This is a genomic window from Lacticaseibacillus chiayiensis (assembly GCF_004123795.1).
In the GTDB taxonomy this organism is placed as follows: Bacteria; Bacillota; Bacilli; order Lactobacillales; family Lactobacillaceae; genus Lacticaseibacillus; species Lacticaseibacillus chiayiensis.
The window spans coordinates 1-57,671 of record NZ_MSSM01000021.1; the positions used below are offsets into that span (position 1 = coordinate 1).

The following is a 57,671-nucleotide window of genomic DNA, read 5'->3' on the forward strand; positions in this document are numbered from 1 at the left end:
GTCTAGCTAACTGCGGATATGATGTGCCACCTGTAAGGTATGCTTGGACTACCTTGAGCATGAACTCCTCTGAATACCTCCGCTGCTCGCGGCGTTTGGCCAGTGCGTCCACGCCACCCGCATCATACCGCTCTATCCACTGAACCACATGTGAAGGATGGACACCGTACTCTTCTCGAATGGCGTTAGGTGACATACCCCCCTTCACTAAACCAATATAGTAAAGCTTTTCTTCTACGCTGTATCTCGAACCTTTTCGGCCCATAAAAAATACTCCTTCCTCGGCAGACAAGCTTTAATTATTTGCTTGTCTACCTCAGTAGGAGTATACCCAAGGATGTCTTTTTGTGTAGCATGTTTTGTTGCCTTTATTGATGTCGGTGGTGTTGACGTAAGTAAAGACCGAGGCCAAATGGCACCATGTTCTCATCGCCGGCCTTGATACGTTTAAAATTCGCACGATGTTTAATGAGGAAAACAACTAGCAGGCCACACGCCACGGTTGTAAGTAACCAGTCGTGATAAACAAGCGACCAGCTGGTGATGATCACCATGCCAAGTGTGCTGGCAACGCTGACCATGGACGTCAGTAAGATCAGGCTAAACCAGATGGCAAAGGCAATAAAGAAAAATTCTGGATTATACGCCAGTAAAATGCCGGCGCTGGTTGCCACTGCTTTGCCGCCTTCGAAATGAATGTAAATCGAAAAGGTATGACCTAAGACAGCAGCCAACCCGACAATCAGAATCAGCCAGTGATGGTCAATCCCAAACAAAATAGGTAAACTGGCTGACAATGTTCCTTTAAGAATATCCAGTAGCAACACCAGTGTTCCGCCAATCGGTCCTAGCATCCGATAAGCGTTGGTCGTTCCAATATTATGACTGCCACCTTTGCGAATGTCGATATGATAAAAGACCTTGCCAATCACCACACCAAACGGGATGGCACCAATGAAATAAGCGAGTATAAAACAAAGCACAAGAACCAAGTGTGCCCCTCCTCTCAGACTTAAAAACTATTTTAGCATTTTTGACTTTTGAGTGATACGCCGTTAAAATAATGCGAACACACATTCGATTCGCGGCAATGGGTTAAATGATCCAAAGATACGTCGACGCAGACTTTTTATTGATGCAAAGGCGACAACGGAAATAGGTAGCTCGTAAAATAGCCGCGTGCGAATTGTTAGCTGAGATCGCCCTCGCGCCGTTTTCTAAGCATTTTTAGTCATGCTTTGTTCGCGCTCTGCGGGTGCGTGGTGTATTCTATAAATTAGTTGTTTCAAAAAGGGAGTTTATTATGGACAAAGCAACGCAAGCATATAATGATTCATCCATTCAGGTGCTGCACGGCCTGGAAGCCGTTCGCAAGCGGCCTGGGATGTATATTGGATCCACCGATGGCCGCGGGTTGCACCATTTAGTTTATGAAATCGTGGATAACTCAGTCGATGAAGCGCTCGCGGGTTTTGGGGACGAAATCAATGTAACCATTCACGCCGATAATTCGGTTACCGTGCAGGATCATGGACGGGGGATGCCAACGGGGATGCATCCCAGCGGCAAGCCAACGATTGAAGTGATCTTAACGGTGCTGCACGCTGGCGGGAAGTTTAACCAAAATAGCTATAAAACCTCAGGCGGTCTTCACGGGGTCGGTTCCAGTGTTGTGAATGCCTTATCTGAATCACTGACCGTGCGGGTTGTCCGCGACAAACGCGCCTTTGAAGAACATTTTATCAATGGCGGTCATCCAGATGGTGGTCTACAAAAGCTGGGTAAGGTGAACGAGCCAAATGGCACCACGATTACCTTCAAGCCGGATCCGACAATTTTCCAGACCACGGTTTTTAATTATGATACACTCGCTGAACGGTTACGCGAATCAGCCTTTTTGCTGAAAAATATCACAATTAATTTAATTGACGAGCGCACAGGCAAGCGGGATCAGTACCACTATCCTGATGGCTTGGTTAGTTTCGTCAAGTATCTTAATGAAGGCAAAGATGCACTGTCGCAAGTCATTAATTTTGAAGGCAAGAAGGACGGCATTGTGGTTGACTTTGCCGGCCAATATAATGATGGCTATTCCGAAAACATTATTTCCTTCGTTAACAATGTGCGCACTGGCGATGGCGGCACGCACGAAATCGGGTTGCGCAGCGGGATGACCCGGGCGTTTAATGAGTTTGCGCGCAAAGTCGGCTTGTTAAAAGACCGTGATAAGAACCTTGAGGGCAGTGATGTTCGGGAGGGCTTTGCTGGTATTTTAAGCGTGCGGATTCCTGAAGAAATCCTACAGTTTGAAGGTCAGACTAAGGGTAAGCTAGGCACTCCGCAGGCACGAACAGTCGTCGACGGCATTGTTTACGAAAATCTTTCCACTTTTCTGATGGAAAATGGCGAAGAATCCCAGGAACTGGTGCGTAAGGCGGTTAAGGCTAGGGATGCCCGTGAAGCAGCGCGTAAGGCACGCGATGACAGTCGGACCGGCCGTAAGCGGAAAAAAGATCAAGGCCTGCTTTCCGGTAAGTTAACGCCAGCACAGACCAAAAACCCTAAACGTAATGAACTTTATCTGGTCGAAGGGGATTCGGCTGGCGGTTCTGCCAAACAAGGGCGGGATCGCAAGTTTCAGGCAATTTTACCGTTGCGCGGGAAAGTCCTGAATACGCAAAAAGCAAAGCTGCAGGATATTGTTAAGAACGAAGAAATCAATACGATGATTTACACAATCGGTGCCGGTGTCGGGGCGGACTTTGATATCCAGCAGGCTAATTACAACAAGATCATTATCATGACCGATGCGGATACTGATGGTGCGCATATTCAGATTCTGCTGCTGACATTCTTTTATCGGTATATGCGACCGCTGATTGATGCCGGCCGAGTTTATATTGCGTTACCGCCACTGTATCGGCTGCAAAAAGGCGCTGGGGCCAAGACTAAGATTAGCTATGCCTGGACTGATGAAGAACTGGCAAAGGAAACCAAGGCTATGGGGAAGGGTTATACGCTGACCCGTTTCAAAGGACTTGGAGAAATGAATGCTGATCAGTTGTGGGAAACCACCATGAATCCGGAAACGCGGACGTTGATTCGAGTGCGAATCGATGATGCCCAGCTAGCCGAACGGCGGGTCACGACTTTGATGGGCGATCGGGTCGAACCCCGGCGCGAATGGATTGAACACCACGTTAAGTTTGACATGGATGATGACGGTAGCATTTTGGAAACACCGACAGCCAACCACGAAAAGTTGCAGTTTGGTGCCAAACAAATCGTTAAACAGTTAGACAAGAAAGGAAAGTAAAAACCATTGGCCAATCAGATTCAGGAGTTGACCTTAGAAGAGGTCATGGGCGACCGGTTTGGCCGGTACTCGAAATACATTATTCAAGAACGGGCCTTGCCAGATGTTCGTGATGGATTAAAACCGGTTCAGCGCCGAATTTTATTTGCGATGAATCAAGATGGCAACACTTATGACAAAGGTTTTCGTAAATCGGCTAAAAGTGTCGGTAACGTGATGGGCAACTATCATCCGCATGGCGATAGTTCGATTTATGAAGCGATGGTCCGGCTTAGCCAGGACTGGAAATTGCGGGCACCTTTGATTCAAATGCATGGTAACAACGGTTCGATGGACGGCGATCCGCCTGCCGCTATGCGATATACGGAAGCGCGCCTAAGCAAAATCAGTAAAGAAATGCTAGCTGATATCGATAAAGAGACCGTGGACATGGTCCTCAATTTCGATGACACGGCACAGGAGCCAACCGTCTTACCGGCTGGATTTCCCAATTTGCTGGTTAATGGCGCCACCGGGATTTCTGCTGGTTACGCGACTGAAATTCCGCCGCATAACTTACGCGAAGTAGTGGAAGCCATTTTGTACTTGTTAAAGCATCCGCAAGCTGACTTAAACGACTTGATGCAATATGTCAAAGGTCCAGATTTTCCGACCGGCGGGATTATTCAGGGACTTGACGGCATCAAGCAGGCGTATGAAACCGGCCGCGGTAAGATTGTCGTTCGATCACGTACACATATCGAAACCATGCGCGGCGGACGGGAAAAGATTGTCGTTACCGAGATCCCTTACGATGTCAATAAAGCCTTAATGATCAAGAAAATTGACGAACTGCGCCTTAACAAGAAAGTCGACGGTATCGCTGAAGTTCGGGATGAAAGTGACCGTTTTGGTTTAAGTGTCGTCATTGAGCTTAAGAAAGAAGCCGATGCACAAGGTATTTTGAATTATCTTTTCAAAAATACCGACCTGCAGATCACTTATAACTTTAATATGGTGGCCATCGCCGATATGCAGCCAAAACTGCTAGGGTTGAAGGCCATGCTGGAAGCATACGTTGCCCACCGCCGTGATGTGGTCACTCGCCGTACGCGCTATGAGTTGAACAAGGCAGCGGCGCGTCAACATATCGTTGAAGGCTTGATCAAGATGCTTTCGATTCTGGATCAGGTGATCGCGGCTATTCGTGCTTCTAAGGATAAAGGCGATGCCAAGCGTAATCTGGTTAAGCAGTTTGATTTTTCCGAAGCGCAAGCAGAAGCCATTGTGTCCCTGCAGCTGTATCGCCTGACCAATACCGACATTACTGCCTTGCAAAACGAAGCGGCCCAGCTGGCTAAGGCCATCGCTGGTTATCAAGACATTCTGGCGCGACCTGCTGCTCGTGACCGGGTCATCGAGCAGGAATTGAAGCGGATTGCCAAGGAGTATGGGGATGATCGCCGTAGCAGCATCCAGGCAAAAATCGAAACACTTGAAGTCGCAACGACAGTGACAGTAGCGGATGAGGCAGTCATGGTTCAGGTGTCACGGGATGGTTACGTAAAGCGTAGTTCATTGCGCAGTTACCAAGCCGTTGATCCTGACGATAATGGGCTCAAGGCGAACGACCTGGCCATTTTCACAGGCGAATTGCGTACGCTGCAACACCTTTATATTGTGACCAATGCTGGAAATATTATTTATCGACCTGTTTATGAAATCGGTGACGCTCGTTGGAAAGATACCGGCGAGCATCTGAGCCAGACAGTCGGACTTGGCACCGATGAAAAGGTATTGGCAGTATTTGCCTTTGATCAGCTGGACGTTGCCGGTAGTTTTGTTCTGGGCTCCAGTGATGGCTATATTAAACAGACAGCGTTGAGTGATTTACAACCGCAACGGACTTACAAACGTAAACCGATGCTGGCCATGAAGCTTAAGAAGGCGGATGCTGTGGTCACTAATGCTTATTTCACCACCGATCAGTCCCAGGATGTTTTTGTTGTTAGTCGGCACGCTTATGGATTAATGTTCCCGTTAGCCGATGTTTCGACCGTTGGCGCACGGGCAACCGGCGTTAAAAGTATGGATCTAAAACCGGAAGACGAGGTTGTTAACTTCATTCTGGTTAAAGATCCGCAAAGTGCGGTTGTTGGCATCCTGACGCAACGCGGGGCCTTCAAGCGAATGGCATTAAGTGAAGTCGGCGAAATGAGTCGGGCGCGGCGCGGTTTACTGGTCTTGCGCGAGCTTAAGCGCGATCCGCACCGAATCGTCGCCATGATGGCAGTTGACGAGCAAACCCACTTGGATGTGTTGACGGATGCTGACAAGGTTGTCACGCTGACGCCAAGTCAACACCCAACCGGGGATCGATACTCTAACGGGTCATTTGTCATTGATACGGATGTTCAAGGGAAACCAATCTTTGTCCGTACCCGTGAAGTGATTCCGGAAAAGGACTAAACAAGAAATCTAGTGAAAGCCACCTCTGTACTATTACAGAGGTGGCTATTTTTTGTTATTGTAGTACAGAAATATTGTGCACAATTTATCAAATTAGCCCTTAAGCAATTTTTATGAAACAGTCAAATACACTAAAAAAACAAAAGAACCCTTGTTATATGGGAAATAAAACGCTTGCATAGATTCCGCGCCGTGTTATACTGAGTTTGTAAGAACTGTCACATCTGTAATTCACTTTAGGAGGCAAACACCTATGAAACAGCTTGACGAAACCAAAGTTCCTAATTATTGGGAAGGCTTTAACGGCGGCGACTGGCAAGAAGAAATCAATGTGCGCGATTTTATCGAGCATAACCTGAACCAATATGATGGGGACGAGAGTTTCCTTGCTGGCCCCACTGAAGCAACAACTGTTTTGAACAATCAGGTTCTGAACTTGAAGAAGCAAGAGCGTGCTAATGGCGGCGTTTTGGATGCAGACAACAACATTCCATCAACCATTACGTCACATGGCCCTGGCTATCTCAACAAAGATCTTGAAAAGATTGTTGGCGTTCAAACTGACAAGCCTTTCAAACGTGCCTTCATGCCGTTTGGTGGTATTCGGATGGCGGAAGACGCTTTGAAAGCTTATGGCTTCGAAACCGATCCTGCCGAACACAAGATTTTCACCGAATATCGTAAAACCCATAACCAAGGTGTCTTTGACGCTTACACACCGGAAATGCGCAAGGCTCGTCACTACAAGATCGTGACTGGGTTACCTGACGCTTATGGCCGTGGCCGAATCGTCTCAGACTTTCCACGAATTGCTATTTATGGTATTGATCGCTTGATGGAAGAGAAGGTTAATGATTACAACTTGACCGGCGACGGCGAAATGACCGATGATGTCATCAAACTTCGCGAAGAAATCAACGAACAGTATCGTGCTTTGAACGATATGAAGAAAATGGCCAAAGAATATGGCTATGATATTTCGCGACCAGCTGCAAACGCTCAAGAAGCTGTCCAATGGATTTACTTTGGCTATCTTGCAGCCGTTAAGACGCAAAATGGTGCGGCGATGTCCGTTGGTCGGATCGATACGGTTATCGATGCTTATATTCAGCGGGATATGCGTCTCGGCAAGTTAGACGAAGAACAGGCTCAGGAACTGATTGATCATTTGGTTATGAAGTTGCGGATGGTTCGGTTCATCCGGACTGAAGAATATAATTCACTCTTCTCCGGCGATCCGATCTGGGCAACTTTGTCCTTGGCTGGTATGGGTAATGATGGTCGGCATCATGTTACCAAGACCGCATTCCGGTTCCTGAAGACCTTAGACAACATGGGCGCAGCACCGGAACCAAACATTACGCTATTGTGGAGCGAACGTTTGCCAGAAGGATTCAAGCGTTACGCAACCGAAGTTTCCATCCAAAGTTCAACCATTCAATACGAAAACGATGACTTGATGCGTAACGAATGGGGCACAGACTATTATGGCATCGCTTGCTGTGTATCCGCACAGCCGATCGCAGACGGTGTTCAGTACTTTGGCGCTCGAGCTAACCTAGCAAAGACCGTCTTATATGCCATCAATGGTGGTAAAGACGAAATCCAGGAAGCACAAGTGGGTCCTGAATATGAACCAATCACCAGCGACTACATCGATTACGACGAATTCATGAAGAAATTCGACAAGATGATGGACTGGTTAGCAGATGTTTATGTTAACGCACTGAATGTCATTCACTATATGCATGACAAGTATTACTACGAAGCAGCACAGTTAGCATTGAAGGACACGCGATTGAACCGGACGTTTGCAACCGGTATTTCCGGTTTGTCACATGCAGTTGACTCTATCAGTGCTATCAAGTATGGCCACGTTAAAGTGATTCGCGATGAAAATGGTATTGCGGTTGACTTTGTTGCTGACAACGACGACTATCCGCGTTATGGTAACAATGACGATCGAGCCGACAACATCGCTAAGTGGTTGGTGAAGACCTTCTATAATAAGATGAACACTCATCATCTCTATCGCGGTGCCAAGTTGAGTACCAGTGTTCTGACCATCACATCTAATGTGGTTTATGGTAAGAATACCGGAACTACACCAAACGGCCGTCAGAAAGGCGAACCATTCTCACCAGGTGCTAACCCAGCATACGGCGCTGAAAAGAACGGTGCCTTGGCTTCACTGATGTCCACCGCTAAGATTCCATACCATTACGCAACAGACGGTATCAGTAACACGTTCGGGGTTACACCAAACACCTTGGGACATGATGATGAAACCCGTAAGGACACCTTGGTTCATATGGTGGACGGTTATATGGAAAACAGCGGCATGCATCTGAATATCAACGTCTTCAACAAGGAAACGTTGATCGATGCGCAGAAGCACCCAGAAGAATACCCAACCTTAACTGTCCGGGTTTCAGGCTATTGCGTATACTTCGCAGACCTAACGAAGGAACAGCAAGATGACGTTATCGCACGGACATTCTTCGACGAAATGTAAACCAGTCAACTCAACATCAAAACAGGAAATCGTTCCTGTTTTGTCAAAAGGCGGCAACGTTGCTGTTGCCGTTTTTTGACAAACTGAAATGAAAATCGTTTGAAAACTATCAGCATACTAGCAGTGGAGGCGGCACAGATGAAACTTATCGATCAATCACAAAGCCCGTTAAATATTCTGGAACAGGTCGGGCAGGATCATGAAGGCCCAATTAAAGGCTACGTTCACTCAGTCGAAAGCTTCGGCTCAGTCGACGGTCCCGGAATTCGGTTTGTCGTCTTCATGCAAGGGTGTCGCATGCGCTGCCAATATTGCCACAATCCTGATACGTGGAATATCGGCGTCGGTGAGGAAATGACGGCAGATCAGATTCTAGCTGATGCGCAGCGCTATAAGGCCTTCTGGGGCGAACAAGGCGGGATTACGTGCAGCGGCGGGGAAAGTCTAGTGCAAATCGACTTTATCCTGGAACTCTTTACTAAAGCCAAGGAGCTTGGTATTTCAACTTGTCTCGATACGTCAGGTGGACCGTTCACGCGTGATCAGCCTTGGTTTGGCCAATTTGAGAAACTCATGGCGGTTACCGATATTTCATTGGTAGATATTAAGCACATTGATTCCGCTGAGCACAAGAAATTAACGGGATTCCCAAACGAAAACATTTTGGATATGGTTCAATATATGTCTTCTCACGGTGATGATATGTGGATCCGACACGTGTTAGTACCGCAACGTACCGATTTTGATCCTTACCTTAAACGGTTAGGCGATTATATTGCAACGTTAGATAAGAATGTGGTTCAGAAAGTCGAGATCCTTCCTTACCACACGCTGGGGGTCAAGAAATACCATGAACTAGGCATTACCTACCCACTAGAAGGCATCGAACCGCCATCAGCAGATCGCGTTAAGAATGCGGAAAATCTGTTGCATGTTCAAGATTACACTGGCTGGCAAAATTGGCGTCCGCGTCCGGCTACCAACGCATAGTTTAGTTAGAACTTAACGTAACGATTAAAAACGCGGCAAATCTGTTGCGTTTTTTTTAAATGCCACTTATGATGATGAATGATCAGTATTATAAATTTATAAATGAAAGGGAAGCCGCCCCATGAAAACGAAGCAAGAGCGCATTTTTTCCTCCAAGACTCTCACGTATTTTCTGCAACTCGCAGAAACAATGAACTACACCCAGTCTGCTCAGCTGTTAGGCATTACGCAACCGGCATTGACGCAGCAAATCAAGAAGTTGGAGCGGACAGTGGGGGCGCCGCTGTTCTATTCTGTCGGGAAAAAACTGCATTTGTCGGATGCTGGTCGGACGATGTTGAAGGCAACTCACGAAATCTATGAGATCCTGAATCAGACGACTGACGAGATTCAGCAAAGTACCAGCGCAACTGTGGGTAAGATTAACATTGGGTTGTTGAGTTCGATTGAAGATAGTGCTTTTAACGCTTTCATTGCCCATTACTATGATTTGAATCCCGAAGTTGAAATTACTTTGCGGATGATGACCCGCCACGAAATATGGGAAGCACTCGAAAACAATCAAGTTGATTTGGCAATTATGAATTTGCCTGACGAAACGATCAAGAACTGGAAACCATACGCCAGCAAGAAGATTCTCGATGAGCAATTGCTGTTTTTGCATCACGACGATTCGTTGGCAAACCGTAAGCGCCTTCATTTTAAAGATACGCTTGCTGAACCATGGGTTACTTATCCGGATGATTACTTCCTAGGGCAGATGCTTCACGAAGCTTACAAGAATCAGATGGTTGATTTTCCACATGTGGTGGCTCATTTTACCACGCCATATCAACTCACACAGTTTGTTAATCACACCGGTGTGAACACTGCTTTGCCGACGAGTTTCGTGGTGGCACATACCGATCAAATCAAGGCCCACGCCGTTTCATTCGAACCAGCCATTCGCTTTGAGACCTCGTTCGTTTATCGCAAAGAAAAGGCTGATATTCCGCGGATTGCCAATTTTTTTGAGACGTTTGACACCTATCTGGCAGAAAAAGATTATCTGTCGCGGGTCGGCGAAAACAGTGGTAAGATTGAAAGGTAAATATTGAGCTGAGGAGCGATCGATTAATATGACGACTTTGATTTTTGGACATCAAAACCCAGATACGGATGCGATTACCAGTGCCATGAGCTGGGCCGAGTTTCAAAAGCAGGCTGGCAACACAGATGTTGAAGCAGTAGCACTCGGCGAACCGAATGACGAGACCAAGTTTGTTTTGGATCATTTCAAGGCGCAAGCACCGCGAGTTATTAAAACTGCAGCAAATGAAACCAACACTGTGATGCTGGTAGATCATAACGAATTTCAGCAGAGTGTAGCTGATATCGAAGACGTGCAGATTGCGTCAGTGGTTGACCATCACCGAATTGCAAATTTCCACACGGCGGCACCACTGTTCTATCGGGCAGAACCGGTCGGCAGCACGAACACCGTGATCTTCGAACTGTTTCAGGAACACGGCTACACAATCTCACCGAAATTAGCCGGTCTGATGGCGTCAGGACTGATTTCCGACACCTTGTTGCTGAAATCGCCAACCGCAACGGACAAGGATAAAAAGATTCTTCCTGAAATGGCCAAAATTGCTGGAATTGATTTGCAATCTTACGGCCTCGCCATGCTGAAGGCGGGTACCAACTTAGCTGCTAAGTCCGATATGGATATTATTGAAGGCGACGCCAAGAGCTTCACAATGGGTGGTAAGTCGATCCGTATCGGCCAGGTCAATACCGTTGATCTGAATGATATTTACGCGCGTCAGGACGAACTGTTAAACGCCATGACCGAGGAAGCACGGGCAAAGGGATATGATGACTTCCTGCTGATTGCGACAGACATTTTAAACAGTAATTCTACTGGTTTTGCTGTTGGTGCCGACCGCGATAAAGTGGCGGCAGCCTTTAACGAGAAGTTTGATGCGAACGCCCGTTTGGCATTGCCGGGCGTCGTTTCACGTAAGAAGCAAGTTGTACCGCCGATGCAAAAAGTATTTGAAGGTTAATTTGTCGAGTTTTATGAATTTCATTTGATTAAATCGCAGCTAGACATTCTGGTTGCGATTTTTTGTATTGTCAAAGCCAATCAGGATGGTGGCGAAGCTTTGAAGGCAAACAGAGCGACTGGGTTCAATCGAAAACTTATGATCTGGTGCCAGAAATAACGATGAGGCATGCCGCGAATCGTAAATTTCTTGCTGTTCGAAATTTGATGTAAATTCGATTGAACGTGAGCGCGCATGGAATTTCTGTTGGGGTCAATTGAGCAGATATTATGCGCACACGAGATTGTATGGATTTGCAGAAATCGATTTAGACTTCTGGAAAATCTGCTGAATTAACAATCTACGCACTACTTCGTATAATATATATTATGTAAACTAGAATGGAGATTTACGATTGTACTTTTTAAGGGATTCTTTTGCAATAACAATTTCATGCGTGCACTCCCCCACTCAGGCATGCAGTCGATTTTGCTGAGTTGGTACTGATATGAGTTTGAGGTTGCGACAAACGGCAATTAGGTTCATTGGTTGACCAGCAACACAATTAATTTGGTGTTTTGCTTAAAAACCAGTCGCAATCCGATCATATACGGATTTTGCTAAATTTTCGGCCAATTAACAAATTCAAAAAGAATTGCTCATTTTGAATGGCCAGGCTTTATTTGACGAATTGCTGAAGTTTGTGACGATATTTCAACAAACCGTTTATCATCACTGAAATGGTGGCTGTAAGCAAATGATTGTCGTCCCCAATTTGGAAATGACAATGGCGGGATCTTGCACATGTTGAAAATCGCTCGGTAGCGCATTAAAAACAGTGCGATGCATTGATAGAATTTGCCAGTCTTATCCGGGTATCGCCGTTTACCTTTGGATAAAGCTAAAACTTTATTCAATGCATCCGTGACTCTTTTTTTCCAGATAATCCGCGACAGATCAAGACTTTTTCAACAATTTTCCTCGTCAAAGGCCGCCTTTTTCGCGTATACTAACATTATCCAAAAGAAAACATACGTTCGAGGTGATGCTGTTTGTCGACCCAGAATTATCCAAAATTGATCCACGCTATGCTGCCTTCCCTGCCCGACTATATTCAAGACTATTATCACAGCCAAAAAGCGATTCCGATTGCCGACTCTACCCTTTACCAGTATCTGCATTTTTATCAGGAATTTCTTGATTGGCTGATCGCTAGCCGCGTGACATCGGCTTCTTCCCCGCAATCTGTGCCACTGGAAACGTTGGAACACCTTTCCTTACGCGATGCTCAGGCCTTTGTAGCTTTTTTGCTTGAGCGGCCTTCCAAAACACATCCTAATAAACGCATGACGCGGCGCAGTGTTGCCTTGCGTTTGGTTGGCATCAAGGCACTTTATCGGTTTTTGACCGAAGAAAGCGAACCGCATGCAGATGGCGAACCGTACTTTTACCGCAATGTTTGGAATAAGGTTAAATTGAAGACGCACACTGAGACGACGGCCTACCGGAATCACAAGTTGCAGGAAATGCTGTTTGTGGATGGTGAAGATGCCAAGTTTTTGCATTGGCTTGACCAGCTTTATGCAGCGCAACTGCCTTCAAAACAGCGGGCTTATTTTGAGGCTGCTAAACAGCGGAATCTGGCCATCATTGCTTTGCTGTTTGGATCCGGTGTCCGCGTAAGTGAGCTGGTTAATATGAATTTGGAAGACCTGAACATGGATCGGCACACGGTACAGGTTGTGCGCAAAGGTAATTTTCAGGATCGGGTTAATTTTGCTGATTGGATTGACTCGTATCTCACCGCTTATTTACAACAACGTTCGGCCATTATTGGCTATCAAAAGCCGACCTCACCGTTGTTTGTGACCCAAGTCGGGCAAACGGTGAAGCGGATTCGCCAAAATACAATTGAAGCCTTTTTCAAGCGTTACACGACTGCTTATGGCCGTCCATCGACACCGCATAAAGCGCGCCATACGTTGGGAACAAATATTTACACGGTGACCAAAGATGTTCAGCAAGTGGCTGATCAACTTGGTCAGACAACCACTAGTGCCACGGATCTTTACATTAATCTTAGCGATAAACGCGGGAAAGCTGCACTGCGGGAGGTGTCTGAAACGGCAGCCAGGGCATTGGATCGGCACACACAACGACGTACCGATAACTTATGAACCGGAAACTAGCTGCCCCGGGCCTTATTCAAGTGTTTTGGCCCGGACAGGCTTATACTTAAGACAGTTATGTGACACAGAAAGGCGGGGTTTATTGTGTTGGATGTTAAGGATTCAGTGAATCGGTTGGCGTGGACGACCGAGCACCATTTTCTGCATATTCAGGCGCGGCATGATTTCATGCGGGCTTGGGCGGTTCAATTTGAAATGGCGTATACGGATTTTCGAGTCATTCAGATGGCGCTACAGCTTGGCGGCGAGCAATACCACGATCTGTTGAAGCGGTTTGCCGCGGCCTATGAAGCCGTTTATCCCTTTGAATATGCGTTTGCGGCAGGTGGTCTTGCCGGGTTTGATGAGCAGTTTGCCGATAAAATGGCTGATTACCAAACTGCTGAACAAAACCTGCTTAAGCTGATTGCCGAGATCAAGGCGCTGCAACCAGCCTGAAACGTGATCAAAAAAATGCCGCTTCTGATCTAGTCGTTACCAAATGAACGACTGTCAGAAGCGGCACTTTTTAATGGACATGAAACGTCGGGGATTGCGGCAGCATTTTTGCTAAGTCGGCAGTCCCCTTACCTACGACTGCTTGGTTGGCGGCGGGAAACGATGTGGTAATAAACGTTGCCAGTCAAACGATACATGAGTACGTAGATCACGGCGAAGATGGCTAACGTGATGAGTGAGACAGTTAAGAAAAACTGCCAGTCCGGCAAACCGAATAACATCATGATGCGCTGGACGAAGGTAAAGCAAAGCCAACATGCATCGCGGCGACGACTAACGGCAGATAAAACAACATCAGCAGTTGGCTGTTGATGGTTGCCCGTACCTCGCGCAGACTTAGCCCGACCCGTTGCAGAATGGTATAGCGGCGTTCATCGGCATACCCTTCTGCCAGTTGCTTGTAGTAAAGAATGAGCAATGTGGCCAAGATGAATGTGGCGCTGAAGACGATGCCGAGAAACAGGAAACTGCTCATCATGCTGGCGGTGTCGTCATAGTTAACGGCTCGAGACTGAACAGTGTCAGGAAGTGCGATGCCGCTTTTATTTAAATCTTGATAAAGCTTGACTTGATTAGCATGACTGCCACTTAACATCACATCCTGATTTGTGGTCACGCTTGATTTAAGTTCAGCGGACGATTTATTAGGATACAGGTGGTGCAACGCGTCAAGCATTTGCGTCTCGGATGGGAAAGCAACGAAAAGATTGGGAATAAACGTTTTAGGCGCATTTGCAAAGTTTGTAGCCCGTATCGCTACGTGAAAGGTTTGACCACCAATTTTCAAAGTCTTGCCGGCATAGTGATTGGACGTATAAATCAAAATGTTGTTGCCGGTAAGCGCTCGATGCTCGCCAGTGTATTGATTATAACTGTCAATTGTCATTAACTGGACGCTGCGGGCATTGTCAAAGCCAAAGGGACCGCTGATAGTATTTTGCGAATTCAATCGATCCTTTTTCAACAGCGCCAAGGTACTTGATGGTCCGGTGAATGTCCGGATTGAACGGACACGGACGTGATGTATCTTAGCTAGTTCTGTGACGCGGCTGGCAGCGGCTTGGTGATTTGCTTTGACTGAATAAGACAAATCCACCGGTGTTTGTTGGTCAACAATTTCGTTGATGCCAAAGAAAAGCGTGGCGGTGGTTGCCAGCGTGATTAACGTCATGGTGACCAAAATTGCAATGGAGGCTAAGCCAGCGCCGTTTTGCTGCATGCGATATAGGAGGTTAGAGACATTAATAAAATGCTTTGGTTTGTAGTAGTAGTTCTGGCGGTTGCGCAACCATTTTAAGATGAAAACCGATCCGGAAGTAAATAAGCCGTAAGTTCCTGCGATGACGAAAACAACGGCAAAGAAAAACATGCTCATGGCCTCAAGCGGATTGGTAATGACCACAGCCAAGGTATAGCCAGCGATTAGGCAGCCGACACTGATGATCAACGTCAACCAGGCAACTTTGGGTTCTCGCTCACCAGCGCTTTGTTCACGGACAATGTCGATTGGCTGCTTGCGGATTAGCCAGATCTCATCAATAAACATGAGGATGATGAAAAGACTGATGGTAATGATACCGGCAATACTGAAGGCTTGCTGGCTCAAGCCAAACTCAAGGTGATGATTGACATGAAGTGCCTTGGCGAGTGTCAGATAGCTAATGCGAGAAAGCACCGTACCCAAAAGACCGCCCAGTAACAACGTGGTCAACAGGAGCAGTAACTTTTCAATGGCCATCATTTTGCTTAGCTCGCCTTTTCCAAAGCCGATGATGTTATATAAACCCAGCTGCTGAATACGTTGCTTGCGGAGAAAATTGTTGGCATAGATCACCAGGATGACGGAAATAATAGCCGTCGTGACGCTCCCGAACATGAATAAAGATCTGCCCGCTGCAGCACCGAATTGGCTGAAGAGAACATCACTGCTGGTGTAGGCATTCAGCATAATCAGGTTAATGGCCATCAAAAAACTGGTAGTCATGACAAATGGCACAAACAACCGACGATCGGCTTTAAGGTTAGTGGCGGCCAGTTTGAAATAGAATTTCATTGACCTTCGCCTTCCTTCGTCAGCATGGCTGTCATCGTCTCACTGATCCGGGTCAAAAAGTCTGGCTGGTTAAGCTCGCCACGATAAAGTTGGTGAAAGATTTGGCCATCACGGATAAAAAGAACGCGTTGACTGTGGCTGGCGGCAACGGCACTATGCGTCACCATAAGAATAGTTTGCTGGCTCTGTGCGTTTACATCTGTCAGTAAATCTAGAAGTTCACTTGACGTTTTGGAATCAAGCGCGCCGGTTGGTTCGTCAGCCAGCAGAATTTCCGGTTCGGTAATCATAGCCCGAGCGGCAGCGACTCGTTGTTGCTGGCCGCCAGAGAGTTCGTAAGGATATTTTTGCAAAAGGTCACTGATGCCTAACCGCGGTGCAAGTTTGGCTAGGCGATTTTTCATGATCGCCAGCGGCTTTTTTGCCAGAACCAACGGCAGGAAGATGTTGTCCTGTACGTTAAATGTGTCAAGCAAGTCAAAATCCTGAAAAATAAACCCGAGATGCTCCCGCCTAAATTTGGCGCGGGCGCCTTCTTTGACTTTGCGCAAGTCCTGACCGTTGAGCGTGATTTCGCCGCCTGTGGGGTTGTCTAAGGTAGCGATCAGATTCAACAAAGTACTTTTTCCCGAACCAGATTCACCCATAATGGCGACAAATTCGCCTGATTCGACTGTAAAGCTGATATTCACCAATGCCTGAACGGGTTGGGCACCACGACTGGTATAGGTTTTTTCGACATTTTTTAATTTAAGTAACGTTGACATGTGATCTTCCCCTTTCACTAACTAGCTTAAAAGGGATGGGCCTTCAAAACTACTTACAGTCGGCTGCGGTTGCTTACAAGCTGGTAAGTTGGCTTACTCAGCCTGCCAGTGGGTCTGGGGAAAATGGATCGCAAACGTGCTGCCAACGCCGACTTTTGACGTCACCGTCAGTCGCAACCCTAATTTTTCAGCAATTTGGCGGCTGAGGAATAAACCTAAGCCGCTAGCCTTTTGATTGGCGCGACCGTTGTAGCCGGAGTAACCCTGCTCGAAAATCCGCGGCAAGTCCTCCGGCAAAATGCCAATGCCTGTGTCAGCCACGCAAACAGCATCCCCTTTTGCATAAATCCGGATCGCACCGTCCGGGGTATATTTAATCGCGTTGGTTAAGAGCTGTTCGAAAATAAACCGCAGCCATTGACTATCACTGATAACGGTCGGCAGTGTTTCGACTGAGACCGTTAAGTCCTTGGCAATGAACAACTTCGCCAAGTCGCGGACCGTTTCATTGACGAGCGGTTTTAATGCGACTTTGGTTAAAACGAGGTCGGTATTCAACGTGGTCAATTTGAGATAGTTGAGCATGACCGTCAGATAGCGGTTGATTTTGCTGATTTCCAGACGCGCATCATTAGCGTTCACCGGTTCTATCTGCAGTAACAGATCCAAGGCCGTTAACGGTGTTTTGATTTGATGCGTCCACAGTTGCAGCGTATCTAACGTGTCCTGTTCCCGGTCGCGATAGGTATCACTGTTTTTCGCAATGCCTGTTGCAATGCTGCGATTTTTTGGTAATAGGCGCGGCTTAAGGGATCGGTGATTTGGGTGGGATCCAGCAGTGAGACGTCTTCGTGAAGCTGCTGCCACTCGCGATTAAATCGCCATAAATCGTAACCACCGATGACGAGTAATGGGATGAGGGCAAATAGCCACAAGTTGAAGATGACCTCAATCGAAGCATTCAGCAGCCAATTGGCCAGTAAGCCAGTCAAAAGTAAGGTGAGCAGGATGAGCCAAACCATCCAGCGTGCATGGTAATAGGCCTTAATCATGGCCGGCCTCCTTGCTGGCGAGACGATAACCTTTACCCTTAACCGTTTCAATGAGTTCGGCCAAGCCGACCGGTGCCACCTTTTTGCGGAGTCGATTCATATTAACGGCCAAAGCATTGCGGTCGATAAATTCGTCGCCTTCCCACAATTTTTCGATCATGGCTTCGCGCGTGACAACTTCTCCATTGGCACTAAACAAAAGGCTCAGCAATTTCGTCTCGGTGGGTGTAATGTCAAGCACTTCGGTAGGCGATCGCAGCTGATTGTCGGTCGGCACAAGTGTAAACTCGCCGTGAGTTAAATTTGTTTCGGTTTGCTGGTACTGGTATGTCCGCCGCAACATCCCCTGAATCTTGGCCAATAACACCGGTAACTCGATCGGCTTGGCTAAAAAATCATCGGCACCAAGGTTCATCGCCATCACGAGGTTCATATCATCACCGGAACTTGTCAAAAAAATGACTGGAACGTTGCTATGCTTACGTAATTCACTCAGCCAGTGGAAACCGTTAAAATAAGGCAAACTGATGTCCATAATGACCAAATCCGGTGCGGCCGCGCGAATTTCTTCATCAACACGATCAAATTTTTTAACTAGGTCAACGGTAAACGCCCAGCGATTTAGGTAGTTCCCGATCGTTTTAGCGATCACATCATCGTCTTCAACAATAAAAATTTTCTGTGGCATGCTCATTGTGCTCCCCTCGTGGTGATTCTTGGGATTTTTTGATCTTTTGTTTTACACTGAAGTTAGCTTCTATTTTAACTGATTTCAGGTGGTTAGGTTGGGACAATCGAAAATAGGCTGGCGAGGACAAACCGCTGCCTTTTTATTAAGTCAGAATTTATTTGTTTTCGGGACGTCGACGGTCTTCTTTGCGGTGCTTTGGGACATTGCTTTAAAAACGTCCTCAGGTGCCTGGATGACGTATGTATCGCTGGCAACTTCCTTACCGGCAATTTTAATTTCATTATCTGCGGGCGTTTTGGCGGATCGGTATAATCGCAAATGGCTGATTGTTCTCTCTGCAGTTGCCGTTACTTTTTTGACGCTTGCTTTTGCCTATGTTTTTGCTTTTGTGACGCAAGAACTTTGGCTGTTGCTGGTGATCGCTGTTGTGCGTAGCTTTGGTAATGGTTTGGAGAATCCGGCAGCCAATGCCTTATTGCCGCAACTGGTACCCGCTAAGCAACTGACGCGGGTGAACGGGTATAACCAGATTATAATGGCACTCATGCTGGTGATGTCGCCGCTGTTGGCAGGCTATATTTTAAGCGATCTGGGGATTTTTTGGATTTTTATCGTGGATGCTTTGACCGCGGCGTTAGCGGTTCTTTGCTTGGGTGTGGTTCATGTACCGACACCGACTGTTCAGCACGATCGAGATAGCAAGCGCCAAAACGGCATCGCGGCCGGCTTGCGTTATGTCGGCCAGACACCGCTGCTGCTGGCATTTATGTTGTTTACCGGTGCTGCCTTTATTTTAATTGCCCCATCGTCACAACTCTCAACCTTATATGTGAATCGGACATTTGGCTCGGAAGTGTGGCATTTAACCTTCAATGAATGGTCGTGGACGATTGGTGCTGGTTTGGGCGGATTATTCATCGCCCGCCACAAAAAGTTTCGCGACCAGCTTGGCTTGATTGCCATTGGCTTTGCCGGCAGCGGCATTGCATTTGCGGAAATGGGTTTGAAGCAGCCATTTATCACTTATCTGTTCTTTATGTTTATTTCCGGTATTTTTTACCCGTTAATCCAAGCCGGACAAACGATTTATCTGCAGGAAAATATCCCGGCAGACAAATTGGGCCGGGTGTTTTCGCTGTGGGCGATTTTATCGACCGGGATTTATCCGATTGCAATGTTAGCATACGGACCACTGGCTGACTGGGTACCGATCGGGCGAATCTTCATCATCACAGGACTATTATTGGTTGGCGTTGCTTACTGGTTCTGGTGGCGGTTAAAGCAGTTGAGTTGGTGAAGAAGACGTCAGCAGCGAATCTGCAAGAAGCAATCAAAAAGCGAATGATGCCGTGCGACTGCGGGGTCATTCGCTTTTTGATTGCTACCAACAGCATTCGTCAGTTTGACGATCTGAACTGCTTTTATATGTTTATTTGAAAACGGTGACTTTACTTGCTGGAATCCGATAAAGTGAATCCGGTGCGCTCTTAGGCTTACCCACGGCAATGAGCAGCGTTGGCATGAAATGCTCGGCATCAAGATCCAGTGCCGGTAAAATTTTCTCGTGGTCAAAGCCGGTCATGGCGCCAGTTTCATAGCCATAAGCTCGCGCAGCCAATATGAAGGACATAGCAGACAGACTGCTGTTTTGAATGATAAATTCGCGCAGTGCCTGTTTGTCGGTTTCAAACGATGCCACCAGCTTCTCGATCATGGGTTTTTGATGCTCAACGGCGCGGTCGGTTAGCAAGCCTGCCGCCGCTGCCCGCTTAAAAAGCTCTTCTTCAAACGGCCCTAAATCCAACTCGCCACCCACAAGCACCACCGCTGATGCCGATAGAATTTCCGGAGCATTCGTGCCTGCGACACTGGCAATTTTTTCTTTTGCAGCATTGGTTTGAGCGACAACAAAACGGGTCGGCTGCATGTTCAACGCACTAGGCGCCTTTGTCGCATAAGTAATCATCTGCAGCAATTCACCTTTGCTGATGGTAATTTCCGGATCAAATTCGCGTGCAGTGTGGCGTTTCATGACGACTTCATCAAAGTTATTGTTTTCCAACATCAAATTCACCTCTTAGAATGTGAGCGTGAGCCGGCGCGGTTAGAAGTCGGAGTGTAAGAGGCCTTGGGCGTGATGGCCCGGGCTTGGCCATCGCGACCGAGGTCCTTACATGCAGACTTCTGCGCCGGGGAACGCGTTAATGTTTTTTGGACATCTTCAGGATACGCTAAATGTTGGCGTTTTCCTAGTGATATTTAAAAATGGTATAGGCCTTATAAGAAAAATGGAAGCGCCATGATTAGCCCGCTATGCCATCGTTAACTGTAATGCACCTAGTTCTGTAATCGCCGCTGTCAATTGATCCCCAGGCTTCAAAAAAATTTGCGGATCGCGGCCAACACCTGTACCACTCGGCGTTCCTGTGAAGATGAGATCGCCGGGCTGCAGTGCCACAATCCCACTAAGATAGTGGATTAATGTCGGCAGCTTAAAAATAAGTTGGTCCAAACTTGCCTGCTGCATCACCTGACCATTGACCGTTGTCGTGATTTGCAGCTGGTCCAAATTGGCGATCGTGTCCGGGGACGTGACCCACGGACCGATGGGTGAATAATTCTGAAACGACTTTGCCAAAGAAAACTGCGGTTCTGCATTGGCAAACTGAACTTCTCGGTCGCTTAAATCTTCGCCGACCATCAAGCCCGCGACGTGACGCATCGCCTCGCCTTCAGGAATATCACGGCCACCACGACCGATCACCACGACTAACTCGGTTTCCCAATCGGTTTTGGGCCCATGCATGCGCACTGTGGCAGTCGGCTTGGCCAGCGAGCTGCTGAATTTGGTAAAAACGCTTGGAACCGTTGGCAGTTTGATGTGAATTTCCTGCGAATGATCCAAAAAGTTCATCCCGATCGCAAAAATCTGCTGGCTAGTCGTGATAGGTGCTTCCAGCTGATCAGCGGTAAATTGAAGTGTCGACCCGAGCCTCAAGGATTCAGACTGGGTTAAGGCGGTTAACACATCCGGCGCATTCGTAATTGGCTGTGCGGTCGACGCTGACGTGATCAGATGCGGCTGACCGTCAATGTTGGCAATTTTCATTTGAAAAACTCCCTTTCAGAAGTATTAAGGCACGCTTTTAGTTTACTTCTGAATTGTCTCGGTGCCAAACTCATTGGCCATGGCAGATGCGTTAATTCGGGGTCACGCAAGGCATTGATCTAAGGATGGACATTGTTGGTCACTCATTGAAGATTTAACTGAAAAGTTCGAATAACTTGTTGAACAGTCTGATTTTGGTTGGCGGTTCCAAAAGTGATCCTTAACCAGCCAGGCATGAGTCCGTCTCGAACAAGAAAGCCGTGCTGAAGCAATTGCTGCTTGAGAGCTTGCGCCTGATTGTGCGGTGCCTGAAAAAATTGAAAGTTCGTTTGGCTGGTATAGTGTGGCAGCACCATGTCAGTCAAAAAGGTTTCCCAGCTGCGACGTGCCTGCTGAACGCGGCTTCGCGTTGTCTGCACAAATGTCTGATCAGCTAATGCAGCTTGTGCACTCAATTGCGCGATGGCACTGAGGTTATAAGGTAAGCGTACCGCCTGAAGACAGGTAACCAACTGCTTTGGAAAAATACCAAAACCAACGCGAAAATTGGCCAGCCCGTAGATTTTGGAAAACGTACGTAAGACAACCAGATTGTTAAATTGCGGTAGCAGCCTGATTGCACTCGTGGCGGGATAATCATCGGTGAATTCGATATAAGCTTCATCAACCAGAACCAGTACATTTTCCGGCACTCGGCGCATGAACTGGGTTAAGGCCGTCAGTGACATCAGTGTACCGGTGGGATTGTTCGGGTTACATAACCACACCAGCTTGGTTCGCGGCGTGATTGTTTGCACCATCGCGTCTAGGTCGAAGTTGCCGTTTTCGGGTTGAACCGGGACATCCACCACCCTGGCGCCTTCAATCTCAGCATGTAACCGATATTCGGAAAACGTCGGCCAAGGCTCGACAACTTCGTCTCCCGGTTCCAAAAAGGCTCGGGCAATTAAGGCAATCACTTCGTCAAGGCCGTTGCCAAACACGAGTTGCTCACTTGCAACATGAAGTTGATCGGCAACCGACCTACGTAACTGACTGGCGTTACTATCGGGATAATCCCGACTTTGAGTGAAGTCCCAGTTAGCCACCGCCTGTCTGACTTCAGGACTGGTACCAAAAGGATTTTCGTTCGCCGACATTCGAACTAGGCTGGCTAATCCTAACTCTTTTTTTAAATCAGCTAGCGGTTTTTCGGGCGTGTAGGGTTGTAGATGCTTAACGGTGTGTTTAAGCATGTTGCTTCCTCCTTGTATGCAAAAAAGTGAGCGTGAGCCAGCGTCGTTAGATGAGTGACTACCACAGGCTGTTCACCCATCAATATTTATTGATGCTGTTGCGTTCCTTCAGACGACTCATTTTGCCTTCGCGACTCGCCAATTCTTCTTCGATCTGATCAAGCGTGATACCGCGTTCAACCATCAGCACCAGAATGTGATAAGTCAGATCGGCCACCTCAAGGACAAAAGCGGCATCATCGGGATTTTTGGCTGCAACGATGACCTCGGTGCTTTCTTCGCCAACTTTTTTTAGCATCTTGTCCAGCCCTTTGGTGAAAAGATAATCCGTGTAGGAACCAGGACTCGGCTGGATTTGGCGTTCTTTGATAAGTTCATATAGTTCTGTGATACTTTGTTTGGCAGCTGTCATGGCAGTTCATTCCTTTCTTGCATAAGCCCGATAAAAACAACTCGTGTGTCCGGTGTGGCAGGCAGGACCAGCTGGTAGAACCGATATCAGCAACGTATCCGCATCGCAATCAACCGCAATCGACTGGACTTTTTGGATGTTGCCGCTAGTTTCACCTTTGTGCCACAACGTTTGGCGACTGCGCGACCAAAACCAGGTTTCACCGGTTGCTAGGGTTCTCTCAAAACTTTCGGCATTCATGTACGCAACCATTAAAACCTGTTGGGTCCGTGCGTCTTGAATAACCGTTGTGATCAACCCTGATTCCTTCTTAAAATCAAGTGCTATCATCGAACCGTCACCCTTGCTTGTTTTAAAACTGTTTTGACTTCGGGGATGGTCAATTGACAAAAATGGAAAATTGACGCGGCAAGACCGGCTGAAACGGTGGTCTCTTTGAACAAAATAACGAAATCTTCGGCGGAACCCGCCCCGCCGCTTGCGATAATGGGAACTGTCACCGCGGCACTTAACTGACGATACAAGGCTAAGTCGAAGCCTTCCTGCGTGCCATCGGCGTCCATTGACGTTACCAATAGCTCCCCTGCTCCAGCATCGACTGCCTGTTTGGCCCACTGAATCGCATCAAGATCTACCGGTGCTCGGCCACCATTAATCGTGACCTGATAGCGTTGGCGTTCCGCCTGCCACCGCGTGTCAATGGCAACCACCACTGCTTGGCTGCCGAATGTCTCGGCACCGGCCGTGATGAGTGCGGGCTGCTTCACAGCGGCTGAGTTCAAGGCAATCTTGTCAGCTCCAGCGCGCAACAAGTCGTGCATATCGGCGACTGAGCGAATCCCACCGCCAACCGTGAGTGGCATGAAAACCTGCTCTGCCACTACGGCTACTGTTTGGGTCATTGTTTGGCGGGCGTCAGTCGTGGCAGTAATATCTAGGAAGACAAGTTCATCGGCTCCTTGGGCTTCATAAGCTTTGGCGATGGCAACCGGGTCACCGACATCTTTGAGCTGAGTGAAATGAACGCCTTTTTTAACCCTTCCCTGATCGACATCAAGGCAGGGAATAATCCGTTTGGTCAGCATCGTCATCCTCCAATTCTTTGAGTTTGTTCAGATCAATTGCGCCAGTTTGCCACGCTTTGCCGATAATGGCGGCGTGAATGCCGGCTGCGCGCAAGGCGGTTAAGTCGTCCAACGTCCGAATACCGCCGCTGGCCGCAATGTCGAGCTGGGGCACGGTGTGTTGAAGCGCCCTCAGTAAATCAACATTCGGGCCTTGCATCGTGCCATCCCGGCCAATATCGGTCACGATTACCGTCTGCGCCCCGGTTGTCTGCACCGTTTGCATCACGTCCATGGCGCTTTGCTGAGTCGTAGTCAGCCAGCCGTTTGTGGCAACTTTGCCTGAGCGAACGTCAATGCCAACAACAATTCGCTGTGGTCCAAATTGAGTGACTGCCTGTGCGACTAGATCCGGATCCGTAATGGCGACGGAGCCAAGGACAAGGCGATTGATACCGGCTGTCAGATATTGACCCATCGTTACCAGATTGCGAATACCGCCACCAAGTTCGATAAACGCCGAGGTCTGTTGGCGAATGGCCTTGATGGCAGCTTGATTGATCGGTTGTTGAGCACGAGCGCCATCTAAATCAACCAGGTGTAGATGGGTTAGGCCGGCTGCGTTCAGCCGTGCCACTTGGTCTAGCGGGTCAGCGCTTAAACTGACGCGCTCATAGTCGCCTCGCGTTAAGCGGACGCTTTTGCCGGCTAATAAATCAATCGCTGGATAAAGTTGCATGGTCGGTCATCTCCTTAAAACGCCGCAAGCCGGCAAGTCCAATCGCGCCGCTTTTTTCTGGGTGAAATTGCGTACCGAGAATATTTTGGCGCCGAACGATACTGGTCAGTGGTTGTCCATAATCGGTTGTGGCAAGTGTATACGCGCTTTTTGTCTGGACGTAATAAGAATGGACGAAATAAGTCGCTTGATTGGCAAATCCTGTCGCAAATGGATCGTTTTGGGTCAGCGTGTTGGTGTTCCAGCCCATGTGCGGAATGGAGATGCCTGCTTTAGTCGGAATGGCGACCACTTTTCCCGGGATGAGCTCCAAGCCTTGCGTTTCGCCAAACTCCTCGCTGCGGTCAAATAGCAGCTGCATGCCTAAGCAGATGCCGAGTAACGGTTTACCGGTGGCAGCAAAAGCCTGAATCACCGAAACGAGGTGTCTTTGCTGTAAGGCGTTCATGGCCGTTTTGAAGGCGCCCACGCCTGGCAGAATCAGGCCGTTTGCCGCCATGATAACGGTTGGATCGGCGGAAATCTGATTGTCAATCGCCAAATAGTCAAGCGCTTTTTTAACGTTAAGCGTGTTGCCGGTGTCATAGTCCACGATGACGATCATCAAATCACTCCTTTGGTTGAAGGAATCCCCTCGACTGCTGGATTTTCGGCAACGGCCGCTTGCATGCTGCGACCAAACGCTTTGAATAAAGCCTCAATTTTATGATGGGTATTGCGTCCGTATAAAACGACGGCGTGCAAGTTAAACTCACCGGCAAAGGCAACTGCCTGAAAAAAGTCTTCGGTAACTTCCGTGTCAAAGCCGCCCAGTCGTTGGTTGGTTAACTCGGCATCAAACACCAGGTATGCGCGGCCGGAGAGATCAACGACAACACGGGCCAGTGTCTCATCCATTGGAACAAAGGCGCTACCAAAACGTTCAATCCCCGCTTTGTCACCGAGGGCCTGCTTAAAACAGTTGCCTAAGACAATTCCGGTATCTTCAATCGTGTGATGCGGGTCAACATCTAAGTCGCCTTGGGCTTTGAGCACCAGACCAAAGCGGCCATGTTTGGCAAATGCTTCCAGCATGTGGTCAAAAAAACCAACGCCGGTATCAATGGCAATGCCGCTTTGCTGATCAAGATTAAGACTGACGGTAATCGTGGTTTCTTTGGTTGTACGTGTGATGGTGGCTGTACGCATGGGAAAATCTCCTTTTAGTTGAGTGACACGTTGGCAACGGTTTATCGGGCTGTCCGTTTTAAAATAGCTTCGGCATGACCGTCTAGTCCCTCGGTTCGCGCCAACGTGACAATCGCATCAGCTTGCTGGGCTAGTGCTTGGGAACTGTACTGAATGAATTGCGTTCGTTTTATAAAGTCATAAACCCCTAGAGGTGAGAAAAATCGCGCCGATCCGGCAGTTGGCAAAACATGGTTTGGTCCGGCCACATAATCGCCCACCGGTTCTGCGGCATTTTCGCCAAGGAAAACTGTACCGGCATGCTGAATTTGATTTAAGTAGGTGACCGGATCAGGCAATTGAACTTCCAAGTGTTCCGGAGCAATCGTGTTCATGAGGGTGAATGCAGCATCCGTGTCGTTAACAACAGCGATAAATCCCTCATTCTTGATCGCAGTGCGTGCAATCGCAGCCCGCGGCAACGCTGTCAATTGAACATCGACTTGATCACTGACGGCCTGCGCCAGCTTTTCACTAGTTGTAACGAGCATCGCCCGGGCGTTGGGATCATGTTCTGCTTGCGATAAGAGATCGGCGGCTACCCGGACAGGATCTGCTGAACCATCGGCAATAATTCCGATTTCTGATGGGCCGGCGATCATATCGATGGCCACTGTTCCAAAGACCTGTTTTTTGGCTTCTGCGACATATTGATTGCCTGGGCCCATAATTTTATCGACGTGTGGGATGGTTTCCGTACCGAAAGCCAAAGCCCCGATTGCCTGGGCGCCGCCGACCTGGTAAATTTCGTCAATATCAGCCAATTTGGCAGCGGCCAAAATCACCGGATTAAGGCCCGCTTTTTGCGGCGGTGTCACCATGACAATTTTCTTGACACCTGCAAGTTTGGCCGGAATCGCCGTCATGAGAATCGTTGACGGATAAGCAGCGGTACCCCCGGGAACGTATAAACCAACCGCATCAAGCGGCGTGACTTTTTGGCCGCGAATGATGCCTGGGGATGGACTATCGATGAAGCCATTGCTGATTTCTAACCGGTGGTAACTTGTGATGTTGGTTTTGGCCAGGTTCAGCGCTGCTAATAATTCCGGTGATAAGTTTGTCAAGGCAGCATCAATTGTTGCTTGCGGAACGCGCAGGTCGTTGATTGAAACGTGGTCAAGTTGCTCGCTATAGTTGCGTAAAGCTGTGTCCCCTTGCGCTTTCACGGTTGCCAGAATCTCCTGTACGGTTGTTTGAACCGCAATATTTTGAGTTAGGTTTTGTTGGCGAGCGGCGACTTGTTGTTGGAGTTGGGTTAAAGTACCGGTAAGAATTTTCATGTTAAACCTCCTGAGGACGAACGCGTTGCAGTGCTTGGATGAGTTGGTAAATGGTAGGTTTCTTTTGCTTGAGTGCCAGCCGATTTACCACGAGATGGGTGGATACCGGCGTCAGTGTGGCAAAAGCCTTCAAATGATTTTCGCGTAAGGTCGTCCCGGTTTCAGTGATGTCGACAATCGCATCAGCCATTCCAGTCAACGGTGCAAGCTCAACCGAGCCTTCGATTTTAATCATCTCAACGTCTTCGCCTTGATCCTGAAAATACCGCTGGGCGATGTGTGGATATTTAGTAGCGATTCGTTTGCGATTTGTCTGATGTGGGTCAAAATCAGGAGTTGACGCCAGGATGAATCGGCAACGACCGGTTCTAAGATCCAACATGTCAAATTGTTGGTGACCTTGTTCTTCGAGGATATCCGAACCGACGATGCCAATATCAACAGTGCCACGGTTCAGGTATGTCAAGACATCAGGTGCTTTGACAAGGACAAAATGAAAATCGGGATCATCGGTAAAAAGCAAGCGCCGGTTTTTTTCCTGAAGTGCCGTACAGTTAATGCCGGTAGCGCTGAGCAGCGGTAGCACCTGTGCGGCTGTCCGCCCTTTTGCCAATGCAATGGTTAGGGTCATAACGTGGCCTCCTTGGGGGAAAGATCAATCAAGCGGGCATGGCTGCTTTTTGCCAATACCTGTGCTTCGGCAAGTGAATCAACGAGACAAAGCCGGGCATTTGGCGATGTGGCGACAACTGCTGCTGTTTCCTGCCATTGGGAAGGTAAGCCATAGACAAAAGTCTGCGGCGATGCGGTCGGTTCTTGAACGGTGTCTGTTAAGGCATCAACATCAAATGCCAATCCGACTGCCGGAAGCAGATCGCGTTGAAAGCTGGCCATGAGCCGGTCATAGCGCCCGCCGCTAAACAGATATTCGCGCCGATTAGGGACGTAAGCGTGGAAGAAAATGCCGGTGTAATAAGATTGCGGCGGCTGGCTGGTTAAATCCAGTGTGACGGTAAGATTCGAAAATTGGTCCCTTAAGAAATCGACTGTCGTTTGAAGACGCGCTACCTGCTCTCTCACAAAAGCAGGAGGCAATAATTGTTTTAATTGTTCGAAAACGCTCTCAGCCGGGCCGAACAACCAAGGCCACTGTTTTAAGAACGGATACAGTGCATTGGCGGCCAGAGGTTCAGTCAATCGTTCGTAGTCACTAAGATTCTTCGTGAAAAAGGCTTTCTTCAGTGCTGCTTTAGTCACAGGATCCAACGCCAAAGTTTGTAGAACTTGCGGAACAAAGCGAGCATCAGAAAGTTCCAGCGTTAAATCGGCAACCTTCAAATCATCACAAATGCGGATGGCTTCGCTTAAACATGCCCATTCAGCTTTCAAAGATGCGTAACCGATTAATTCAATGCCAGCTTGCGTGATTTGGTTGTAAGTGCCACTCAGGCTTTTTCTAACCCGGAAAATATCGCCGACATACCACCAGTGAACCGGCGGCTGAATATTGGTGGTGCTTAATAAGCGCGCTAATGGCAACGTCAAATCTGGCCGCATCACAACTGTCTCTCCTGCGTCGTCTAACATCTGATAAGGTTGTTCACCCGTGACGGTTAGCGGCTGAAAAACATCACGGTATTCCAACAAGGGTGTTTTGACCCGATCGAATCCTGCATCGATAAAATGTCGGCTCATGATTTGAATAAGATTTTCTTTACGGATAGCGCGCGGCCCAAATTCGTCGCGGGTGCCAACAGGCAAATGGCGATTTGACATGACGGTGCTCCTTTCGCTAGTACGGGTTTTGGGTATGAAGTTGTTGGGCGGTTTTTTCAGGTGACTGTTCTATTGTGGGTAAATAGACGGTTGAAGTTTGCTTTCTATAACGCGTTCCTGCTCGCGCTCAATAAAAAAGCCCTCGAAAACGTAAAAACGTTTTCGAGGGCGACTGGTGATCGCGGTACCACCTCAATTTTGTTTGGACCTCACGACCCAAACCTCACCTACCAGCCGCAAGTCGGCTTGCGCGAACTGTGACTGGCAGCGGTGATAACGCAACAGGTGCGTGACAGCCTACTTGGTTCAGCCATCAAGTTCTTAGATGTGTGTTCGGCTGGTCGATCGCACCTTTTCAGCAATGGGCGCTCTCTTGGGATCGGTGGCAACTTACTTGGTCTAATCACAACTTCATGTTTGTTAATGTGACTCTAATCATAACGACCTTTAGAAAAATGTCAACAGCTTTTTTAAAAACAACTGAATCGAGTGCGTCAATTTTCGGCTATTCGTTTTTTAATTCAGACGCAAAGACGATGACGGATATTCAAAATCATCACTTTACCAGCGGGGATGCCGTTTTCAAAAAATCAAGCAACAATCCTTGCACTTCTGCATCCTGCTTTGGTGTCCCAAAACTTTGTCGAATCCATCCGGGGACCATACTGTCGCGCACCAGGTAGCCGTGCTGCTTTAAGAAAGCGCCTAATGCCAGTGGTTGTGCCACTTGGTACAGCATAAAGTTGGTCTGGGTGGCGTAATGTCGAATGTGGTGGTGATCGAAGAATGTTGTCCATTGCTGGCGCGCCGCAAATAATTGGCGTTTAACCTTTTGGGTAAAGGCTACATCTTCCCATGCTGCCAACGCGGCCGTCTGACTGAGACCACTAATGTTATAAGGCAGGCGGACGTTTTGCATTTTGGGAATGAGCGCCTTGGGAACGATGCTAAAGCCGACGCGGAAATTAGCAAGGCCAAAAAGCTTAGAAAAGGTGCGCATCACCAATAAATTGGCGAATGCTGTGATGAGCGGCAGCACTGAAGGATTAATGACCTGATCAACAAAGTCAATATAAGCTTCATCCACGACAACCAGAATTTCCGGCGGCACCTGTGCCATGAACTCAGCAATTTCAGTGACTGACAAGTAGGTTCCGGTGGGATTGTTTGGATTGCATAACCAAATGACTTTTGTTTTCGCCGTGATGCCTGCTAGCAGTGCTTGAAGATCAATGCGTCCTGTGGCCTCGTCGACCGGTGCATTAACCGTTACGGCACCGGCAATCGCTGCTTGCAGCTGATACTCCGGATAAGCCGGCCATGGCTGAAGACTCTCATCGCCAATGTCAAGGAAGGTTCGACAAATCAAGGCGATCATTTCATCCAATCCGCTTGAGAAAAGCAATTGATCGGCAGGCAGGTGCAACCGCTCAGCCACGGCAGTTCGCAGCGGCATAGCATCCGGATCAGGGTAACTGCGGGCCTGCGAAAAAGCCCAGTCGGCAATGGCTTTTTGTACTTTAGGTGAAGTGCCGACCGGATTTTCATTAAAAGATAAACGTGTCATTTTTGCTAAACCTGCCGCTTTTGCGATTCTTTCCGGAGTGCTGTCCGATACATAATCCGGCAACCCAGCGATACTTTTGCGCAACATCATGCCACCTGCTTTCTTAATTGCCTTAGAGTTTACCCGCATTTGGGCAGAATGTAAATATAAAATGCATAAATATTCATAAACACAGGCAGAACGTAATTTTGGATTTCTTGTTTCAAACTTTTAAATGTTATTCATACTTTCTAAACATAAAAGATACTGAAGCTTTCTACGTCACCTGATTAGATGCTAGCCGTTAGTATTATTTTTATGCCCTCCTTTTTCCCACACCAAACAGGCACTAAAAGACGGAATTTCGTCCTTCAGTGCCTGTTTGGCGTCATATTCAACAAATCTTCAACTCTTGGCGATAAAGGCTAAGTAGTAAGTCACTGCCGCAACGGTTTGGGCCGAGTTAATCTTGCCCGCCTTGACACCGGCGACCAACTCGGAAAATGGCACAATTCGGCTAGTGACAAATTCATCCTTATCGAAATCCTGTGACGTTTTGGCAGCTAAGTTGATTTTAGCCAGCACAAGATTGACTGTTTCATCGGTCATCCCTTCGCTGGAACGCACCGCAGTCAGCCACTGCAGATCATGGGTCAGATACCCTGTTTCCTCGTGCAGTTCCCTGCTTGCCGCCGTTTGCCAATCTTCACCGGGATCAATTAATCCGGCAGGCAGTCCAAAAACCTCGCTGTTGGTTGCCACCCGGTATTCCCGATTGACTAGCACCCGTCCATCGTCCGTTAGTGCTAACATTGCAACCGCATTGGGGTGACGAATCAAATCACGTTCGACAGTCAGTCCATCCGGTGTGTTGATCTTTTGCGTAACAACATCGAAAATCGGGCCATGATAATGCGGTGTTTCACTTAAAATTTTTCCTTTTGCTAAAGGTAGGTCAAAAAACATGCGAAAATCCTCCTTCAATAACGCGCTCGCAGTTGCCGAAATCTACGCGTAAGGCCCGCCCCAGCCATTTCGGACAGATGCCACTTACACTTCGTTTTCTAAATGCTCCTGTTCACACTCAAATCAAAAAAGCCGCGCTTGAACGCGACTTTGCTTAAGCTTTGGTAAAATCTTTCATCCATGCCAAGGCGATGGCTTTTTCACCAAGATGAGTGCCGACAACCGGTCCAAAATAGGAAAGTTCAAACGGGACATTCGGAAATTTCTGTTGGAGGTCCGTTAACCAGCGTTGCGCTTCTTCTGGGTCGTTAGCATGAATCACCACGGCGCGAATCGGATAATCCACTCGCTCGAGTTCTTGCTGGAATAATGTCTCAACCCTTGCGTAAGCCTTTTTGATGGAACGGATTTTCTCGATGGCGACGATTTTGTGTGAGTGATCATCAAACGTCAATAATGGCTTGATTTTGAGCATACCACCGATGAAAGCTGAAGCATTGCTTAGCCGGCCACCGCGGACGAGGTTCTGCAAGTCGTTGACAATGAAGTATTCGCCCATGGTGCTACGCAGATCATCCAACCGTGCCAAAATAGCTTTCGGATCCTTACCGGCCTCAGCCATTTGCGCTGCTGCTAGAACCAACCAGCCCATTAGAATAACGGTAACTTGGGAATCGTAAACATAAACCTTCGCGCCATGAACTTCATCAACGGCACCCTTTAAGGTATTAACAAAGCCGGAAATCGTGCTGGCAAGGTGAATGCTGATAATGGTGTCATAGCCTTCATTGGCAAGATTTTCATAAAGCTTCAACATCTCACCCAATGGCGGTTGCGTGGTGCTCGGAAATGTTTTTGCAGTTTTTAGTTTGGCGTAGAATTCCTCTGTGGTAATATCCTTACCTTCGTCATAGACTGCACCGTCAAGAATGACCGGAATCGGCACCACGGTAATATGATGTTTGTCGATTTCGGCTTGCGGCAGATAACAGGTACTATCCGTCACGATAGCAATTTTCATACAGACACCCACTTTTTCAAAAATGATTGTCTACATCATACCATAAAATGCTAGGATCAAGCAGAAACACCCGAGACGCTTGTTATCTAAATTTGATGCTGGATGGTTCGACTGTTCTTCTGATGCTACCTCTCAACACTAACTATGCTATATTTTGAGCATAGACAATTCTGAGGAGGGCCTTGCAATGACGACTTCAAAGTATACCACATTGGCAGTGGCCAAAATGGCCAGTAAGCACCAGATCACAATTCCCAAGGCCGTTCGTGAAAAACTGTGATTGAGCGATCATGATAAGCTTGTTTTTCAGTTGACTGATCATGGACAAGTTATGATCTATAAAGAGCCAAAATCGGATCTGTGGTCGATCATTTGCGAACAGGAGGCGGTACACGGGAGTATTGATACACCTGAGCCTGATTGGGGGAAAGATGTTGGGGCAGAGTTGATCGATGACTGAAATAGGAGTTTTCACTAGAGCGACGTCATTTTTGTTAATCTTGATCTTACTAAAGGTCGCAAATCTCTCGCTCTTCCATAAACGTCTTAAAACCGGTAAAATGATTGGGACAATTGGAAAGCGAGCGGATTAACATGTCTTTTGATGGAATCTTTACTCATGCCATGGCTCAAGAGCTTAACGGAATCTTAAGCGGCGGCCGTGTTGCTAAAATTCAACAGCCTTATGAAAACGAAGTCGTGATAACCATTCGCGCGGGACGTAAGAATCATCCTCTGCTGCTTTCGGCTAATCCGCAGTATGCGCGGGTACAAATTACCCACATTCCCTTTACGAATCCCGATGTTCCCGCTACCTTTACCATGACGCTGCGCAAGTATTTTAACGCCGCAACATTAACAGCAGTTCACCAAGTACAAAACGATCGCGTGCTGCATTTTGAATTCTCAACGCGCGATGAACTGGGTGATGAGTTGGGACTGCGTTTGATTATCGAGATGATGGGCCGACACAGTAATATTTTTTTGGTTAGCAAGCGAACCGGAAAAATCATTGATTTAATTCGCCATGTCTCGGCTGACCAGAATCGCTATCGCCCGTTGATGCCCGGCGCGCCGTATGTGGAGCCGCCAAAACAGGACAAAATCAATCCGTTTGATGATCCGGATCGGCTTTACCACGAACTTGAACGTCAAGTGACGCCAATGCTCAGCCGCGCTGCCTTGATTCAGCAACATTATCAAGGGCTAGCCAAGGATTCTGCTGCGGAACTAGCTCTGCGCCTCAATCAAGGCGATGCTGGGTGGGATGGTTTTTTCAAGGAACTTGCAACGCCAGCGCCGACCATTACGACGCAAGGCAAAAAAGCGGTTTTCACAGCAATTCCCTATCAATCGTTATTAGGTGATCAGCAGCACTACCCTACTTTGAGCACCATGCTCGACGCTTACTACGAGCAAAAGGCCGAGCACGACCGCGTCTTACAACAAGGCGGTAACCTGATTCACGTCATCAAAAACGTCATCGACAAAGACCGCAAAAAACAGCGTAAGTTGAGACGCACGCTGGAGGAAACGGAGAAGGCTGATGATTACCGCATTCGTGGCGAAATTCTGACGACTTATCTGAGTCGGGTTGAGCGCGGCATGACGAGCATTGAGTTGCCGAATTTTTACAATGATAACAAACCGATTAAGATTAATCTCTCGAATCAGCTTACCCCATCGCGCAATGCCCAGAAATATTTTGCTAAATATACCAAGTTGCGTAATGCCGTAGCTCACGTGAACGAGCAAATGCGGGAAAATCAGGAAGAACTCGATTATCTGGAAGGCATTATGGCTCAGATTAATGTGGCCAGCCCCAAAGATTTAGCCGATATTCGTCTTGAGCTGCAGCAGCAAGGCTACTTGCGGCAGCAAAAGCAGAAAAAAGGTAACAAACGCCAGAAAGTCTCCAAACCGGATCAGTTTTATGCCAGTGATGGTACTAAAATCTGGGTAGGTAAAAATAACCTGCAAAATGACCAACTGACTTTGCATACGGCCAAGAAAACCGATATTTGGCTACATGTCAAAGATATTCCCGGTTCGCACGTCATTATCGACAGCCATAAGCCCAGTGATAAAACGCTGCTAGAGGCGGCTAACCTGGCTGCATATTTTTCTAAAGCCCGGGAAAGTGCCAATGTTCCAGTTGATTGGATTGAAGTGAAGAAAATTCGTAAACCCAATGGCGCCAAACCCGGCTTTGTTGTTTATGAAGGTCAAAAAACGGTGAGCGTCACGCCAGATGCTGAATTAGTCGACAAGCTGCGCACCCCGCCGACAAAATAGGAGCGGATTTTACATGACGAAAACATCAGCACAAATCAGTCGACCGATTCAGGAGCACATTATGGCCAACAAAGTTAAACATGGCTGGAACACGACCGATACCAATTTTGAAATGCTGCTTGCCTATCACGAAATGGCTGAACTAACCACAGCATTGCTCAAGCGCGATCAAGACAACATCGCTGAGGAATTGGCTGATGTCACCATTTATCTGCTCGGCATCGCTGAAATCAAGGGAATCGATTTGGCTGCGGCAGTTAATACTAAAGTCGCCATCAATGACCATCGCGTTTACGACGCGCAAGGCCATAAGCATCTTGAATGAAGCAGTGCCTAGTCAGAATTGAAACTGCTCGATCATGTTCTATGGCCAATAAAAAATGACCAAAGATGCCCGTTTGCGATTGGGGATGTTTGGTCATTTTTGTTGACTATTTTTGGCTCTCTAGGGCTCGTCTTTACTAGCCCAAAAATTTGAAAACAATTCGGCTGTCGAACAATTTTAGCATCTTTTCAAATAACACTTTGCTTAGCAATGCCGCCGCTGCGGGAATGACAAGCCAGCAAAGGAGTACAAGCGGAATCGCCAACCCTGCGTCCATGGCAGCAAGCGGGCCGACCATTCCGACGATTCCGAAACCGGCGGACTGCGGGGTGCCGCTGATTGACAATAAGGCGACAGGGATCGCAGAGATAATGGCCGTGAACAAACATGGCAGCAAGATAATCGGATGTTTAAACAGGTTTGGCATCATGATTTTCATGCCGCCTAGTGCAATGGCAATTGTGACGCCGGATTTATTGACGTTCCAAGAGTAGACCACGAGTGCAATGGCAGTTGCGGCAACGCCCATTGCCGAAGCTCCTGCCGAAACGCCGTGAAGTTGAATTGCCAGACCGATGGCAACAGTTGAAATTGGACTGACAATTAAGATGGCAAAAGAGCAGCAGATTAGAACGGCCATGAGAATCGGTTGGAAAGTGGTGAAGCTATTGATGACATCGCCAATGGCCGTTGTAAAAGCAGCAATGAATGGCAATAACAATACCCCAATATAGCGACGCCACAGCCGACTAAGATTGGCATGGCAATGACTGCCGTTGAGCCAAAACGATCTTTGATCCATAGCAAGGCCAAGACAGCGATTGATGCCGTGATCATGGTATTGATCAAGTCGCCAGTCCCGGCACCGACATAAGCTTTCATTGCGGGATTGAATTTCACGACACCTGAGCCAACAAACGCCGCCCCTGCCGTTACCATCATCTGCAAAGGCTTCAGTTCAAATTGCAGCGCGATTAGGCCGCCAATAATTAAGGGGGTGGCAATTTGGAAAATGGCTGCAACTTGCGTCAAAGTTACTGCAAACGTGTTCGTTCCAAAATACTTGAGAATGCCAGACAAAACCGCATTTGGAATCAGTCCGATAATGACCCCTAGTGCTGTTCCGGATAAAACCTTATTGATAAAAGCCGTCATCGTCATACTGATTGCTTGAGCAGTCGTCGCTTGAGGTGTAGATTTCCTCTCTCCTTGCATCGGTGCATCAGCACGTGTTTCGACTGCAGCTGACAAGCCTTTTGTTGGATCTCCTGCCATTGAACTTCCCCCTTAATAAGAATGTAATGAGAATATTAACAGAAGATGTGTGGGCAAGTCCAGCCTTAGATTAAAGTTTATTAATGAGATTTTTCTGTTGTACATCAGCTGATAACGTAGTGGTCACAATGGCGAATGGTGGACGCAAAAGGCGACTTTTTAGCATCGATATGTGAATCCTAAAACAAGAACAGTTCCCCTTTTTTTCCGATTTTATAGGGTATATTTGGCACTAACTGAGACACCTTAAATATGCTTGTGATTCATCGATCGTTAGTGGAGATGTTTTTTTAATGTGAAACAGTTATCTTGCTCAGCTATTCAAAGACCCAATTTTTATTGCATCGTTAAAGTCGGCGTACGTAGATTGGCAAAATCCTCGCCTTCCAGCTGAAAATAGTTCAAAAAAAGGCCCTGTCAGTCATGTTGACAATCAACATGACTGACAGAGCCTTTGCGGATTAATGAGCTTGATGGCTAGCCATTATTGGAATCGATCGCCCCACTTTGCCGGATCCTCACGCCACTGATGTAAGGAAGCTAGTTGCTGGGTCGTAATAGCGCCTTGGGCTTCAGCCGTTTGAATGAGCGCCGTATAATTGGTCAGCGTAAAGAATGGCAAGCCGGCTTTGGCGAAGTTAGCGGTCACCGCCGCCAGCTGGTAACTGAAGATTGCTGCGACACCAAGAACGTTGGCGCCATCTTTTTGCGCTGCCGCCACGGCACTGAGCACTGAACCACCCGTCGATAGCAGGTCATCAATGACGACTAGTTTTGCATTTTCAGGAAGGTGACCTTCGATTTGTCGCCCCTGCCCGTGGTCTTTAGGCTTACTCCGAATGTAAACCAGTGGTAAGTTGAGCAGATTGGCGACTAAGGCAGCATGTGGAATGCCGGCAGTTGCCACCCCACCGATGGCTGTCACGTCTGGGTAATGGGCCACAATTTCCTGGGCCAAGCCGGACGCAATTTTGCTACGAACATCCGGATATCCGATGGTGAGACGATTATCGGTATAAATCGGACTTTTTAATCCGCTTGCCCAGGTAAACGGTTCTTCGGGACGTAATGTGACAGCCTTAATGCGGAGCAAATCGCTCGCAATTTGGTTTTCTAATTTAGTCATGTGCTGTTTCCCACGCTTTCTTAATCGCTTGATAGGCTTCAACTGGATCAGGTGCCTGTGTGATCGGGCGGCCGACAACAATGGCCGAACTGCCTAAGCGTTTGGCGCGCCTGGTGAGACAACCCGTTTTTGGTCGCCGATTGCCGCACCTTGTGGCCGAATTCCCGGTGTGACGACAAGAAACTCAGGTTTAGTCACACTGCGGATCAATGGCGTTTCCAAGGCGCTGGCAACAACGCCGTCTGCATCACTGGCCTGAGCGATGGCTGCTAAGTGCTGAACTGCCTGATTAAGCGGCACATCGATAGACAACTGGTTTTCCAACATGGTCTGATCGGTTGAGGTCAGGTGGGTAATGGCGAGCATTTTAGGCGCCGGATGATTCGCAGCTTTGGCACCTGCCAACAAGCCACGCTTAGCTGCCAGCATCATTTCCTTACCGCCGGCTGCGTGCACCGTTGTCAGCGCCACGCCTAATTTACCTAATTGCCAGGCCGCCTCTTCAACGGTATTTGGAATATCATGCAACTTTAGGTCGAGAAAGATATCAACCGGGTGTGCCGCCTGAATGGCAGTAATAATCGCCGGTCCTTCGGCATAGAAAAGTTCCATCCCGATTTTGACGAAAAGCCGTTCATCTTTGGGAAAACGCGCCAAAAAATCAAGCGTAGTCGCCTGATCTTTAAAGTCGAGTGCAATGATAGGTGTCATACCGCCTGTCCTTCCTGAATGCGTGCAAATGCTGCGGCAATTTTAGGAATTGCCTTTTCTTCATAGTAATTGGCCGAACCGATTGCAACTGCCTGAGCGCCCGCGGCTAACATTTCGGCAGCATCGTGACCGGAGCTGACCCCGCCCATGCCGATAATCGGAACATGAACGGCGTGAGAAACCTGATAAACCAGATGCAGCGCTATCGGTAGAATGGCCGGGCCGGAAACGCCGCCGGTCACATTGTCCAAAACCGGTTGGCCCGTGTGAATGTCCAAGCGCATGCCCACAAGCGTATTAATCAAGGAGATGCCGTCTGCACCCGCAGTTTCAACTGCTTTGGCAATCACGGTGATGTCGGTGACATTAGGCGTAAGTTTGACGAAAATCGGGACCGAACTCACTGCCTTGACAGCGCGCGTCACGTCAGCAGCTACAGCCGGATCCGTACCAAACGCCATGCCGCCTTGTTTTACATTTGGACAGGAAATATTAACTTCCAGTGCTTTGACATTTGGTGCGGCGCTCAGCTTTTTGGCAACCGCTGCATATTCGGCAACATCAGTACCGGCAATGCTTGCGATGATTGGCAGATCAGGATAGTGCTGAGCTAACCAGGGCAACTTTTCGTGTAAAACGACGTCGCTCCCCGGATTTTTCAATCCGACCGCATTCAACGTGCTGCTTGGCCCGTCAGCAAAAATTTTTCCTTGATTGCCGGTGCGCGGCATGAGCGTAGTTGATTTGGTCACCAGTGCGCCCAGCTCATTTAAGTCATATTGTTTGGCATAATGTTCGCCAAAACCAAATGTCCCACTGGCTGGCATGAACGGATTTTTCATGGTAAAGCCGGGTAATTGAATCATATGCCGTTGCCTCCTTTGTGTCGCAAACATTGCCAACTGGGTCATTCAATGGCTTTAACTTTTGATCGGCCGCATTGAAAATGCCCGTGATTCCAATACCTTCAAAATGGCATCTGCAGTATCGAGACTGGTCATCAACGGGACGCCGTGTTCGATGGCGGTTTCGCGAATGCGGAAGCCGTCACTCGAAGTCTTTTTGTCGGCTGTCATGGTGTTGATCACCAGTTGAATCTTGCGGTCGGCAATGTCTTCCAAAATAGTTTCCTTGCCACTGTCGAGTTTCTCAATGGTTTCAACCGTAATACCGGCTTTTTCAAATGCTTTGGCCGTGCCGCTGGTAGCAACCAGCTGGTAACCAACTTCGCGGAATCGTTTGGCCAATTCGGTCGCCTCGTTTTTGTCAGCATCTTTAACGGTTATCAACGCGCGACCGAATTGCGGTAGATGCATGCCGGCTGCTTCGAACGCTTTATACAAAGCTTTTGCTAAGGTTGTATCACTACCCATGACTTCACCGGTGGACTTCATTTCCGGCCCTAACAAGCTATCAACGTGATTCAACTTTGAGAAGCTGAACACTGGCGCTTTGACATGAATCCCTGCCTGGTTTGGCAGCAGGCCCGTTTTAAAGCCTTGTTCCTTCAGACTCGATCCGAGAATCGCCAAGGTTGCGACTTGTGCCAGCTTGACGTTGGTTACCTTACTCAAGAAAGGCACGGTGCGGCTGGCTCGCGGATTGACTTCGATGACATACGCTTTGCCTTGATGAATGATGAATTGGACGTTCATCAAGCCGATGCAATTCAAAGCCCGTGAAAGTTTGATCGTTGCATCGGTAATCTGGTCAATGATGCCCTGACTGAAGGTTTGCGGCGGATAAACGGCCATCGAGTCGCCGCTGTGAATGCCGGCGCGTTCGATATGTTCCATGATCCCCGGCAAAACCACCGTTTCACCATCAGATATGCAATCAACTTCACATTCTTTGCCGACCAGATAGTGGTCGATCAGAACAGGATGATCGTGGGAAACCGACACAGCCCGATCAATGTAACTGGCTAATTCATCAGCATCATGCACGATTTCCATAGCCCGACCGCCCAACACGTAACTTGGCCGAACCAAAACCGGATAACCAATTTTGTCTGCGACGGCCAGTGCACCGGCTTTGTCGGTGGCAGTACCGCCTTCCGGTTGCGGTAACTTAAGTTGTTTGATGACTTGATCAAACAGATCTCGATCTTCCGCCCGATTGAGATCGTCAACTGAAGTGCCCAGAATTTTAATGCCGCGTTTGGCCAATGGTTCTGCCAGATTAATCGCTGTTTGGCCGCCAAACTGCACAATCACGCCTTCTGGTTGTTCCAGATCGATGACATTCAGGACGTCTTCAAGCGTTAAGGGTTCAAAATACAGCTTATCCGCAATGGAAAAGTCAGTAGAAACCGTCTCCGGATTGCTGTTCATGATGATGGCTTCATAGCCGGCTTTTTGAATCGCCTTCACGCTATGGACGGTTGCGTAGTCGAATTCAACGCCCTGGCCAATCCGAATTGGACCGGAACCGATAACCAGGACGCTTGGCTTATCGCTTTTGAAGCTTTCCGTACTGCTTTCATACGTGCTGTAGTAATATGGCGTGTCACTGGCAAATTCGCCAGCACAAGTATCGACCATTTTATAAACCGGTAAAATGTGCTGTTCTTTGCGCATTTGTCGGATCTGATCTGCATGTAACCCCCAAAGTTGGGCAATTTCTTCATCGGCAAAACCGTAACGCTTTGCTTCGGCGAGCAATGGCAAGTCGGCCTTGTGCGCAGCTAATGCCCGTTCCAATTCGACGATGTGTTTAATCTTGTCGAGGAAAAACGGGTTCATTTTGGATAATTCGGCGACTTCATCGATGGTATAATCTCGTCGAAATGCTTCGGCTAGATAAAAGAGCCGTTCATCGTTGGCTTGGATAATATGCTTGCTCAACTCATCGTCACTGAGTTTGGCAAAAGCCGGACGCCGGGGATGAATTAAGCCGACTTCAAGCGAGCGCACCGCTTTTAACAGACTTTCTTCAAGCGTTCGCCCGATCGCCATGACTTCACCGGTAGCCTTCATTTGCGTGCCAAGCGTCCGGTCACCATTTTCAAATTTGTCGAATGGGAACCGTGGTAATTTGGTTACCACATAATCCAAGGCCGGTTCAAATTCGGCCCAAGTCTTCTTGGTGACCGGATTCTTGATTTCGTCCAAATTCAAACCAACCGCAATTTTGGCGGCCATTTTGGCTATCGGATAACCGGTAGCTTTGGAAGCTAGTGCACTAGAACGGGAAACTCGAGGATTGACTTCGATAACATAATACTTGAAGCTGTTGCGGTCGAGGGCAAACTGGACGTTACAGCCGCCTTCGATCTTCAAAGCGCGAATGATCTTCAAGGCGGAATCCCGCAACATCTGAACCTCTTTGTCCGTAAGCGTTTGTGTCGGTGCGAAAACCATTGAATCACCGGTATGCACGCCGACCGGATCAAAGTTTTCCATGTTGCAGACCACGATGGCGGAATCGGAAGCATCGCGCATAACTTCAAATTCGATTTCCTTATAGCCGGCAATGGAACGCTCGATTAGTACTTGGGTGACCGGGCTTAGGTTCAAACCGTTTTCGGCGATTTCGGCGAGCTCTTTTTCATTATCGGCAATCCCACCGCCTGTGCCGCCCATGGTGAAGGCCGGACGAATGATGACAGGAAAGCCGATTTTGTCAGCAAATTCCTGCGCTTCATCCACGTTGTTCGCGATGGCAGATTCCGGAACCGGCTCGTTGAGTTTTTGCATCAGATTTTTGAACAATTCGCGGTCTTCGGCTTGATCGATCGCACTAAGCTTCGTGCCCAGTAATTCGATTCCGAGTTCGTCCAAGATACCTGTGTTGCTTAGTTTCATGGCAAGGTTCAGACCGATTTGTCCGCCGATTGTTGGTAAAATGGCATCGGGCAACTCTTTACGCAAGATCTGGCTGACGAATTCGACGGTCAACGGCTCGACATAAACCCGATCCGCGATTTCCGTGTCGGTCATGATGGTGGCCGGATTGGAATTTACCAAAACAACTTCGTAGCCTTCTTCACGTAAGGCCAGACAAGCCTGAGTCCCTGAGTAATCAAATTCTGCGGCTTGACCGATGATAATCGGACCTGAGCCGATCACTAAGATTTTATGAATATCTTGACGTTTTGGCATGATTATCCTTTCTGCGTACGATCTGAAAATGCATCCATCATTTCCATAAACTCATCAAAAAGATGGTCGGCGTCATGTGGACCCGGAGCAGCATCCGGATGGAACTGAACCGTAAAGGCCGGGTACAACCGGTGACGCAAGCCTTCTACCGTACCATCATTGATTTCAACGTGGGTGACTAATAATGTATCCGGATCAATGCTGTCTGGATCAACAGCATAACCATGGTTTTGGCTGGTAAAATCGATGCGGCCAGTCGCAATCTCACGAACTGGATGATTAAATCCACGGTGACCGTATTTCATCTTAAAAGTGTCAGCGCCATTCGCAAGTGCGAACAGCTGGTGGCCGAGGCAAATCCCGAATAACGGAATTTTACCTTCAATGCCGCGAATCATATCCAGCGCTTCCGGCACATCTTTTGGATCACCGGGGCCATTGGTCAGCATCACACCATCCGGAGCTAACTCAAGAATGGTGGCAGCTGTGGTGGTTGCAGGCAATACGGTCACGTTGCACTGACGCTTAGCTAATTCCCGTAAAATGCTATGCTTGAGGCCAAAATCGACGACCACGACATTGCGGCCGGTGCCAGGTGCCGGATAGGCTTGCTGCGTTGAAACTTGTTGCACCTGATTCTTCGGAAGCACCAAGGCTTTGAGCTGATCAAAAGCATGTTCATCGGCTGCATCCACAATACTTGCCTTCATGGCGCCGACTTCTCGGATTTTCTTGGTCAGAGCACGAGTATCAACACCGCTGATGCCTGGAATATGTTTACGTTTAAGAAATTCATCGAGCGTCATCTGACTGCGCCAGTTACCGGTGACCCGCGCTACTTCACGCACCACGATGCCTTTGGCGGTGGGATCAATGCTTTCATAATCGTCGCGGTTGATCCCTACATTGCCGATAAGCGGCTGAGTGAAGGTAATAATCTGGCCGTTGTAACTTTGATCGGTAATCGTTTCCTGATAACCACTCATACCGGTGTTAAAAACGATTTCACCTGTCGTGACGGTTTCCGCACCAAAGCCGATGCCAGGGAAAACACTGCCGTCTTCAAGAATTAAATAGCGCTTCATGCTTGTCCTCCCTTTTGATAGGCAATCTGACCGCGACTGATCGTGTACAACGCCTGCCCCTGAACCTTTTCGCCGATAAACGGTGAATTCTTGCCTTTGGAGAACCAGTCGGTAGGATCAATGGTGTACGTGGTATCCAGATCGAGAATCGTCAGATCGGCCGGACCGCCAACCGTGATATGGCCGCCTGGCAGACCAAACTGCTCTGCCGGAACCGTGCTCATTTTGGCAATCAGCTGCTTGAGCGTGAACATCTTCGACTTGACCAGTTTGGTGTAAAGCAGTGGAAAGGCGGTTTCGGAACCGACGATGCCGAATGCCGCGGTTTTAAAAGAACCGGATTTTTCTTCGAGCGTATGCGGGGCGTGATCCGTGGCGATCATATCCAGTGTGCCGTCTTGCAAGCCCTCAAGTAAGGCAAGATGATCAGCGCGGGAACGTAATGGCGGATTCATTTTGAACATCGGGTTATCGCCTGGAATGTTATTTTCATCGAGTAGTAAGTGATGTGGTGAGACTTCAGCAGTGACGTGGACGCCGCGTTTCTTGGCTTCGCGAATCAAGGCCACGCTTTGGCGAGTTGAAACATGGCACGCGTGGTAATGAACACCGGTGGCTTCTGCTAAGTCCAAATCGCGCGCCAGCTGGCTGCTTTCAGTTTGATTGATGATGCCAGGCAGGTTCAACTTCTCTGCTATAGGGCCGGCATTGATCACGCCGCCATGCATGAGACTGGCATCTTCAATGTGTGCGACAATCGGTGCTTTCAGTTTAGCAGCCTGTTTCATGGCTTGATACATGGTATCGGCATCTTGGACGCCAACCCCGTCATTGGAAAAGCCCAGTGCTCCAGCCTCTAACAACGCCGGCATGTCGACTAGCTGATCTGAATGTAAGTCATGTGTAATTGGGGCAAACTGCCGGACGGTAATGTTGGCATCGCTACGGTTTTTTGCCAACACCGGCGTCAAGGCGGCGACTGTGTCGGGAACGGGTTTTAGGTTGCTCATTGCGACAACAGTAGTAAACCCACCATGTGCAGCTGCTTGCGCCCCGGTTTTAATCGTTTCTTTAGCAGTAAAACCGGGTTCGCGAAAATGAACATGGACGTCAATCAGTCCCGGAACAACCGTTGCACCCGTGGCATCAAGAATGGTGTCATCTTCACGCGCAGTAAGTTGCTGGCCGATAGCCGTAATTTTGTCGTCGGTGATCTGAATATCAGCCGTATATTCGGTATCGCTGATGATATGGGCGTTTTTGATGAGCATAAGTAAAGTTACTCCTCTCCGAAGTGACGGGCATTGATGACCGCTTCAAGCATCGCCATCCGCATGAAAACGCCATTTTGCATTTGGGTGAAGATCCGTGAACGTGGACCGTCAACCAAATCGCTGGCTAATTCAACGTCACGGTTAACCGGCGCCGGATGCATGAAAATGGCATTGGGTTTCATTGTTTTGGCTAAAGCGTCCGTAATGCCGTATTTCGCATGATAGCTTGCTTTGGAAAATGCTTCGCGGTTGTCGGCATTAAACCGCTCAAGCTGAACCCGCAGTAGCATCAGAACATCAACCTGTTTGACCAAGTCTGGCACACCGATGAAGTCGCCATATTGATCAAAGCTAGGATCATACCACTGTTGTGGGCCGGCAAAATGCAGCGTCGCCCCCAGTTTGTGAAGCATCTGCATGTCGCTGCGTGCGACCCGACTGTGGCTAAGATCACCGACAATCCCGATATTCAGGCCGTCAAAATGACCGAATTCTTCGTGAATGGTCATTAAATCCAGCATCATTTGGGAAGGGTGCTGACCGGCACCATCGCCAGCATTGACAATAGCGGTTGTCGGCCAGGCACCCATAAGATCTTTGTAATAGCCATCTTTGGAATGACGCATGACGGCAATATTGACACCAATGGCTCCGATCGTTTTGATCGTATCTTCCAGAGTTTCACCTTTAGAAACTGAGCTGTGGGCCGGATCAAAAGGAATAACGGTCAACCCCAGTTTGCGTTCGGCCATTTCAAAGCTGGTATGCGTGCGAGTACTATTTTCAAAGAATAAATTGGTGGCGTAGATCGGCTCCGGAAAATGAACCGTTTGGCCAGCTTTGAAATCTTCTGCACGGTTAATTAATGCCAAGGCGCTTTTTTCGTCAACTTGTTCAGCGGAAACAAAATCTTTAAATGGTGCATCAGTGAGATTAGATAAGGTCATTTTTCTCTGCCCCTTCTTCGTTAGCGGCATGTTCTGGTAAAACAAAGTTCAGGAAGATTCCGATCACGGTTGCCAGTGCAAGGCCGGAGAATTGATACCCAGCGAATTGCAGGCTGGCATTGCCGATACCGATCACGAGGATGGTCGAGGCAATCATCAGGTTGCGTTTTTTGTCAAAGTCGACTTTGTTGTCAATTAAAACCCGTAAGCCGTTGGAGGCGATGACGCCGAACAGCAGGAAGCTGATGCCGCCGATGACCGGGCTTGGAATACTGCGAATCAAGGCACTTAGTTTACCGATGAAGGCGAACAGAACCGCGAACATACCGGCACCGCCTAATACGTAAACACTGTGAACCTTGGTCATGGCGAGCACGCCGATGTTTTCACCGTAACTGGTTACCGGTGGGCCGCCGACGAAACCGGCGATAATGGAAGCCGTGCCATCCCCTGCCAAAGTATGATTCAGGCCTGGATCCTTGAAGAAGTCTCGCTTCGTCAATTTGTTAAGGACCATGATGTGGCCCATGTGTTCGGTCATGGTGACAAAAGCGATAGGCGCCATTGAGAGAATCGCACCCCAGTAAAGTTGCGGCTTGTAGCTGATAAACGGCAACTCGAACTTCGGAAGTTCAAACCAAGCTGCTTGCTGAACCGGCGTCAGGTCAACAATGCCAAACAACAACGCTACCACATAGCCAGTGACAATTCCCAGCAAAATCGGTAACAAGCTGATGAATTTTTTGAGATACATGTTGTAAATGATGACCGAAGCCAACGTGATCATGGCAACAGCGAAGTAGCGCAGGTCATACACGCTTTTGGTAGCAGAAATGGTTCGCATTGTGGCGTCCGTCGCGGCGGTGCCAGCCAGTGATAACCCGATGACCATGACAATCGGCCCGACTACAACTGGCGGTAAGGCGCGATCAATCCAAGCCGATCCGCTGTGGGCCACGATCAAGGCCACGATCAGGTAAACAACCCCGACAGCGACAGTGCCTTGTGCGATCGCGGGATAACCGGCACCCTTCATCAACGCCTGCATGATGGTAATGAATGAAAAACTTGATCCCATGTAGGCAGGAATTTTGCCGCGAGTAATCAAAATGTAGACTAAAGTGCCGACCCCGCTGGAGAATAAGGCAATACTTGGATCCAAACCGACCAGAATCGGTACCAGCACGGTTGATCCAAACATGGCAAAAAGATGTTGGATGGATAAGCCCACCCATTGACCGAATTTCGGCTTGTCGCCGATGTCCAGCACCGCTTCATCGTTATGAAAAGCCATTGACTAGTCCCCCATCTTCTCGATGCTAATGCCGTCTTTGCCATCAAGTTCCGCAACCTGTACCTGAATTTGTTCATCAAGGGAGGTTGGAATATTCTTGCCGACGAAATCCGGACGAATCGGTAACTCGCGATGGCCGCGATCAACCAAAACTGCCAGACTGATCTTCCGCGGCCGCCCTTCGTCCATCAAGGCATCCAAGGCTGCGCGGATGGTGCGACCAGTGAAAATGACATCGTCTACTAGGATGACGTGCTTGCCAGTAATATTAACCGGCAGCTGCGCACCTTCGACGTCTGGTTGATGTTCGTGATCAATTTTATGAACATCATCGCGATAAAAGCGGATATCCAGTTCGCCGACCGGTACCTGCAGGCCTTCGAGCTGTTCGAGTCGCTTGGCAATCCGGTGTGCTAGATAAATCCCCCGCGTTTTAATCCCGACAAGAACGAGATCGTTCAAGCCTTTATTTTGTTCGATAATTTCATAACTGATTCGGGTTAATGCACGTTTCATAGTTACCTCGTCGACTACCTGTTTGGACTGTGACATGATGTGCCATCCTTTCTTGTATGTATGCTGGTTGATGTGGGGTGAAGCTGCTTGCCTTGATTTGTTCTATTGGAGGCAATTAAGTGATTGGGCTTTCACGTTCTATAACGCGCTCACCGGCGCAGAAGCTTACGTGTAAGGACCTTGAAGCCTAAATGGCCAAAGCCCAGCCATTTAGCTTCAAGGCCACTTGCACTCCAGCTTCTAACAGCGCCGGTTCGCGCTCAAACAAAAAGCGCCTCCTATCCAATTTGGATAGAAGGCGACCGTAGCCTGAATAATCCGTCGCAACGGAAAGGGACCTTCTAAGCCTCACTGGACTTAGTTAAAGGTGCTTGTTTGATTGAGTTAAGATTACCGGACGTTGCGGGTCTTGTCAATGCCTGCGCGCAGATCGGCTAAGGTTTTTTTAAAAACTTCGGGGACGGGTACCGTGAAAGTTAAGAGCTTGCCGGTGGTTGGATGGACAAAGCCGAGCTTAGCTGCGTGAAGAAATTGGCCGTTGCCTGGGAGCGTGTGTTTGGGTCCATACAAAGGATCACCTGCTACCGGATGATGAATGTAAGCCATATGCACGCGGATTTGATGGGTCCGGCCGGTTTCCAAAACGCATTTGATCAAGGTGTAGTGAGCAAATCGCTCCAGCACCTGAAAGTGGGTAACAGCATGCCGACCATCAGTAACCACTGCCTGTCGTTTGCGGTCACGCGGATCACGTCCAAGTGGTGCATCAATCGTGCCTTCATCTTCTTTAAACGTCCCATGAACTAACGCAAGGTATTCACGGATAGTCGTTTTGGCTTTAAGTTGTGCCGACAAACTCAATTGGGCCTTCTCGGTTTTGGCAACCATCAGCAAGCCGCTGGTGTCTTTATCGATGCGGTGTACAATTCCGGGCCGAACAACGCCATTGATGCCAGGCAAGTCAGTATGATAAAGCAGACCGTTTACCAAGGTGCCGTCAGGATGGCCCGGCGCAGGATGGACAACCATTCCCTGAGCCTTATTAACTACGATCACCTGATCATCTTCGTAGACAATATCAAGCGGAATTGGCTCGGCAACGGCTTTTAAGGGCTGCGCTTCCGGAATCGTCACAACAATGACGTCTCCCGATTCGACTTTGTAATTCGCCTTTACCAGCCGATCGTTAACAGTAACCAAACCTTCCTGGAGCCATTTTTGTACCTGACTGCGGGTATGAGTCGGCTCGTGTGCTGTGATCACCTTATCGATGCGTCCCTGCTCAGTTGTGATGGTAAAGGTCTCAGTCATGCAGACACCGCCTTGTCGCGATCAAATAAAATAAACACCAAGACTAAAATGACCCCAAACGTGATGCACATATCGGCAAAATTAAAAATAGCGTTGAATCGCCACTGATCCAAAAATTCAAGATGAAACATATCCGTGACGTATTGAAACCGCAACCGGTCAATGAAGTTGCCAATCGCCCCTGCCGTGATCAGCGTCAACCCCAGACGATAAACAGGCTTGTGCAGACTATCACGCCAAAGCAGCGCTACGACCACAAGCGCCAAAACTGTTGTGACGTAGAAGAACCACTGTTTCCCTTCAAACATGGAAAAAGCTGCTCCGGTATTACGGATATGCGTGAGATCAATCACGCCCGGAATCAGTTGCTGACTTTCACCAAGTGGAATATGCGCGTTCACCCAAGCTTTGATGACAAAATCAACCAAAACTAGGACAGCAGCAATGATCACATAGATAAACACAGAAGTTCCCCCTGAATAAATGACATTTGCCTTTAAGTGTACCCCGCCAAAAGAAAAACCGCCATTCGAAAAATGACGGTTGCGTCTCGCGACATGAGCATGAACGGTTTAAAAGAGTCCTGAAATTTTGCCATCATCGGTGACATCCATATTTAAGGCAGCTGGCGCTTTTGGCAGGCCCGGCATGGTCAAAACGGTTCCGGTCATCACAACCAAGAACCCTGCCCCAAGTTTAGGGATAATGTCGCGCACGTGAATCGCAAATCCTTCAGGTGCTCCTAGTGTTTTGGCGTTATCGGTTAGTGAATATTGGGTCTTGGCCATGCAAACCGGCAAATCCTGCCAACCGTTTTTAACAATGGTTCGCAAGGCCGCGTTGGCTTTACCTTCATAGACGACGTCACGACCACCATAGATCTTTTGTACAATGGTTTTGATCTTGGCTTTGACATCCTGATGTACATCATAAAGTGGCGTGAAACTTGCTGGCTGCTTCAAGGCGTCCAGCACTGCATCAGCTACTGCTAAGCCACCACGGCCGCCATCAGCCCAAACCGTTGCGGTGACAGCTTTCACGTTTAATTTTGCGCAAGCATCAATGAGCCACTGAATTTCAGCATCTGTATCGCTGCTAAAGCGGTTAACGGCCACCACAACAGGCACGCCGTAGCCTTGCATGCTGTGGATGTGCCGTTTAAGGTTTGCAAAGCCTTGAGCCAAAGCGTCTAAGTTTTCCTGTTGTAAATCGGCTAACGCAACGCCGCCGTTGTACTTCAGTGCACGCACGGTTGCCACGATGACCACGGCATCCGGTGTTTTGCCCAGAACTGGGGTCTTGATATCCATGAACTTCTCGCCGCCAAGATCAGCGCCGAAACCGGCTTCCGTGATAGCGATATTACCCAGTTGCAACGCTGTTCGGGTAGCCAAAACGGAATTACAGCCGTGAGCAATGTTGGCAAACGGACCGCCGTGAATGAACGCCGGTGTATGTTCCAGTGTTTGAACCAGATTAGGTTTCAACGCATCTCGCAATAACATCGCAATGGCGCCGGTGACCTTTAAATCGGCAACGGTGACAGGCTTGCGATCGTAAGTATAGCCGATTACGATGCGACTGATGCGGGTTTTGAGATCTACAATGTTTTCTGCAAGACATAGAACCGCCATTAGCTCACTTGCGACGGTAATATCAAAGCCGTCTTCACGCGGAACGCCGCTGGTTGGGCCACCTAAGCCGATGGTGACGTGGCGCAATGCGCGATCGTTAATATCCAAAGCGCGCTTCCAAAGAATGCGCCGCGGATCGATATTAAGCGCGTTACCTTGTTGCAAATGGTTATCGATTAAGGCTGCCAGAGTGTCGACAGCGGTGGTCAGTGCGTGCATGTCACCGGTGAAATGTAAGTTGATGTCTTCCATCGGCACAACCTGGGCATAACCGCCACCAGTCGCGCCGCCTTTCATTCCCATCACCGGGCCCAATGATGGCTCCCGCAATGCGATCACGGGATGCTGGCTGCGCTGCTGAAGCGCATCACCTAAGCCAACCGTGATGGTCGATTTGCCTTCACCGGCAGGGGTCGGGTTAATCGAGGTCACCAAAACAAGCTTGCCAAAGGGCTTATCTTTTAACGCATTGAGAGTCGCAAAGCTAAGTTTGGCTTTGGACTTGCCATACAGTTCCAGATCATCATCAGTCAAGCCTAGATTTGCTGCAACTTTCGTAATTGGCCACATTGAGGTTGCTTCGTTGGCTTGGGCAATTTCAATATCAGACATACAACACACTCCTTATTTTGTTGATGTTTCCAATCCTTTTTCGATTAACGCTACGATCTTTTGCTTTCGCTTTTTGCCGAACATAAGGAACGAAACGCGACCGTATTGTTTGGTTTTAAGCATAACTGTCAAATGGCCAGACGTAAACCCCTCAATTTCGCTCCATGACAGATTGATCGTGTTACTTTTAAAAAGACTGGTTAACCTGATGCCTTTTTCAGTTGCAATCAAGCGAAGCAGCAAAATCTGACCGATAGCCGTTAAAATCGTGATAGCTGCAATCGCAATTGCCAGCCACGAAGGTTTCGTACTTTCTAGCTGGACGATGATCGCCAAGCTGAGACCGATCACGATCGCGCTCCAAAACATGCTAAAATCGATCCATGCAGGTTGATAATGTGTTCGATATTCAGCCAAATCGTCACTTCCTTAGGAGAAATCATGCTTAAACTATACACAGATGGCGCTACAAAAGGCAACCCAGGGCCGACTGGCATCGGTATCCTAGTTAGTGGTTTGCCCCAGCAGATCCAACGACATGCCGCTTTACCACCGATGAGTAATCATGAGGCAGAGTTTGCAGCGGCAATCGCCGGATTTAAACTATTAATCGATACTAAATTAACAACTGCGCCAGTTGCCTTTTATAGTGACTCCAAGCTTGTGGTTCAGGCGATTGAAAAACGCTATGCCAAACATTATCCCACCTTAACATCAGAATTGCTGGCCTTGATTGACCAGTTCCCGCTCGTGTTGCCCAACTGGTTGCCGGATCGCGAAAATCGCGGTGCCCACACCTTGGCTCAACAAGGGTTGCGTGAAGCTGAGGCATAAAATTAATTTTTCGCAAAAAGACCGCGATATTCCATTATTCGGAATATCGCGGTCTTTTTTGGTACGGACATGGATTTTTAAAGTACATTGACACCTTAGACACCTTAGCCAAACGAATCCAGCGTTGGAGATTACATGAATACCTTAAACTGGCTGGTACGATCTATATAATCCTTATCTTGTGCCGGTGCCTCAATCGAGCCAAATGGCATTTGGGCGCGTAATTGCCAGCTCTTCGGAATATCAAAGGCATCATTGACAAGTTCATCAATGATGGGATTGTAGTGTTGCAAGTTTGCACCGATGCCATTGTTAGCTAAGGCTACCCAAGTATTGAGTTGCGCTGATCCCTGAGCCTGCTCTGCCCAGGTAGCAAAGTTATCTGCGTAAAGCGGAAAATCATGCTCCAGTTGTTTGACAATATCGGTATCGGTAAAATACATAATCGTTGCATAGGCAGCTTTAAAGCCAGCAACTTTCTTCTTGGTTGCCTCATAGGCTTCCTCAGTCGGGACCTCGCTCTTCAAGCGCTTAATCACGATATCCCAAAGCTTGTCGTGTTGCCTGCCAAATAGGAAAACGGCTCGAGTCGTTTGCGAATTGAAAGCAGTTGGCGTTGCCTGAATGACAGATTCGACTTGTTCGATGATGTCATCGTCTTTTTGCTTAACATCTTTGCCGAGTGCGTAAATGGAGCGGCGTTGTTTGAGAAGGTTCAGAAGATCTTGATTCACAGGAAAACCACCTTTTTCTAATAATAACTACAATTTCGCATACATCTGATTAAGCTGATAGGAACCAGCCCCCTAAAAACAGCATCATGCGATCATGCAGCAGAACAAGCATAAGTTTACCAACTGACTATTAGTAAGTAAACCCCTTATGCATCTTTTTTTCAAAAAAGCACAACCAGCCTTTTTTCATTGGTATCTGCGGCATCTGAAAGCAGGCATCTGAATACGAGCGCTGCCGTTAACGTGACAGAGATGGATGGCTTGGGTACAATGAAACTAATCTTCTGGGAGGTGTGATATGTCGCTGATCACCTGGCTAATTATTATTATTTTGGTTTTGAACACGACGGGTGCGATTTTTACAGTTCTTCGCGAAGTGCGCGACATTTCGACAACTTGGGCCTGGTTGCTGGTGCTGATTTTCTTGCCAATCATCGGGTTCGGTTTTTATCTGTTCGCGGGTCGTGGACTCTCGACTAAAAAACTGCGCCGGATTCAGCGTGAGTACGAGTCTGGGGTCAAAGCGTTTGTGTCGCTTCAAAAACACGAAAATGCGCGAAACAAACTATTACCACCGACAGATTATACCCTGGCAGCGAAGGCGTTGACTGCCTTTTTCCTGAACACCGCCCAAGCACCCGTGCTGGCTCATAATCAGGTTCAGCTTTATACCGATGGCGAAAAAAAGTTTGCTGCGTTGTTTCGCGACATTGAAAACGCCAAAGATTACATTTATGTCGAGTATTACACAATTTATAATGATGAATTAGGTAATCAATTCCAACAATTGTTGATTAAAAAGGCTAAGCAAGGCGTTACGGTTAAAGTTTTATATGACGCTTGGGGATCAATGGGTGCCTCGGCAAAATGGTGGCGCCGACTAACCGATGTCGGTGGTCAGGCTGAGAGCTATTTTAGCTCCAAACATCCGATTACCGACTTTCGTTTGAATTACCGCGATCATCGCAAAATCGTTGTGATTGACGATCACGTCGGTTATATTGGCGGGTTCAACGTTGGCGATCAGTATGTTTCCCGCAAACCTAAATTCGGATATTGGCGTGATACCCACCTGCGCATCATCGGCAACACTATTTATGCGCTGAAAATTCGCTTCACCATGGATTGGAATGCGACGGTTGGTGAAAAAGACGAGATTGCTTATAATGTCGAGCAAGATAGTTCCGAAAGTCGCTCAAACGCGGGCATGACGGCTGGCAGCACGCCGATTCAAATTGTCGCATCAGGGCCTGATCGTCCTACCCAGCAAATCAAGTTAGGTTACACCAAGCTGATTACTAGCGCGACCAAGTCGGTTTGGATTCAAAGCCCCTACTTAGTGCCCGATGACACGGTGATTGATGCACTTGTTTCCGCCGCCATGTCAGGTATCGACGTCCGAATAATGATTCCCGATATGCCGGATCATCCCTTTATTTTCCGTGCGACTCAGTACTACGCCACCTATCTGACTCGTGCCGGTGTTAAAATTTACCACTATCAGCATGGCTTTATGCACGCCAAAACCGTCGTTGTCGATGAGGCGATCACCAGTGTCGGATCGGCTAATTTCGATATTCGCAGTTTCAAATTGAATTTTGAAGTGAATGCCTTCATTTACGATCGTAAGGTTGCCGGAACGCTTGCCGAGATATTTGAAGCCGATATGAAGCAAAGCTACCTACTGACGCCGGCAATTATTGCCAGCCAAAGTCGCTGGTTACGGTTCAAACAGGACTTTTCCCGCCTTTTATCGCCGATTTTGTAAGTCAGTTAGTAAATCAAAAAGATTGAATATGCTGTCACAAAAACGCCGCTTCAGCATGGTGCACTGAGACGGCGTTTTTGTGACGGAAATATAACATTTTCAAAATAATTGTATGTGTTTAGCTGATCGCCGTAACGGCAGTGAAGAAGGCTTGATGAGTTGACTGATTATCGTTGCCAATCGTCTAGCTCTTTGGTGTGGCCGAGAAGATAGTGGATGGCAGCATGGACAAGTGTGTCACGGGCAGTCGTTAACTCGTCGCCTTCCAAGTTATATTTGTCGCGCAGGTAACCTTCCGCAATGGCCTGATATTCCTTACGGGCCTCACCCCCATCTTTCAGGTAGGCATCAATAGCGTTCACATCATCTTTAGCGCGGTTAGCTAATTCTTCAGCAAGATTTTCGACATGTGGCTGGCGTTTATGGGCATAGTCCATCAGCGTGTCATTCATATCAACGACAGCGGCCTCGTCTGCTTTCTTGTCACGTTTCATGCTAGCAGTCATCTCCTCATATATTAGTATGCACCTACGCTGGCCTTTCATCAATGGCAGTGAGGGAAGTTGCTTTTGCAGTCAACAGAGTGACACTCAGCGTTTTTTCCTTATTGGTGGGGCTGCTGACGGGAGCGGAGAAAGAGTTCCTGATAGAGCGCAGACCAACTTTCAAAACGTTCACTAGCCAGATAAAAGACCGGAATGTCAGGTACGATTGATTCCTCTCCCGGAGCCAAGGCTTGGGCCGAAATCACAAAGTCAGGGTGTTGGTGAATGGTTACCAACCGAATAAATGCCGGATGAATGAGGTTGAGCCGCACAGTTTCGTATAGCGGCTGCGGCATCAACGGATCCAGTGCTACTTTAAGTTTATCAGCAACAGCACTTTCTGTCATGAATGGCCAAAGCAGCTGATAAAAGCCATCGATAATTTCCTCAAGAGCATGATCTGTTGGTGCCTCGCGTGCAAAGAATTCTTTGATTGCCTTGTCCAGCCGCGGATAAAACGCTCGTATCGGATGCGCAATTTTAGCCAAATCGATATAAGCCCCATCCGGAAAGATCTGTTCACTGATTAAAACTTTTAATAAATTGCCGGCTAATGCCAAATCTGTAGTGATTGTCGAGGAAATACCGATCAAGTGGCGGCTAAGTTCGGCACGGATTTTTGTGACGGTTTGCCAAGCCAGCGTGTTGTGTGCGGCGTGGTAACCAACAATCCCTGCAGCCTCAAACTGCTGCTCCGTGTGAAATCGCGGAATACGCCACTGGCCGAGATACAGGTAGAGCAGCTCGGCTTCGGCAACTTCTGGCGGCAAATGGACAAAGACATCCGGCAACTTTTCCGGCAACGTAGGAGGCGGCTTCAATTCAGAGAAGTTTAAAGTATTGACAATTGAGTGATCGGCCTGTAACCGATAGAGATTGATGTTAGCTGAAAATCTTAGTTGCTTGACTGAAAAATCCCGCTCCACTAATCCGGCATCCTGTAAGGCTTGAACCAGCTGACGCGACTGAGGCAACACGTCTGCAAACAAAGGATTGTCAGCGTCGACTAATTGCCACAATAGCTGCCGGTAGACTTGGCGGATTCGCGGCTCCGCGCCGACAAGTGCCAACGGCGTGAGATTAATGGTGACCTCTTTTTGGCGTAAGTACCCGCGTAATGCGGAAATCCGCCGAAAAAAGGCCGCTCGTGAGAAACCGGTTTCTTCTAATAATATGGGTAACGTTAAATTAGGTTGCATCAATGTTTTAACCAAAAGTTTCCCGGGAAGCGATCGGCGAAACAAAAAGATCCGATAACGAACGCGACTAATCGAAGGCGGTGCTGTCATATTGCCATCCCCTTTACGTAATAAAGGTGGTGCACCAGGATCAATGGCTTGCAAATCCTCGGCGACTTTCGCCATTTGTCGACGCAGTTGCCGGTAGCTCTCGCCACGGGCCATCGCTGCCGTTGCAATATTCATTTGCCGATTAGGCGCGTCTCGCAAATCGCCATAAAGCGCCAACCGTTCGCGTTCTTCGCGGTCTAGGAACAATTCTTCAAACGCCATGGTGACGACTTCCTTTCCAAATTTTTGCTATAGTATAGCAAAGAAGATCGGCAGCCGGATAAATGATGCTTGTGCACTTGTCTCAGACGGGTGTTTCCTTAGCGGGTAGGCTTTTGCCGCATTAAGTCAGCCTGTGATTGATTGACACTGGCGTCCGGCATGCAATCTTGCTATACTAAAAGTAAGCGGAAATCAAGTTGACACCATATGCTTTGGGGCATCAAAAAAATTAACCCCAAGATATGGTGTTTTTCATTGACATGCACCCCAATATTGAGTATTCTAAACTACATAAGATAACAAGAAAGGATGACACCTATGCGTAACATCACACTGTTCACGCGCAATGGCTGTCCACAATGCCGGATGACAAAGCGCTATCTCGATACCCACAAGATTCCATTTACGGAGCACAACATCAACGAAGAACCTGAATACATCGATTACTTAAAGAAAAAGGGATTCCAGCAGGTTCCCGTTCTCGAAGCTGATGGGCTTGATTCATTCTCCGGGTTCCGACCGGATGCCTTGAAGCAACTGGCTGTCTGATCAGCCAGTTTTTTTATCGCATCGAAATTAAGCGAATGAAGCTAAATTGCAGTGAAAGCAGGGATTAGTATGTCATTAAAAACAATCAGTCCGGACGAGGTTACTTATTACGCCCTTAACAACGAGATCAATATTCCCGTTAACGACCAAATTCCGCTTAATAAGGATAAGGAAGCGTTACAGGCCTTTTTGACCGAGAATGTGGCCCCAAATACGATGAAATTTTCATCGTTGCAGGAGCGGCTGAATTATTTAGTCGATCACCATTACTATGAAGCCGATTTTTTGAAAAAGT

The 57,671-nt window shown here is 48.1% G+C and carries 49 protein-coding genes and 4 pseudogenes (1 of these 53 running past the window's edge); 15 read left to right on the forward strand and 38 right to left on the reverse strand.

Going from position 1 to position 57,671, the window contains the following annotated elements:
- A partial coding sequence (locus BVJ53_RS08445) for a helix-turn-helix domain-containing protein (RefSeq protein ID WP_331250562.1) occupies positions 1 to 265 on the reverse strand: 265 nt, incomplete at its 3' end.
- A gap of 103 nt (positions 266 to 368) precedes the next feature.
- Complete coding sequence (gene plsY / locus BVJ53_RS08450) at positions 369 to 992, reverse strand: glycerol-3-phosphate 1-O-acyltransferase PlsY (RefSeq protein ID WP_129302031.1); 624 nt, start codon at positions 990 to 992, stop codon at positions 369 to 371.
- A gap of 311 nt (positions 993 to 1,303) precedes the next feature.
- On the opposite strand from plsY, the gene parE reads away from it, so the two are divergent.
- The 8 genes from parE (at position 1,304) to BVJ53_RS08490 (ending at position 13,926) form a co-directional block, all read left to right on the forward strand.
- Positions 1,304 to 3,316, forward strand: a complete 2,013-nt coding sequence (gene parE, locus BVJ53_RS08455; protein ID WP_129302032.1) for a DNA topoisomerase IV subunit B — start codon at positions 1,304 to 1,306, stop codon at positions 3,314 to 3,316.
- A gap of 6 nt (positions 3,317 to 3,322) precedes the next feature.
- Positions 3,323 to 5,764, forward strand: coding sequence for a DNA topoisomerase IV subunit A (gene parC / locus BVJ53_RS08460; protein ID WP_129302033.1), 2,442 nt, complete (start codon positions 3,323 to 3,325; stop codon positions 5,762 to 5,764).
- A 253-nt stretch (positions 5,765 to 6,017) separates the two neighbouring features.
- Positions 6,018 to 8,279 (forward strand): formate C-acetyltransferase, encoded by a 2,262-nt coding sequence (gene pflB / locus BVJ53_RS08465; RefSeq protein WP_129302034.1) that lies wholly within the window; start codon positions 6,018 to 6,020, stop codon positions 8,277 to 8,279.
- 138 nt (positions 8,280 to 8,417) lie between these two features.
- Complete coding sequence (pflA, locus tag BVJ53_RS08470; RefSeq protein WP_129302035.1) at positions 8,418 to 9,269, forward strand: pyruvate formate-lyase-activating protein; 852 nt, start codon at positions 8,418 to 8,420, stop codon at positions 9,267 to 9,269.
- Positions 9,270 to 9,390: 121 nt separating this feature from the next.
- The gene (locus tag BVJ53_RS08475; RefSeq protein ID WP_129302036.1) at positions 9,391 to 10,359 is read left to right on the forward strand and encodes a LysR family transcriptional regulator; all 969 of its coding nucleotides are present in this window, start codon (positions 9,391 to 9,393) and stop codon (positions 10,357 to 10,359) included.
- A gap of 28 nt (positions 10,360 to 10,387) precedes the next feature.
- Positions 10,388 to 11,320 carry a manganese-dependent inorganic pyrophosphatase gene (locus BVJ53_RS08480; RefSeq protein WP_129302037.1) on the forward strand — a complete coding sequence of 311 codons (933 nt, stop codon included), beginning with the start codon at positions 10,388 to 10,390 and terminating at the stop codon, positions 11,318 to 11,320.
- Between the two features lie 1,031 nt (positions 11,321 to 12,351).
- A complete protein-coding gene (gene xerS, locus BVJ53_RS08485) occupies positions 12,352 to 13,476 on the forward strand; it encodes a tyrosine recombinase XerS (protein WP_129302038.1) in 1,125 nt (374 codons plus the stop codon).
- A gap of 96 nt (positions 13,477 to 13,572) precedes the next feature.
- Positions 13,573 to 13,926 carry a hypothetical protein gene (locus BVJ53_RS08490; protein WP_047106130.1) on the forward strand — a complete coding sequence of 118 codons (354 nt, stop codon included), beginning with the start codon at positions 13,573 to 13,575 and terminating at the stop codon, positions 13,924 to 13,926.
- Positions 13,927 to 14,054: 128 nt separating this feature from the next.
- On the opposite strand, the pseudogene BVJ53_RS08495 reads toward BVJ53_RS08490, so the two are convergent.
- The 4 genes and pseudogenes from BVJ53_RS08495 to BVJ53_RS08510 form a co-directional block, all read right to left on the reverse strand.
- Positions 14,055 to 16,039 (reverse strand): annotated as a pseudogene (locus BVJ53_RS08495) (FtsX-like permease family protein).
- On the reverse strand, positions 16,036 to 16,806 hold the full coding sequence (locus BVJ53_RS08500; RefSeq protein ID WP_129302039.1) for an ABC transporter ATP-binding protein: 771 nt from the start codon (positions 16,804 to 16,806) through the stop codon (positions 16,036 to 16,038). Before BVJ53_RS08500 ends, BVJ53_RS08495 begins: the two are co-directional and overlap by 4 nt.
- A gap of 93 nt (positions 16,807 to 16,899) precedes the next feature.
- Positions 16,900 to 17,858 (reverse strand): annotated as a pseudogene (locus tag BVJ53_RS08505) (sensor histidine kinase).
- Complete coding sequence (locus tag BVJ53_RS08510; protein ID WP_129302040.1) at positions 17,851 to 18,546, reverse strand: response regulator transcription factor; 696 nt, start codon at positions 18,544 to 18,546, stop codon at positions 17,851 to 17,853. The pseudogene BVJ53_RS08505 and the gene BVJ53_RS08510 overlap by 8 nt, the downstream one beginning before the upstream one ends.
- Positions 18,547 to 18,643: 97 nt before the next feature.
- On the opposite strand from BVJ53_RS08510, the gene BVJ53_RS08515 reads away from it, so the two are divergent.
- The gene (locus tag BVJ53_RS08515; protein WP_129302041.1) at positions 18,644 to 19,846 is read left to right on the forward strand and encodes an MFS transporter; all 1,203 of its coding nucleotides are present in this window, start codon (positions 18,644 to 18,646) and stop codon (positions 19,844 to 19,846) included.
- A 132-nt stretch (positions 19,847 to 19,978) separates the two neighbouring features.
- On the opposite strand, the gene BVJ53_RS08520 is transcribed toward BVJ53_RS08515, so the two are convergent.
- From BVJ53_RS08520 to BVJ53_RS08595, 15 genes are all read right to left on the reverse strand, one after another.
- Positions 19,979 to 20,614: a nitroreductase family protein gene (locus BVJ53_RS08520; RefSeq protein WP_129302042.1), complete on the reverse strand. Its 636-nt coding sequence runs from the start codon at positions 20,612 to 20,614 to the stop codon at positions 19,979 to 19,981.
- A 246-nt stretch (positions 20,615 to 20,860) separates the two neighbouring features.
- Positions 20,861 to 21,658: a fumarylacetoacetate hydrolase family protein gene (locus BVJ53_RS08530; RefSeq protein WP_129302043.1), complete on the reverse strand. Its 798-nt coding sequence runs from the start codon at positions 21,656 to 21,658 to the stop codon at positions 20,861 to 20,863.
- 143 nt (positions 21,659 to 21,801) lie between these two features.
- Positions 21,802 to 22,893, reverse strand: a complete 1,092-nt coding sequence (hisC, locus tag BVJ53_RS08535; RefSeq protein ID WP_129302044.1) for a histidinol-phosphate transaminase — start codon at positions 22,891 to 22,893, stop codon at positions 21,802 to 21,804.
- Positions 22,894 to 22,972: 79 nt separating this feature from the next.
- A complete protein-coding gene (gene hisE / locus BVJ53_RS08540) occupies positions 22,973 to 23,305 on the reverse strand; it encodes a phosphoribosyl-ATP diphosphatase (RefSeq protein WP_129302045.1) in 333 nt (110 codons plus the stop codon).
- A 6-nt stretch (positions 23,306 to 23,311) separates the two neighbouring features.
- A complete protein-coding gene (gene hisI / locus BVJ53_RS08545) occupies positions 23,312 to 23,635 on the reverse strand; it encodes a phosphoribosyl-AMP cyclohydrolase (protein WP_129302046.1) in 324 nt (107 codons plus the stop codon).
- A complete protein-coding gene (gene hisF, locus BVJ53_RS08550) occupies positions 23,632 to 24,390 on the reverse strand; it encodes an imidazole glycerol phosphate synthase subunit HisF (protein ID WP_129302047.1) in 759 nt (252 codons plus the stop codon). The genes hisI and hisF overlap by 4 nt, the downstream gene beginning before the upstream one ends.
- Complete coding sequence (gene hisA, locus BVJ53_RS08555; protein WP_129302048.1) at positions 24,359 to 25,108, reverse strand: 1-(5-phosphoribosyl)-5-[(5-phosphoribosylamino)methylideneamino]imidazole-4-carboxamide isomerase; 750 nt, start codon at positions 25,106 to 25,108, stop codon at positions 24,359 to 24,361. Before hisA ends, hisF begins: the two co-directional genes overlap by 32 nt.
- Positions 25,086 to 25,712, reverse strand: a complete 627-nt coding sequence (gene hisH / locus BVJ53_RS08560; RefSeq protein WP_129302049.1) for an imidazole glycerol phosphate synthase subunit HisH — start codon at positions 25,710 to 25,712, stop codon at positions 25,086 to 25,088. The genes hisA and hisH overlap by 23 nt, the downstream gene beginning before the upstream one ends.
- Complete coding sequence (gene hisB / locus BVJ53_RS08565) at positions 25,712 to 26,296, reverse strand: imidazoleglycerol-phosphate dehydratase HisB (RefSeq protein ID WP_129302050.1); 585 nt, start codon at positions 26,294 to 26,296, stop codon at positions 25,712 to 25,714. Before hisB ends, hisH begins: the two co-directional genes overlap by 1 nt.
- A 41-nt stretch (positions 26,297 to 26,337) precedes the next feature.
- A complete protein-coding gene (gene hisD, locus BVJ53_RS08570) occupies positions 26,338 to 27,618 on the reverse strand; it encodes a histidinol dehydrogenase (protein ID WP_129302051.1) in 1,281 nt (426 codons plus the stop codon).
- Between the two features lies 1 nt (position 27,619).
- A complete protein-coding gene (gene hisG, locus BVJ53_RS08575; protein WP_129302052.1) occupies positions 27,620 to 28,249 on the reverse strand; it encodes an ATP phosphoribosyltransferase in 630 nt (209 codons plus the stop codon).
- A complete protein-coding gene (locus BVJ53_RS08580) occupies positions 28,246 to 29,394 on the reverse strand; it encodes an ATP phosphoribosyltransferase regulatory subunit (RefSeq protein WP_129302053.1) in 1,149 nt (382 codons plus the stop codon). Before BVJ53_RS08580 ends, hisG begins: the two co-directional genes overlap by 4 nt.
- A 556-nt stretch (positions 29,395 to 29,950) precedes the next feature.
- Positions 29,951 to 31,048, reverse strand: coding sequence for a pyridoxal phosphate-dependent aminotransferase (locus BVJ53_RS08585; protein WP_129302131.1), 1,098 nt, complete (start codon positions 31,046 to 31,048; stop codon positions 29,951 to 29,953).
- Between the two features lie 297 nt (positions 31,049 to 31,345).
- Positions 31,346 to 31,906 carry an NUDIX hydrolase gene (locus tag BVJ53_RS08590; RefSeq protein WP_129302054.1) on the reverse strand — a complete coding sequence of 187 codons (561 nt, stop codon included), beginning with the start codon at positions 31,904 to 31,906 and terminating at the stop codon, positions 31,346 to 31,348.
- A gap of 154 nt (positions 31,907 to 32,060) precedes the next feature.
- On the reverse strand, positions 32,061 to 32,927 hold the full coding sequence (locus BVJ53_RS08595) for a DegV family protein (protein WP_129302055.1): 867 nt from the start codon (positions 32,925 to 32,927) through the stop codon (positions 32,061 to 32,063).
- Between the two features lie 594 nt (positions 32,928 to 33,521).
- Here BVJ53_RS08595 and BVJ53_RS08605 point away from each other — a divergent pair.
- Complete coding sequence (locus tag BVJ53_RS08605) at positions 33,522 to 35,222, forward strand: NFACT RNA binding domain-containing protein (RefSeq protein ID WP_129302056.1); 1,701 nt, start codon at positions 33,522 to 33,524, stop codon at positions 35,220 to 35,222.
- A 13-nt stretch (positions 35,223 to 35,235) separates the two neighbouring features.
- Positions 35,236 to 35,547: a MazG-like family protein gene (locus BVJ53_RS08610; RefSeq protein WP_129302057.1), complete on the forward strand. Its 312-nt coding sequence runs from the start codon at positions 35,236 to 35,238 to the stop codon at positions 35,545 to 35,547.
- Positions 35,548 to 35,683: 136 nt separating this feature from the next.
- On the opposite strand, the pseudogene BVJ53_RS08615 reads toward BVJ53_RS08610, so the two are convergent.
- The 14 genes and pseudogenes from BVJ53_RS08615 to BVJ53_RS08680 all read right to left on the reverse strand — a co-directional run bounded on the left by BVJ53_RS08615 (position 35,684) and on the right by BVJ53_RS08680 (position 51,852).
- Positions 35,684 to 36,762, reverse strand: a pseudogene (locus tag BVJ53_RS08615) (PTS sugar transporter subunit IIC).
- A gap of 544 nt (positions 36,763 to 37,306) precedes the next feature.
- Positions 37,307 to 37,948, reverse strand: a complete 642-nt coding sequence (gene pyrE / locus BVJ53_RS08620) for an orotate phosphoribosyltransferase (protein WP_129302058.1) — start codon at positions 37,946 to 37,948, stop codon at positions 37,307 to 37,309.
- A pseudogene (gene pyrF, locus BVJ53_RS08625) lies at positions 37,941 to 38,659 on the reverse strand (orotidine-5'-phosphate decarboxylase). The gene pyrE and the pseudogene pyrF overlap by 8 nt, the downstream one beginning before the upstream one ends.
- A complete protein-coding gene (locus BVJ53_RS08630; RefSeq protein WP_129302059.1) occupies positions 38,656 to 39,525 on the reverse strand; it encodes a dihydroorotate dehydrogenase in 870 nt (289 codons plus the stop codon). The pseudogene pyrF and the gene BVJ53_RS08630 overlap by 4 nt, the downstream one beginning before the upstream one ends.
- Positions 39,526 to 39,579: 54 nt before the next feature.
- A complete protein-coding gene (gene carB, locus BVJ53_RS08635; protein ID WP_129302060.1) occupies positions 39,580 to 42,762 on the reverse strand; it encodes a carbamoyl-phosphate synthase large subunit in 3,183 nt (1,060 codons plus the stop codon).
- A gap of 2 nt (positions 42,763 to 42,764) precedes the next feature.
- The gene (locus tag BVJ53_RS08640) at positions 42,765 to 43,847 is read right to left on the reverse strand and encodes a carbamoyl phosphate synthase small subunit (RefSeq protein ID WP_129302061.1); all 1,083 of its coding nucleotides are present in this window, start codon (positions 43,845 to 43,847) and stop codon (positions 42,765 to 42,767) included.
- A complete protein-coding gene (locus tag BVJ53_RS08645) occupies positions 43,844 to 45,118 on the reverse strand; it encodes a dihydroorotase (protein ID WP_129302062.1) in 1,275 nt (424 codons plus the stop codon). Before BVJ53_RS08645 ends, BVJ53_RS08640 begins: the two co-directional genes overlap by 4 nt.
- Before the next feature lie 8 nt (positions 45,119 to 45,126).
- The gene (locus tag BVJ53_RS08650) at positions 45,127 to 46,068 is read right to left on the reverse strand and encodes an aspartate carbamoyltransferase catalytic subunit (RefSeq protein ID WP_129302063.1); all 942 of its coding nucleotides are present in this window, start codon (positions 46,066 to 46,068) and stop codon (positions 45,127 to 45,129) included.
- Positions 46,055 to 47,362 carry a uracil-xanthine permease family protein gene (locus tag BVJ53_RS08655; protein ID WP_129302064.1) on the reverse strand — a complete coding sequence of 436 codons (1,308 nt, stop codon included), beginning with the start codon at positions 47,360 to 47,362 and terminating at the stop codon, positions 46,055 to 46,057. The genes BVJ53_RS08650 and BVJ53_RS08655 overlap by 14 nt, the downstream gene beginning before the upstream one ends.
- Positions 47,363 to 47,365: 3 nt before the next feature.
- The gene (pyrR, locus tag BVJ53_RS08660) at positions 47,366 to 47,914 is read right to left on the reverse strand and encodes a bifunctional pyr operon transcriptional regulator/uracil phosphoribosyltransferase PyrR (protein WP_129302065.1); all 549 of its coding nucleotides are present in this window, start codon (positions 47,912 to 47,914) and stop codon (positions 47,366 to 47,368) included.
- 354 nt (positions 47,915 to 48,268) lie between these two features.
- Positions 48,269 to 49,189, reverse strand: coding sequence for an RluA family pseudouridine synthase (locus BVJ53_RS08665; RefSeq protein WP_129302066.1), 921 nt, complete (start codon positions 49,187 to 49,189; stop codon positions 48,269 to 48,271).
- On the reverse strand, positions 49,186 to 49,653 hold the full coding sequence (gene lspA / locus BVJ53_RS08670) for a signal peptidase II (RefSeq protein WP_129302067.1): 468 nt from the start codon (positions 49,651 to 49,653) through the stop codon (positions 49,186 to 49,188). Before lspA ends, BVJ53_RS08665 begins: the two co-directional genes overlap by 4 nt.
- A gap of 108 nt (positions 49,654 to 49,761) precedes the next feature.
- A complete protein-coding gene (locus BVJ53_RS08675; RefSeq protein WP_129302068.1) occupies positions 49,762 to 51,435 on the reverse strand; it encodes a formate--tetrahydrofolate ligase in 1,674 nt (557 codons plus the stop codon).
- A gap of 12 nt (positions 51,436 to 51,447) precedes the next feature.
- The gene (locus BVJ53_RS08680; RefSeq protein ID WP_129302069.1) at positions 51,448 to 51,852 is read right to left on the reverse strand and encodes an EbsA family protein; all 405 of its coding nucleotides are present in this window, start codon (positions 51,850 to 51,852) and stop codon (positions 51,448 to 51,450) included.
- Between the two features lie 24 nt (positions 51,853 to 51,876).
- Here BVJ53_RS08680 and BVJ53_RS08685 point away from each other — a divergent pair, with 24 nt between their 5' ends.
- Complete coding sequence (locus BVJ53_RS08685; RefSeq protein WP_129302070.1) at positions 51,877 to 52,269, forward strand: ribonuclease HI family protein; 393 nt, start codon at positions 51,877 to 51,879, stop codon at positions 52,267 to 52,269.
- Between the two features lie 131 nt (positions 52,270 to 52,400).
- On the opposite strand, the gene BVJ53_RS08690 is transcribed toward BVJ53_RS08685, so the two are convergent.
- On the reverse strand, positions 52,401 to 53,003 hold the full coding sequence (locus BVJ53_RS08690) for a nitroreductase family protein (RefSeq protein WP_129302071.1): 603 nt from the start codon (positions 53,001 to 53,003) through the stop codon (positions 52,401 to 52,403).
- Between the two features lie 298 nt (positions 53,004 to 53,301).
- On the opposite strand from BVJ53_RS08690, the gene cls reads away from it, so the two are divergent.
- Positions 53,302 to 54,771 carry a cardiolipin synthase gene (gene cls, locus BVJ53_RS08695; protein WP_129302072.1) on the forward strand — a complete coding sequence of 490 codons (1,470 nt, stop codon included), beginning with the start codon at positions 53,302 to 53,304 and terminating at the stop codon, positions 54,769 to 54,771.
- Between the two features lie 167 nt (positions 54,772 to 54,938).
- Here the strand turns inward: cls and BVJ53_RS08700 are convergent, their stop codons facing one another.
- Positions 54,939 to 55,265, reverse strand: a complete 327-nt coding sequence (locus tag BVJ53_RS08700) for a hypothetical protein (protein ID WP_129302073.1) — start codon at positions 55,263 to 55,265, stop codon at positions 54,939 to 54,941.
- Between the two features lie 110 nt (positions 55,266 to 55,375).
- Entirely contained in the window at positions 55,376 to 56,827 is a 1,452-nt protein-coding gene (locus BVJ53_RS08705; RefSeq protein WP_129302074.1) for a helix-turn-helix domain-containing protein, read from the reverse strand.
- 318 nt (positions 56,828 to 57,145) lie between these two features.
- Here BVJ53_RS08705 and nrdH point away from each other — a divergent pair, with 318 nt between their 5' ends.
- Positions 57,146 to 57,376: a glutaredoxin-like protein NrdH gene (nrdH, locus tag BVJ53_RS08710; RefSeq protein ID WP_010488276.1), complete on the forward strand. Its 231-nt coding sequence runs from the start codon at positions 57,146 to 57,148 to the stop codon at positions 57,374 to 57,376.
- A gap of 69 nt (positions 57,377 to 57,445) precedes the next feature.
- Positions 57,446 to 57,671, forward strand: partial view of a class 1b ribonucleoside-diphosphate reductase subunit alpha gene (gene nrdE / locus BVJ53_RS08715; RefSeq protein ID WP_129302075.1) — the 5' portion only. 1,946 nt of this gene lie beyond the right edge of the window; only the first 226 of its 2,172 coding nucleotides appear in the window; it begins with the start codon at positions 57,446 to 57,448; its stop codon lies beyond the right edge, outside the window.

Coding starts and splice junctions, on each gene's coding strand:
- carB (WP_129302060.1), bottom strand. CDS start 42,762: ATGCCAAAACGTCAAGATATTCATAAAATCTTAGTGATCGGCTCAGGT.
- hisG (WP_129302052.1), bottom strand. CDS start 28,249: ATGACCCTAACCATTGCATTGGCAAAAGGGCGGACAGCCGCACAGGTG.
- hisF (WP_129302047.1), bottom strand. CDS start 24,390: ATGCTGACCAAACGGATTATTCCCTGCCTTGATGTCGATCAGGGAAGG.
- parE (WP_129302032.1), top strand. CDS start 1,304: ATGGACAAAGCAACGCAAGCATATAATGATTCATCCATTCAGGTGCTG.
- BVJ53_RS08645 (WP_129302062.1), bottom strand. CDS start 45,118: ATGCTCATCAAAAACGCCCATATCATCAGCGATACCGAATATACGGCT.
- pyrR (WP_129302065.1), bottom strand. CDS start 47,914: ATGTCACAGTCCAAACAGGTAGTCGACGAGGTAACTATGAAACGTGCA.
- BVJ53_RS08705 (WP_129302074.1), bottom strand. CDS start 56,827: ATGGCGTTTGAAGAATTGTTCCTAGACCGCGAAGAACGCGAACGGTTG.
- BVJ53_RS08630 (WP_129302059.1), bottom strand. CDS start 39,525: ATGATTCAATTACCCGGCTTTACCATGAAAAATCCGTTCATGCCAGCC.
- pyrE (WP_129302058.1), bottom strand. CDS start 37,948: ATGACTAAATTAGAAAACCAAATTGCGAGCGATTTGCTCCGCATTAAG.
- pflB (WP_129302034.1), top strand. CDS start 6,018: ATGAAACAGCTTGACGAAACCAAAGTTCCTAATTATTGGGAAGGCTTT.
- hisC (WP_129302044.1), bottom strand. CDS start 22,893: ATGCTTAAACACACCGTTAAGCATCTACAACCCTACACGCCCGAAAAA.
- BVJ53_RS08500 (WP_129302039.1), bottom strand. CDS start 16,806: ATGTCAACGTTACTTAAATTAAAAAATGTCGAAAAAACCTATACCAGT.
- nrdH (WP_010488276.1), top strand. CDS start 57,146: ATGCGTAACATCACACTGTTCACGCGCAATGGCTGTCCACAATGCCGG.
- BVJ53_RS08595 (WP_129302055.1), bottom strand. CDS start 32,927: ATGAAAATTGCTATCGTGACGGATAGTACCTGTTATCTGCCGCAAGCC.
- BVJ53_RS08650 (WP_129302063.1), bottom strand. CDS start 46,068: ATGACCTTATCTAATCTCACTGATGCACCATTTAAAGATTTTGTTTCC.
- BVJ53_RS08530 (WP_129302043.1), bottom strand. CDS start 21,658: ATGAAAATTGCCAACATTGACGGTCAGCCGCATCTGATCACGTCAGCG.
- hisE (WP_129302045.1), bottom strand. CDS start 23,305: ATGACAGCTGCCAAACAAAGTATCACAGAACTATATGAACTTATCAAA.
- BVJ53_RS08700 (WP_129302073.1), bottom strand. CDS start 55,265: ATGAAACGTGACAAGAAAGCAGACGAGGCCGCTGTCGTTGATATGAAT.
- BVJ53_RS08585 (WP_129302131.1), bottom strand. CDS start 31,048: ATGTTGCGCAAAAGTATCGCTGGGTTGCCGGATTATGTATCGGACAGC.
- hisB (WP_129302050.1), bottom strand. CDS start 26,296: ATGCGTACAGCCACCATCACACGTACAACCAAAGAAACCACGATTACC.
- BVJ53_RS08655 (WP_129302064.1), bottom strand. CDS start 47,362: ATGGCTTTTCATAACGATGAAGCGGTGCTGGACATCGGCGACAAGCCG.
- BVJ53_RS08605 (WP_129302056.1), top strand. CDS start 33,522: ATGTCTTTTGATGGAATCTTTACTCATGCCATGGCTCAAGAGCTTAAC.
- BVJ53_RS08685 (WP_129302070.1), top strand. CDS start 51,877: ATGCTTAAACTATACACAGATGGCGCTACAAAAGGCAACCCAGGGCCG.
- hisA (WP_129302048.1), bottom strand. CDS start 25,108: ATGCAACTTTATCCAGCGATTGATTTATTAGCCGGCAAAAGCGTCCGC.
- BVJ53_RS08520 (WP_129302042.1), bottom strand. CDS start 20,614: ATGTTGGAAAACAATAACTTTGATGAAGTCGTCATGAAACGCCACACT.
- hisI (WP_129302046.1), bottom strand. CDS start 23,635: ATGATAGCACTTGATTTTAAGAAGGAATCAGGGTTGATCACAACGGTT.
- BVJ53_RS08580 (WP_129302053.1), bottom strand. CDS start 29,394: ATGTCAAATCGCCATTTGCCTGTTGGCACCCGCGACGAATTTGGGCCG.
- BVJ53_RS08610 (WP_129302057.1), top strand. CDS start 35,236: ATGACGAAAACATCAGCACAAATCAGTCGACCGATTCAGGAGCACATT.
- pflA (WP_129302035.1), top strand. CDS start 8,418: ATGAAACTTATCGATCAATCACAAAGCCCGTTAAATATTCTGGAACAG.
- BVJ53_RS08475 (WP_129302036.1), top strand. CDS start 9,391: ATGAAAACGAAGCAAGAGCGCATTTTTTCCTCCAAGACTCTCACGTAT.
- BVJ53_RS08675 (WP_129302068.1), bottom strand. CDS start 51,435: ATGTCTGATATTGAAATTGCCCAAGCCAACGAAGCAACCTCAATGTGG.
- BVJ53_RS08480 (WP_129302037.1), top strand. CDS start 10,388: ATGACGACTTTGATTTTTGGACATCAAAACCCAGATACGGATGCGATT.
- cls (WP_129302072.1), top strand. CDS start 53,302: ATGTCGCTGATCACCTGGCTAATTATTATTATTTTGGTTTTGAACACG.
- BVJ53_RS08510 (WP_129302040.1), bottom strand. CDS start 18,546: ATGCCACAGAAAATTTTTATTGTTGAAGACGATGATGTGATCGCTAAA.
- hisH (WP_129302049.1), bottom strand. CDS start 25,712: ATGATCGTCATCGTGGACTATGACACCGGCAACACGCTTAACGTTAAA.
- BVJ53_RS08665 (WP_129302066.1), bottom strand. CDS start 49,189: ATGACTGAGACCTTTACCATCACAACTGAGCAGGGACGCATCGATAAG.
- BVJ53_RS08590 (WP_129302054.1), bottom strand. CDS start 31,906: ATGTTTTTTGACCTACCTTTAGCAAAAGGAAAAATTTTAAGTGAAACA.
- hisD (WP_129302051.1), bottom strand. CDS start 27,618: ATGAAAATTCTTACCGGTACTTTAACCCAACTCCAACAACAAGTCGCC.
- BVJ53_RS08640 (WP_129302061.1), bottom strand. CDS start 43,847: ATGAAGCGCTATTTAATTCTTGAAGACGGCAGTGTTTTCCCTGGCATC.